The 57,671-nt window shown below is 37.8% G+C and carries 56 protein-coding genes (1 of these 56 running past the window's edge); 38 read left to right on the forward strand and 18 right to left on the reverse strand.

All coding sequences use genetic code 11. The features are described 5' to 3' along the window. Window positions 1-373 (reverse strand): Mur ligase domain-containing protein (locus tag AM305_RS01560; protein WP_005822548.1); only part of this gene is annotated, 373 nt, incomplete at its 3' end. A 93-nt stretch (window positions 374-466) separates the two neighbouring features. Then, window positions 467-1,204, reverse strand: coding sequence for a glutathione peroxidase (locus AM305_RS01565; protein WP_005822550.1), 738 nt, complete (start codon window positions 1,202-1,204; stop codon window positions 467-469). A 111-nt stretch (window positions 1,205-1,315) separates the two neighbouring features. Between AM305_RS01565 and oxyR the strand changes: the two genes are divergently transcribed. Further along, on the forward strand, window positions 1,316-2,212 hold the full coding sequence (gene oxyR, locus AM305_RS01570) for a DNA-binding transcriptional regulator OxyR (RefSeq protein ID WP_005822552.1): 897 nt from the start codon (window positions 1,316-1,318) through the stop codon (window positions 2,210-2,212). Continuing rightward, on the forward strand, window positions 2,205-2,825 hold the full coding sequence (gene fabR, locus AM305_RS01575) for an HTH-type transcriptional repressor FabR (RefSeq protein ID WP_005822554.1): 621 nt from the start codon (window positions 2,205-2,207) through the stop codon (window positions 2,823-2,825). The genes oxyR and fabR overlap by 8 nt, the downstream gene beginning before the upstream one ends. Window positions 2,826-2,882: 57 nt before the next feature. On the opposite strand, the gene rsmC is transcribed toward fabR, so the two are convergent. Continuing rightward, on the reverse strand, window positions 2,883-3,869 hold the full coding sequence (gene rsmC, locus AM305_RS01580; RefSeq protein WP_005822556.1) for a 16S rRNA (guanine(1207)-N(2))-methyltransferase RsmC: 987 nt from the start codon (window positions 3,867-3,869) through the stop codon (window positions 2,883-2,885). Window positions 3,870-3,952: 83 nt separating this feature from the next. On the opposite strand from rsmC, the gene AM305_RS01585 reads away from it, so the two are divergent. Beyond that, window positions 3,953-4,360, forward strand: a complete 408-nt coding sequence (locus AM305_RS01585; protein WP_005822558.1) for a DNA polymerase III subunit psi — start codon at window positions 3,953-3,955, stop codon at window positions 4,358-4,360. Window positions 4,361-4,537: 177 nt separating this feature from the next. Here AM305_RS01585 and znuA read toward each other — a convergent pair whose 3' ends face one another. Then, window positions 4,538-5,458 carry a zinc ABC transporter substrate-binding protein ZnuA gene (gene znuA / locus AM305_RS01590; protein ID WP_005822559.1) on the reverse strand — a complete coding sequence of 307 codons (921 nt, stop codon included), beginning with the start codon at window positions 5,456-5,458 and terminating at the stop codon, window positions 4,538-4,540. 403 nt (window positions 5,459-5,861) lie between these two features. Between znuA and rne the strand changes: the two genes are divergently transcribed. Further along, window positions 5,862-8,783, forward strand: a complete 2,922-nt coding sequence (gene rne / locus AM305_RS01595; RefSeq protein ID WP_005822561.1) for a ribonuclease E — start codon at window positions 5,862-5,864, stop codon at window positions 8,781-8,783. 73 nt (window positions 8,784-8,856) lie between these two features. Here the strand turns inward: rne and radC are convergent, their stop codons facing one another. Continuing rightward, window positions 8,857-9,522 (reverse strand): RadC family protein, encoded by a 666-nt coding sequence (gene radC, locus AM305_RS01600; RefSeq protein WP_005822562.1) that lies wholly within the window; start codon window positions 9,520-9,522, stop codon window positions 8,857-8,859. Window positions 9,523-9,698: 176 nt separating this feature from the next. On the opposite strand from radC, the gene coaBC reads away from it, so the two are divergent. The 16 genes from coaBC (at window position 9,699) to miaA (ending at window position 30,895) form a co-directional block, all read left to right on the forward strand. Beyond that, window positions 9,699-10,913 carry a bifunctional phosphopantothenoylcysteine decarboxylase/phosphopantothenate--cysteine ligase CoaBC gene (gene coaBC, locus AM305_RS01605; protein WP_005822564.1) on the forward strand — a complete coding sequence of 405 codons (1,215 nt, stop codon included), beginning with the start codon at window positions 9,699-9,701 and terminating at the stop codon, window positions 10,911-10,913. Then, on the forward strand, window positions 10,906-11,571 hold the full coding sequence (locus AM305_RS01610) for a glycosyltransferase (RefSeq protein ID WP_005822565.1): 666 nt from the start codon (window positions 10,906-10,908) through the stop codon (window positions 11,569-11,571). Before coaBC ends, AM305_RS01610 begins: the two co-directional genes overlap by 8 nt. A 185-nt stretch (window positions 11,572-11,756) precedes the next feature. Then, window positions 11,757-12,212 carry a dUTP diphosphatase gene (gene dut, locus AM305_RS01615; RefSeq protein ID WP_005822567.1) on the forward strand — a complete coding sequence of 152 codons (456 nt, stop codon included), beginning with the start codon at window positions 11,757-11,759 and terminating at the stop codon, window positions 12,210-12,212. 8 nt (window positions 12,213-12,220) lie between these two features. Beyond that, window positions 12,221-12,829, forward strand: a complete 609-nt coding sequence (gene slmA, locus AM305_RS01620; protein ID WP_005822568.1) for a nucleoid occlusion factor SlmA — start codon at window positions 12,221-12,223, stop codon at window positions 12,827-12,829. A 7-nt stretch (window positions 12,830-12,836) separates the two neighbouring features. After that, on the forward strand, window positions 12,837-13,055 hold the full coding sequence (locus AM305_RS01625; protein ID WP_005817906.1) for a YheU family protein: 219 nt from the start codon (window positions 12,837-12,839) through the stop codon (window positions 13,053-13,055). A gap of 62 nt (window positions 13,056-13,117) precedes the next feature. Beyond that, a complete protein-coding gene (crp, locus tag AM305_RS01630) occupies window positions 13,118-13,804 on the forward strand; it encodes a cAMP-activated global transcriptional regulator CRP (protein ID WP_005822570.1) in 687 nt (228 codons plus the stop codon). Between the two features lie 419 nt (window positions 13,805-14,223). Then, on the forward strand, window positions 14,224-14,820 hold the full coding sequence (locus tag AM305_RS01635) for a hypothetical protein (RefSeq protein WP_005822572.1): 597 nt from the start codon (window positions 14,224-14,226) through the stop codon (window positions 14,818-14,820). A gap of 12 nt (window positions 14,821-14,832) precedes the next feature. Next, window positions 14,833-15,006, forward strand: coding sequence for a hypothetical protein (locus AM305_RS12390; protein WP_005822573.1), 174 nt, complete (start codon window positions 14,833-14,835; stop codon window positions 15,004-15,006). 413 nt (window positions 15,007-15,419) lie between these two features. Next, complete coding sequence (locus tag AM305_RS01640; protein WP_005822574.1) at window positions 15,420-16,004, forward strand: hypothetical protein; 585 nt, start codon at window positions 15,420-15,422, stop codon at window positions 16,002-16,004. 8 nt (window positions 16,005-16,012) lie between these two features. Continuing rightward, on the forward strand, window positions 16,013-22,759 hold the full coding sequence (locus tag AM305_RS01645) for a S8 family serine peptidase (protein WP_081453528.1): 6,747 nt from the start codon (window positions 16,013-16,015) through the stop codon (window positions 22,757-22,759). 78 nt (window positions 22,760-22,837) lie between these two features. Continuing rightward, window positions 22,838-24,958, forward strand: coding sequence for a type I secretion system permease/ATPase (locus AM305_RS01650; RefSeq protein WP_005822577.1), 2,121 nt, complete (start codon window positions 22,838-22,840; stop codon window positions 24,956-24,958). Beyond that, window positions 24,958-26,391: an HlyD family type I secretion periplasmic adaptor subunit gene (locus AM305_RS01655; RefSeq protein ID WP_005822578.1), complete on the forward strand. Its 1,434-nt coding sequence runs from the start codon at window positions 24,958-24,960 to the stop codon at window positions 26,389-26,391. The genes AM305_RS01650 and AM305_RS01655 overlap by 1 nt, the downstream gene beginning before the upstream one ends. Window positions 26,392-26,926: 535 nt before the next feature. Continuing rightward, the gene (locus tag AM305_RS01660; RefSeq protein ID WP_035293710.1) at window positions 26,927-27,808 is read left to right on the forward strand and encodes a transposase; all 882 of its coding nucleotides are present in this window, start codon (window positions 26,927-26,929) and stop codon (window positions 27,806-27,808) included. A 327-nt stretch (window positions 27,809-28,135) separates the two neighbouring features. Next, on the forward strand, window positions 28,136-29,161 hold the full coding sequence (murB, locus tag AM305_RS01665; protein ID WP_005822580.1) for a UDP-N-acetylmuramate dehydrogenase: 1,026 nt from the start codon (window positions 28,136-28,138) through the stop codon (window positions 29,159-29,161). A gap of 8 nt (window positions 29,162-29,169) precedes the next feature. Next, window positions 29,170-29,946: a biotin--[acetyl-CoA-carboxylase] ligase gene (locus AM305_RS01670; protein WP_005822582.1), complete on the forward strand. Its 777-nt coding sequence runs from the start codon at window positions 29,170-29,172 to the stop codon at window positions 29,944-29,946. A gap of 10 nt (window positions 29,947-29,956) precedes the next feature. Further along, window positions 29,957-30,895, forward strand: coding sequence for a tRNA (adenosine(37)-N6)-dimethylallyltransferase MiaA (gene miaA, locus AM305_RS01675; RefSeq protein WP_005822584.1), 939 nt, complete (start codon window positions 29,957-29,959; stop codon window positions 30,893-30,895). A 92-nt stretch (window positions 30,896-30,987) separates the two neighbouring features. Here miaA and mqo read toward each other — a convergent pair whose 3' ends face one another. Next, window positions 30,988-32,457: a malate dehydrogenase (quinone) gene (gene mqo / locus AM305_RS01680; protein WP_005822586.1), complete on the reverse strand. Its 1,470-nt coding sequence runs from the start codon at window positions 32,455-32,457 to the stop codon at window positions 30,988-30,990. A 239-nt stretch (window positions 32,458-32,696) separates the two neighbouring features. On the opposite strand from mqo, the gene AM305_RS01685 reads away from it, so the two are divergent. Both AM305_RS01685 and AM305_RS01690 read left to right on the forward strand, forming a co-directional pair. After that, entirely contained in the window at window positions 32,697-33,014 is a 318-nt protein-coding gene (locus AM305_RS01685) for a DUF2322 family protein (protein ID WP_005822588.1), read from the forward strand. Between the two features lie 99 nt (window positions 33,015-33,113). Next, window positions 33,114-33,617 (forward strand): hypothetical protein, encoded by a 504-nt coding sequence (locus AM305_RS01690; RefSeq protein WP_005822589.1) that lies wholly within the window; start codon window positions 33,114-33,116, stop codon window positions 33,615-33,617. A gap of 111 nt (window positions 33,618-33,728) precedes the next feature. Here the strand turns inward: AM305_RS01690 and hemB are convergent, their stop codons facing one another. From hemB to AM305_RS01705, 3 genes are all read right to left on the reverse strand, one after another. Continuing rightward, the gene (hemB, locus tag AM305_RS01695; RefSeq protein ID WP_005822592.1) at window positions 33,729-34,748 is read right to left on the reverse strand and encodes a porphobilinogen synthase; all 1,020 of its coding nucleotides are present in this window, start codon (window positions 34,746-34,748) and stop codon (window positions 33,729-33,731) included. 156 nt (window positions 34,749-34,904) lie between these two features. Continuing rightward, a complete protein-coding gene (locus AM305_RS01700; RefSeq protein ID WP_005822594.1) occupies window positions 34,905-35,168 on the reverse strand; it encodes a GrxA family glutaredoxin in 264 nt (87 codons plus the stop codon). A 110-nt stretch (window positions 35,169-35,278) separates the two neighbouring features. Continuing rightward, complete coding sequence (locus tag AM305_RS01705) at window positions 35,279-35,506, reverse strand: helix-turn-helix domain-containing protein (protein ID WP_005822595.1); 228 nt, start codon at window positions 35,504-35,506, stop codon at window positions 35,279-35,281. Window positions 35,507-35,623: 117 nt separating this feature from the next. Between AM305_RS01705 and AM305_RS01710 the strand changes: the two genes are divergently transcribed. Together AM305_RS01710 and AM305_RS01715 are read left to right on the forward strand one after the other, a co-directional pair. Beyond that, a complete protein-coding gene (locus AM305_RS01710) occupies window positions 35,624-36,352 on the forward strand; it encodes a hypothetical protein (protein WP_005822596.1) in 729 nt (242 codons plus the stop codon). 51 nt (window positions 36,353-36,403) lie between these two features. After that, window positions 36,404-36,847, forward strand: coding sequence for a hypothetical protein (locus AM305_RS01715; protein ID WP_005822598.1), 444 nt, complete (start codon window positions 36,404-36,406; stop codon window positions 36,845-36,847). Window positions 36,848-36,925: 78 nt separating this feature from the next. Here the strand turns inward: AM305_RS01715 and AM305_RS01720 are convergent, their stop codons facing one another. Then, entirely contained in the window at window positions 36,926-41,407 is a 4,482-nt protein-coding gene (locus tag AM305_RS01720; protein ID WP_005822600.1) for an alanine-zipper protein, read from the reverse strand. A gap of 255 nt (window positions 41,408-41,662) precedes the next feature. Here AM305_RS01720 and AM305_RS01725 point away from each other — a divergent pair, with 255 nt between their 5' ends. Then, complete coding sequence (locus AM305_RS01725; protein WP_005822601.1) at window positions 41,663-42,106, forward strand: hypothetical protein; 444 nt, start codon at window positions 41,663-41,665, stop codon at window positions 42,104-42,106. Between the two features lie 146 nt (window positions 42,107-42,252). On the opposite strand, the gene AM305_RS01730 is transcribed toward AM305_RS01725, so the two are convergent. Both AM305_RS01730 and AM305_RS11780 read right to left on the reverse strand, forming a co-directional pair. Then, on the reverse strand, window positions 42,253-42,666 hold the full coding sequence (locus tag AM305_RS01730) for a DUF805 domain-containing protein (RefSeq protein WP_005822603.1): 414 nt from the start codon (window positions 42,664-42,666) through the stop codon (window positions 42,253-42,255). 3 nt (window positions 42,667-42,669) lie between these two features. Next, a complete protein-coding gene (locus AM305_RS11780) occupies window positions 42,670-43,338 on the reverse strand; it encodes a DUF805 domain-containing protein (RefSeq protein ID WP_005822605.1) in 669 nt (222 codons plus the stop codon). A 214-nt stretch (window positions 43,339-43,552) separates the two neighbouring features. Here AM305_RS11780 and AM305_RS01740 point away from each other — a divergent pair, with 214 nt between their 5' ends. The 5 genes from AM305_RS01740 to yjjG all read left to right on the forward strand — a co-directional run bounded on the left by AM305_RS01740 (window position 43,553) and on the right by yjjG (window position 47,795). After that, window positions 43,553-44,524 (forward strand): aminodeoxychorismate synthase component I, encoded by a 972-nt coding sequence (locus AM305_RS01740; protein ID WP_005822607.1) that lies wholly within the window; start codon window positions 43,553-43,555, stop codon window positions 44,522-44,524. Then, complete coding sequence (locus AM305_RS01745; RefSeq protein ID WP_005822608.1) at window positions 44,502-45,101, forward strand: aminotransferase class IV family protein; 600 nt, start codon at window positions 44,502-44,504, stop codon at window positions 45,099-45,101. Before AM305_RS01740 ends, AM305_RS01745 begins: the two co-directional genes overlap by 23 nt. 60 nt (window positions 45,102-45,161) lie before the next feature. Continuing rightward, window positions 45,162-45,806 carry an adenylate kinase gene (gene adk, locus AM305_RS01750; RefSeq protein ID WP_005819029.1) on the forward strand — a complete coding sequence of 215 codons (645 nt, stop codon included), beginning with the start codon at window positions 45,162-45,164 and terminating at the stop codon, window positions 45,804-45,806. A 409-nt stretch (window positions 45,807-46,215) separates the two neighbouring features. Beyond that, a complete protein-coding gene (locus AM305_RS01755; RefSeq protein ID WP_005822609.1) occupies window positions 46,216-47,106 on the forward strand; it encodes a transcriptional regulator GcvA in 891 nt (296 codons plus the stop codon). 14 nt (window positions 47,107-47,120) lie between these two features. Further along, a complete protein-coding gene (yjjG, locus tag AM305_RS01760; RefSeq protein ID WP_005822611.1) occupies window positions 47,121-47,795 on the forward strand; it encodes a pyrimidine 5'-nucleotidase in 675 nt (224 codons plus the stop codon). 47 nt (window positions 47,796-47,842) lie between these two features. On the opposite strand, the gene rplI is transcribed toward yjjG, so the two are convergent. From rplI to AM305_RS01790, 6 genes are all read right to left on the reverse strand, one after another. After that, a complete protein-coding gene (rplI, locus tag AM305_RS01765; RefSeq protein ID WP_005821184.1) occupies window positions 47,843-48,292 on the reverse strand; it encodes a 50S ribosomal protein L9 in 450 nt (149 codons plus the stop codon). Between the two features lie 18 nt (window positions 48,293-48,310). Continuing rightward, window positions 48,311-48,538: a 30S ribosomal protein S18 gene (gene rpsR, locus AM305_RS01770; protein ID WP_005705387.1), complete on the reverse strand. Its 228-nt coding sequence runs from the start codon at window positions 48,536-48,538 to the stop codon at window positions 48,311-48,313. Further along, on the reverse strand, window positions 48,513-48,860 hold the full coding sequence (gene priB, locus AM305_RS01775) for a primosomal replication protein N (protein ID WP_005821182.1): 348 nt from the start codon (window positions 48,858-48,860) through the stop codon (window positions 48,513-48,515). Before priB ends, rpsR begins: the two co-directional genes overlap by 26 nt. A gap of 2 nt (window positions 48,861-48,862) precedes the next feature. Beyond that, complete coding sequence (gene rpsF, locus AM305_RS01780; protein ID WP_005822613.1) at window positions 48,863-49,231, reverse strand: 30S ribosomal protein S6; 369 nt, start codon at window positions 49,229-49,231, stop codon at window positions 48,863-48,865. A gap of 117 nt (window positions 49,232-49,348) precedes the next feature. Further along, complete coding sequence (locus AM305_RS01785) at window positions 49,349-50,059, reverse strand: tetratricopeptide repeat protein (protein ID WP_005822614.1); 711 nt, start codon at window positions 50,057-50,059, stop codon at window positions 49,349-49,351. A 102-nt stretch (window positions 50,060-50,161) separates the two neighbouring features. Next, the gene (locus AM305_RS01790; protein WP_005822616.1) at window positions 50,162-51,451 is read right to left on the reverse strand and encodes a prolyl oligopeptidase family serine peptidase; all 1,290 of its coding nucleotides are present in this window, start codon (window positions 51,449-51,451) and stop codon (window positions 50,162-50,164) included. Between the two features lie 135 nt (window positions 51,452-51,586). Between AM305_RS01790 and purD the strand changes: the two genes are divergently transcribed. From purD to arcC, 8 genes are all read left to right on the forward strand, one after another. After that, entirely contained in the window at window positions 51,587-52,879 is a 1,293-nt protein-coding gene (gene purD, locus AM305_RS01795) for a phosphoribosylamine--glycine ligase (protein ID WP_005822617.1), read from the forward strand. 103 nt (window positions 52,880-52,982) lie between these two features. Further along, window positions 52,983-53,312 carry a YbaB/EbfC family nucleoid-associated protein gene (locus AM305_RS01800; RefSeq protein ID WP_005821176.1) on the forward strand — a complete coding sequence of 110 codons (330 nt, stop codon included), beginning with the start codon at window positions 52,983-52,985 and terminating at the stop codon, window positions 53,310-53,312. A 51-nt stretch (window positions 53,313-53,363) separates the two neighbouring features. Beyond that, entirely contained in the window at window positions 53,364-53,969 is a 606-nt protein-coding gene (recR, locus tag AM305_RS01805; RefSeq protein ID WP_005821174.1) for a recombination mediator RecR, read from the forward strand. A gap of 77 nt (window positions 53,970-54,046) precedes the next feature. Next, window positions 54,047-54,373 carry a Grx4 family monothiol glutaredoxin gene (gene grxD, locus AM305_RS01810; protein ID WP_005822619.1) on the forward strand — a complete coding sequence of 109 codons (327 nt, stop codon included), beginning with the start codon at window positions 54,047-54,049 and terminating at the stop codon, window positions 54,371-54,373. Window positions 54,374-54,511: 138 nt separating this feature from the next. Continuing rightward, window positions 54,512-55,564: a branched-chain amino acid aminotransferase gene (locus tag AM305_RS01815; RefSeq protein WP_294088528.1), complete on the forward strand. Its 1,053-nt coding sequence runs from the start codon at window positions 54,512-54,514 to the stop codon at window positions 55,562-55,564. 75 nt (window positions 55,565-55,639) lie between these two features. After that, window positions 55,640-55,984, forward strand: coding sequence for a RidA family protein (locus tag AM305_RS01820; RefSeq protein ID WP_005822621.1), 345 nt, complete (start codon window positions 55,640-55,642; stop codon window positions 55,982-55,984). 200 nt (window positions 55,985-56,184) lie between these two features. Next, window positions 56,185-57,189, forward strand: coding sequence for an ornithine carbamoyltransferase (locus AM305_RS01825; protein WP_005822623.1), 1,005 nt, complete (start codon window positions 56,185-56,187; stop codon window positions 57,187-57,189). A gap of 53 nt (window positions 57,190-57,242) precedes the next feature. Next, window positions 57,243-57,671 carry the 5' end (the start) of a carbamate kinase gene (gene arcC / locus AM305_RS01830; RefSeq protein WP_005822624.1) on the forward strand. It continues 516 nt past the right edge of the window, so 429 of the gene's 945 nt are visible here — the first part of the coding sequence; it begins with the start codon at window positions 57,243-57,245; the stop codon falls past the right edge of the window.

The following is a 57,671-nucleotide window of genomic DNA, read 5'->3' on the forward strand; positions in this document are numbered from 1 at the left end:
AAGCCAACATTCCCGTTGTGGTTGTTTTACCGTGCGTGCCTGAAACGCCAAGCACCCAACGATCTTTAAGAAGATGATCATGTAGCCATTGCGGCCCGGAAGTATAATTCAGCTGATTATTAAGAACATATTCGACACAAGGATTACCTCGGCTCATCGCATTGCCAATAACAACTAAATCTGGCGCAGGCTGAAGTTGTTCAACATCATAATTAGGGATAATTTCAATGCCATGGCTTTCTAAAAAGGTACTCATTGGTGGATAAACATTCGTATCTGAGCCGGTTACTTTATAACCTAATTCACGGACAATCATCGCTACACCGCCCATAAAAGTGCCACAAATACCGAGAATATGGATATGTTTTTTCATTGCTTTCCTTTAAATTGAAAAATTTGGCTAAGTATAACAAAAAAGGCTAAGTTCTTATAGAACCTAGCCTTTTTTAGTATTGTTAATGTAACATTATTTTACATCAAAGTATGCTTGTAAATCATCGCTACCACCGATGTGTTTACCGCCAATGAATACTTGTGGCACACTTGTGCGGCCTGTAATTGCACGTACAGAAGTTGTTGAAGCATCGCGACCTAATACGATTTCTTCGTATGGTAAGCCTTTCACTTCTAATAATGCTTTCGCTTTTGCACAGAACGGGCAACCTGGTTTAGTGATGATTGATACTGAAGGTTTTGCTTCCCAAGCTGGGTTTAAGTATTTGATCATAGTATCAGCATCAGATACTTTGAATGGGTCGCCTGGTTCTTGTGGTTCGATAAACATTTTTTCAATAGTGCCGTTGTTTACGAACATAGAATAACGCCAAGAACGATCGCCAAAACCTAAATCGTTTTTGCTCACTAACATACCCATACCACGAGTGAAATCACCGTTACCGTCTGGAATTACGGTTACATTTTCAGACTCTTGATCTGCTTTCCAAGCATTCATAACGAAAGTATCGTTTACAGATACACAAACGATTTCATCTACACCTAACGCATAGAATTCTTTTGCTAATTCGTTATAACGTGGTAAGTGAGTAGATGAACAAGTTGGTGTAAATGCACCCGGTAAAGAGAACACTACAACTTTTTTGTTGTTAAATAATTCATCTGTTGTTACATCAATCCAAGCATCGCCTTGGCGTGTGTGGAAGGTTACGCTAGGAACTTTTTGACCAGTCATATCTTTTAAAGACATTTTTTTTCTCCAATTGGTTATTAAATTTAAATTTTGCACGCATTCTACAAATAAATGTGTAATAATTCATCTTATTTGATTGATAGGTAAGATTTATAAAAAGGAGCTATCGTGAATATTCGTGATCTTGAATATCTCATTGCACTTGCAGAATATAAACATTTCCGCCGTGCAGCGGATGCTTGTAATGTCAGCCAGCCGACATTAAGCGGTCAAATTCGTAAACTGGAAGACGAATTAGGCACAATCTTATTAGAACGAACCAGCCGCAAAGTGTTATTCACTCAATCAGGATTAACGCTGGTAGAGCAAGCCAAAGCCGTTTTACGTGAAGTTAAAATTTTACGAGAAATGGCAAGCAATCAAGGGAAAGAGATGTCTGGGCCACTTCATGTTGGGATTATTCCAACATTAGGTCCTTACCTTTCTCCGATTATTGTGCCAGCGATGAAGTCAGCATTTCCGGAGTTAGAGTTATATCTTTATGAATTACAAACCGCACAGCTTGTCGATCAATTAGCTGCTGGGCAGTTAGACTGTGGGATTTTAGCGTTTGTTAAAGAAAGCGAACCGTTTATTGAAGTGCCACTCTTTAACGAAGAGATGTTACTTGCCGTATCAGATAAACACCCTTGGGCAAGTTTAGGCACCTTAGATATTTCAATGCTAAAAAATGAGGAGCTCCTTTTCCTTGATGATGGACATTGCTTACGTACACAAGCATTAGATTATTGCCTATCTGTTGGTGCGAAAGAAAGCCCGCATTTTAAGGCAACCAATTTAGAGACCTTACGCAATATGGTTTCCGCAAATGTTGGAATTTCATTAATGCCTAAACTTGCGGCACAACCAACAAGCGGTGTGAATTATCTCGAATTTTGCGATCCAAAACCTTATCGCTCAATTGGTTTGATTTACCGCCCTGGTTCCCCATTGCGTATGCGTTATGAACGTTTGGCAAAAGGCATTGATGAACTCATGAATAACAAAGAAGGCTCGGATGAGTAGTCTCGGCGTTCGTGCTCAACAAAAAGAAAGAACACGCCGCGCATTAGTTGATGCGGCGTTTAATCAGCTTAGCGCAGAAAAAAGTTTCAGCAACCTCAGTTTGCGAGAAGTTGCAAGAGAAGCTGGGATTGCACCGACTTCGTTTTATCGCCATTTTAAAGATATGGATGAACTCGGTTTAGCTATGGTAGATGAGTCTGGTTTGGTACTCCGTCAATTGATGCGCCAAGCCCGTAAGCGCATAGAAAAGGGTGGCAGTGTTGTCGTGCTCTCTGTAGAAACATTCTTTGAACTGATTGCAAGTCGCCCCAATGTGTTTAGACTTTTACTTCGAGAAAGTTCAGGGACGTCCCAAGCCTTTCGTACGGCGGCTTCTCGTGAAATCCAGCATTTTGTTGAAGAGCTAACAGATTATATCTTAATGCGAGAGCCAACGATTGGGCGAGATATTGCTTATATTCAATCGGAAGGCTTAGTTACGCTGGTATTTACAGCTGGCTCACATGCTTTAGATATGAATAACCAACAACGAGAAGAATTAAAAAAACGCGTTATGATGCAACTAAGAATGTTAATTCACGGCGCCACAGCTTATGCAAATCGGAAGCTATAATCGTTGTTAATTTCCCTCTTTACAGATGAAATTGAGGGAAATTAACAACAATTCAGATTAAGCCTTAGCGGAATAAACTTTAAATTTAGTAGATTTCGCTAATAGCTGATGAGAGCCAAATGCTTGATCTAATAAATCCGGATAAGGTAAAAAAGCATTTGCTACGATCCGCAATTCTCCTCCTCTCGTTAAGTGATTTTTAGCTTGTAGAATAAGATTTTCTACGGCTCGATAAGCAGTATCGATCCCATCATGGAATGGTGGGTTTGAAATAATTAAATCAAAACGCCCATCAATATGTGAGAACACATCGCTGGCGATGACCTTTCCTTCAAGTTGGTTTTCAGCAAGCGTTCTTTCACTTGAAGCTAATGCCATTGCGTGAATATCACTCATCGTTAATTTAATTTTCGGGAACATTTTTTTCAAACTCGCCCCAATTACCCCTGCGCCACAACCTAAATCTAATACATCACCTTTTAATCCATCAGCTTTATGGAAGGTAGAAAGTAAGAGTTTTGTGCCTCCATCTAGCTCTGATGAGCTAAATACAGCTGGTAAGGCAAAAATATCCAATTCATTTAAGCGGTAAGATTTCCAGAATTTTTTGCAATCGAAGTTTGGAACAGTGTGTAGTTCAAAGTGGTACAAACCACAACGGCGTGCCGAATCAATTTTGGCAATATTACCAAATGGCTCAAGCATTTTTTCAACTGAGCGCACACCGGCACGATTTTCCCCGATAACCAATAATGCTTGCCCTGGTGATGATTGCGATAGCCATTGCAAGAGTTGAAACTGACATTCTTGTTTGTTTTTTGTCCAGTAAAATACGCCTAATTCTGCTTGATTTGGATTTTCTAAGCTAAATTCAACCGCTTGTCGATGATGAGCGTAATCAAAATAGTTCGTTAAAGTATGGACTTTTTTTGCTTTAGTGAGCGATTGAGCAAAATCGTCTCGTACATCGCCAAAAAATAAGATAGATTTGCCTTCAAACACGGGCAAATGACGTGCTAAAACTTCACTTTCAATGGATAACATAATTTCTGTATAAGGTTGAGAAAAGATTTCCCCATTCTACCGACTTTTGCTACTATTCCCTATCAATTTTTATGAGAAAAAAGATGAATAGACGAGATTTATTACTCAGCGAAATGGGTATTACACAATGGCAACTTAAGAAACCGGAAGTCTTAAAAGGCGATGCACAAATTCGCTTGAATTCGGCAATAAAATTGGTGGTAATTTGTAAAGCAGATTATCAAACAACCGGTTTATTCCGAGATGTGTTGCATTCGCTTTCGCTACAAGATGTAGAATACCAATGGTTGGACAACGAGCAATCTCAACGTTTAACGGTTGATCATTCCATTTTACTTTGGCTGATCGAAGAAGAACAAGCGGGTAAAATTGAGCAACATTTTGCAAATCAAACGATTATTCAGACCGCTAGTTGGAACGAATTGGCAAAAGTGGAAGAAAAGCGGAAACTTTGGAAAGCGTTAGAACAGTTTTGTAAAGTTATAGAATAACCGGATTTGTAGGGACACACTGCGTGTGTCCACAAAATTTTATAACAGACGCATTGTGTGCCCGCAAAATTTTACAACGGACACACGCAGTGTGTCCCTACACAATTAATTGAAATTCTTAGCAAATTTTCGGTAATTTACCGTAGAGCTAATTACATTAGCCCCATTTCCCAATCACTATTTTTCTGCCAAACATTGGCTAAATTCATCCGCTAAACTTTGTAAGAATGTCGGATAAGCATTTTTACCCATTTCAATTTTAGCACCAAGTGGATCGAGCTGTCCGACTTTAACTTGCGTACCCTTACTTAAGCTTTCAATGACTCGTGGCGTAAATTGTGGCTCAGCAAATAAACATTTAGCTTGTTTTGAGCTAACGTTTTCTTTAATTTTTGCTAACGTTTTTGCCCCCGGTGCAACGGTAGGGTTGATCGTAAAAGAGCCAAGTGAGTGCAATCCATAAGCCGACTCAAAATAACCATAAGCCTCGTGGAATGTGTAGTAACCTTTTTCTTTAACCGGAGCAAGCTGTTTTTGCAACTCAGCTTTTTTCGCTGTTAATACGGTTTTAAAATGAGCTAAGTTATCCGCAATTTTGGCTTTTTGTGCAGGATATTGTTGTGTCAGACGAGCGGCGATTTGTTCTGCCGCAATATCTGCCGCATCAGAAGAGAGCCAAATGTGCCAGTCTTTACTGTGATCATGCCCATCGTGAGAATGGCTATGTTCATGATGACCATGATCATGTTCGTGTTCATCGTGCTTTTCTGTTTTTGCGACAATTTCTGCAATAGCCGGCACTTCCGATAAGGTTAGTACGCGTTCTTTCGGTAGTTTATCAATACTCTTGTCTAAAAAAGATTCTAAACCATGCCCAACCCATACAACTAATTGCGCAGAATTTAATTGTTCTACATCTGAAGGTTTTAAGCTGTAATCATGTGGTGAAGCGCTTACAGGCAAGAGTACTTTTGTATCTGTTACACCATCAGTAATGGCATTTGCAATAAACCCTAAAGGTTTAATCGTTGTTAATACTTCTGCATGGCTAAACAAACTTAAGGAAAGTAGGCTTAGCGATAGGATTGTTTTTTTCATTTTTGTCTCCTTTCAATGTAAACGCAAAGTATTCTATCAGAACTGATTTAATTTACCATATTTTTTTTATGGCTTTTAAGTCTCGTATAAGTTTCTTTTGATTTACTTCATGAGAATTACCTTGCCTTTTCTTACGGCAAAATGCGATAATACAGCGTTATTTTATGCTTGATTTTTAGCATAAAAAACACTTTAAACAAGCCTGAAAGAGAGGCTAATGATTTGCCTTTGCAGCCATTTTAGACAAACGAAATGGGCGTAAGACAAAGAACTATGGCTAGACGAGAGACAGTCGGGAGATTGACACTATGCACTAAGATTTAATGTGCGCTAATCTCGATGTTTGGGACGCTCCCTAAAAGACACTAGCATGTAACAACAATAATGAAATAAGAGAAACACAATGAAAAGAATGTTAATCAATGCAACTCAAAAAGAAGAGTTGCGCGTTGCCTTAGTGGATGGGCAACGACTGTTCGATTTGGACATTGAAAGTCCAGGGCATGAACAGAAAAAATCCAATATTTATAAAGGGAAAATTACCCGTGTTGAACCAAGCCTTGAGGCGGCATTTGTCGATTACGGTGCCGAGCGTCATGGTTTCCTCCCTTTGAAAGAAATTTCCCGTGAATACTTCCCTTCAGACTATGTTTTTAATGGTCGCCCAAATATCAAAGATATTATCAAAGAAGGTCAGGAAGTTATCGTTCAAGTCAGTAAAGAAGAACGTGGCAACAAAGGCGCAGCTTTAACGACCTTTATTTCTTTGGCGGGAAGCTATCTTGTTTTAATGCCAAATAACCCTCGTGCAGGCGGTATTTCTCGCCGTATTGAGGGCGATGAGCGTTTAGAGTTAAAAGAGGCCTTAGATTGCTTAGATGTGCCTGAGGATGTTGGTCTTATCGTCCGTACTGCCGGTGTGGGCAAATCGCCGGAAGAATTACAGTGGGACTTAAAAGTTTTACTACATCACTGGGAAGCGATTAAAAATGCAGCGCAATCACGTCCTGCCCCGTTCTTAATTCATCAAGAAAGTGATGTGATTGTTCGTGCGATCCGTGATTACCTCCGCCGTGATATTGGCGAAATTTTAATTGATAATAAAAAAATCTTTGAAAAAGCCAAAAATCATATTCGCTTAGTACGTCCTGATTTTATCAACCGCGTTCGCTTATACGAAGGCGAAGTACCGCTATTTAGCCACTATCAAATTGAATCTCAGATTGAGTCTGCGTTCCAACGTGAAGTGCGTTTACCATCAGGTGGCTCAATTGTTATTGATGTTACCGAAGCTTTAACCGCAATTGATATTAACTCTTCTCGCTCAACACGAGGGGGCGATATTGAAGAGACAGCGTTAAACACGAACTTAGAAGCAGCTGATGAGATTGCTCGTCAATTACGTTTACGCGACTTAGGTGGGTTAATTGTTATCGACTTTATTGATATGACACCGGTTCGCCATCAACGCGAAGTGGAAAATCGTATCCGTGAAGCGACACGCCAAGACCGTGCAAGAATTCAATTTAGCCGTATTTCTCGCTTTGGCTTACTTGAAATGAGTCGTCAGCGTTTGAGCCCTTCATTAAGTGAAGCCTCAAGCCATATTTGTCCTCGTTGCCAAGGTACAGGTAAAGTTCGCGATAATGAATCGATCGCACTTTCTATCTTACGTTTAGTTGAAGAAGAAGCAATCAAAGAAAACTCAGCACAAGTTCATGCGATTGTGCCTGTTGAGGTAGCATCTTACTTATTAAATGAAAAACGTAAGGCGATTTCAGGTATTGAAAAACGTCATGATGTTAATGTTGTCGTAGTACCAAGCGAAAGTATGGAAACGCCACATTTCAGCGTATATCGTTTACGTGAAAATGAAATTGTCCCAACGTTAAGTTACGATTTAGCAAAACATTACCATGAAAGAGAGGAAGAAGAACATTCTTTCCACCATCATGTAAATTCTGATGAAGCTTTGGTTAGCCGTAACGAACCGGTTATTACGGTAGAAACGGTATTAAATAGTTCCGAGCTTAATCTTCAACCTGCACCAACGCCAGCAGAGCCTGAGAAACCATCGTTGTTTAGTCGTTTACTGGCGAAGCTAAAAGCATTATTTGCGACTGAAGAAAAAGTTGAAGAAAAAACAAAAGCGAAACCTCGTAATTCTCGTGAGCGCCGCAATAACCGCCAACGCAATAATCGCCAAGAGCGTAAAGCTCAAACACAACAAGATGAGAGTAAAGCTACTAAGGTAGAAAAAGCGGAGAAGGTCAAACAGCCTCGCCGTCAAATTGTTGAAGAGACAGCTGGTGTAACGGAAGAACCAAAATCAACTGTAACAGAGCGCCGCCAACGCCGGGACTTACGTAAAAAAGTTCGTGTGGAAAATACAACAGATATGGCGACTGAAGAACCAATTTTGGTAGAAGAAGCGGTCAAACCGGTTGTAGAACAAAAAGTGCAACAAGCTGATAAAATCCAACCGCTTGTAACACAGGAGAATGTGGTAAGTGAAGATGAAACCAAAACGGAAAGCCGTGAAAATAATCGTCCACGCCGTTTACCTCGTCATCTTCGTGTTGGAAACCAACGTCGTCGTGAAAATCGCCAACGTGTACAAGCAATGCCTTTAGCTGCTGCGGTGGCATCACCGGAAGCGGCAAGCGGTAAAATTTTACTAGCGCCTGTACGTACAGCTAAACCGACACAAGATAAAACAGCATTCTTATCTGTTGATGAAATGTTAGAACAACAATCACCGGAAATGAATGTAAAATCAAATGAGAGCTCTACGGAAGAAAAGGTAGCTAACTCAAGTGTTCCATTTGGTGCTTTTGTTACACAACAAACCCATCGTGATCTTGTGAAAGAAAAACACGAAGAAAAAGTTATCTCTGTTGAGCAAGAAATTAAACCGGAAGTCATTTCGGTTGAAGAGCATATTGCCCCATTTGGTGGCGTGGTTAGCCAACATTCCGATAGAGATTTGGTTAAAGAGAAAAATGAACGTGTACAGAAGTTTAAAGCTCAGGCAACCATTGCGCCTGCTATTGTAGAAGAAACATCTTCAATTATTGAAGCACCTGTTTCAACTTATCAAAGCAGCTATGTGTTTGAAGGGCATTTAGGAACTTTCTCACGTGTTCAACATACTCGAGTTGAAATGACAAGAGCAGAAGCGCCTCAAGAATTACGTTCCGATTATGAAGTTAAGGAATGGCTAAGCTCTAAATACTATTTCTATGGTAAAGGGTTTGGTGGTCATTCAAGTGCGGTAAGTCATGTACATTCCGCGCCTCGTGTAGCTTCAAATGACCTAGTCTAGGCAAAAATCTTAAATCATATTATTTTTCAATTAAATGCTACTTGAAATCAAGTAGCATTTTTTACGAGAAATGTTAAAGCGTTTCAAGCTTTTCTTCTTCAAAGGAAAAATAATCCCCTTTTCCGACAATAATATGATCTACAAAACGAATATCCACTAAACCGCACGCCATTTCGATACGGCGGGTTAAATGGCGATCTGCTTCGCTCGGTGTGCATTCGCCAGAAGGATGGTTGTGCGCAATAATGATAGCCGCTGCATTACATTTTAGTGCGGCTTTTATCACCTCTCTTGGATGAACGCTTGCTTGATTGATAGTACCAAAAAACATTTTTTCAGTCCGAATGAGGCGGTTTTGGTTATCTAAAAAGAGTACCATAAAAACTTCTCTCTCCCAGTGTTCGAGCTCGGATTGAAAATACATGATAGCGACATAAGGATCATTAATGGTTTCATTCGCTTGCATTTGTTGAGAAAGATAGCGTTTGGTCATTTCCTTAGTCGCTTGTAACTGAATATATTGGGTTTGCCCCAACCCTCGCACTTGGCAAAACTCTTCTAAAGGAGCGGTTAAAAGCCCCCGTAGAGAACCAAATTCGGTAAGTACATTCGCAGAAAGCTCCATAACCGGAGTCCCTTTAATTCCTGTACGTAAGAAAATCGCAAGCAGTTCTTGATCATTTAATGACTCAACACCTTGTTGCAATAATTTTTCACGTGGCATCATTGTTTTATGCATATTTAATTATTCCTTTTTTAACCAGCACAAGGGTAAGGAAAAACGGAGAAAGAATCAAAAGCCAAAATCAAAATTTTCGAAGCGTGTCGCAAAACAAATTAAAAAAAGTTTTTGTTGTGAGTGAGTGCCTAGTTGCGTAAAATATTAAGTCACTTATTATGGAATTAGGATAGAAAATGCTAACCAATAAAAAAATCCTGATTGGTATTACAGGCGGCATTGCGGCTTACAAAACCATTGAGCTAATCCGTTTATTAAAAACAGCGGGGGCAGACGTTCGTGTTGCAATAACTCCTGCGGCAGAAGCCTTTGTAACACCGCTGACATTGCAGGCCATTTCAGGTAATGCGGTTTCAACTTCTTTACTTGATCCCCAAGCAGAATTAGCGATGGGGCATATTGAATTGGCGAAATGGGCAGATTTGGTAGTGATTGCCCCTGCAACAGCTGACTTTATTGCACGGTTGCGTATTGGAATGGGCAATGATTTGCTTTCCACCATTTGCCTTGCGACCGCTTCACCGATTTTACTTGCACCGGCAATGAACCAGCAGATGTACAAGCGGTCGATTGTGCAGGAAAATTTGCAAAGTTTAATAGAGCAAGGAATTTCAATCATCGGGCCTAACGCTGGTTTCCAAGCCTGTGGCGATATAGGTAAAGGCAGAATGTCTGAGCCGAGTGAGATTTTCCAAGCGATTGAAGCGTATTTTACGCAATCGCAAGATTTTGCTGATTTGAGTGTCGTGATTACTGCCGGTCCAACGCGTGAAGCAATCGATCCTGTGCGTTATATCAGCAATCACAGTTCAGGCAAAATGGGCTTTGCGATCGCGGAAGCCTTCGCTAAACGTGGAGCAAAAGTTACCTTGATTGCAGGTCCTGTCAATTTAGCTACACCACAAAATGTTAGCCGTATTGATGTGATTTCCGCACAACAAATGGCGGAACAAGCGGTAAGTTTGGCACAAAAAAATGCAATTTTTATCGGCTGTGCGGCGGTAGCTGATTATCGAGTGGATCAGGTTGCAGAGCAGAAAATTAAGAAAACAGGCGATAATGATGAACTAACTTTAAAGCTCGTCAAAAATCCTGATATTATCGCTACCGTAGCTCATCTTACTCAAAATCGCCCTTTTGTCGTGGGCTTTGCTGCTGAAACACAAAATGTAGCAGATTATGCGAAAGATAAGTTACAACGTAAAAATTTAGATCTAATCTGTGCCAATGATGTGTCTGGTGGACAGGTGTTCGGGCAAGATCAAAATTCACTTCATCTCTTTTGGCAAAATGGCGAGAAAATTTTACCGCTTGCAGAGAAAGGGAAATTGGCGGAAGGATTGGTCGAAGAAATTCAGAAACGCTATAAGGAAAAAGGGCTGAATGGATAAAGTTAATGTGTTATTTGCTACAGATAAGAATTATCTTCCTTATTTGGAGTGCTCATTAAAATCATTGTTAGCTCATAATGAAGATTTATCCGTTTTTGTATTAAATACGGGAGATATTCCAAGCGATTGGGCGAAAAATTTACAGCCTTATTTTGCGCAACGCCGCTCAGAATTAACACTTTGCTATTTAAATCAGGCCTCTTTAAATCATTTTGAAGATAGCGGTTATATCAGCAAGGCAACTTATTTAAGATATTATATTGAAGATCTTTTTCAATATGCTTCAACACCTTATTGGATATATTTAGATTGTGATATTGCAATTAACGGTGACATCACATTGCCATTTAAGCAACTTAAAACCTCTAAATATGCGCTGGCAGCGGTGTCTGATCCGTATGTAAACAGCATTGACGATCACCCTTATAAATATCAAGATTATTTTAATGCTGGTATTCTTTATTTCGATGCAAACCGATGTCAGGGAATAAAAAAAGACCTCATTAAATTAACCGAGCAATTAAAAGATAGAATTGTTTTTGGTGATCAAGATATTTTGAATGTGTATTTCCAAGATAATTGGCTAAAGCTAGATAATTTATCGAATTTTCAACTTGATCATATTTTGTATAAAAAATACACAACAGGGGGGGGGTAAAATAGCACCTTATATTTTGCATTTTACCGGTCCAAATAAACCGCTGGGGAATGTTTCATCTGCTGATGAAAATGTAATGGCTGTGATAGCTTTATTTCGAGCTTATCATCAACTATCTTGGGACAATATTGTAAATCTCCCACTTGGAAGTATTAAATTAATGTTTTAGTTTAAAAGGATAAAGAATGAAACAAATTGACTTAAAAATTTTAGATAAACGAATTGGCACAGAATTTCCTTTGCCAACTTATGCAACAACAGGTTCAGCAGGGTTAGATTTACGGGCATTAGTGGAGCAACCTTTAACCGTAGAAGCAGGACAGACAGTGTTAATTCCAACGGGGATTTCGGTTTATATCGCCGATCCAAACTTGGCGGCGGTAATTTTGCCTCGTTCAGGGCTTGGGCATAAAAATGGGGTCGTATTGGGTAACTTGGTTGGCTTAATCGACAGCGATTATCAAGGCCCGTTAATGGTGTCTCTTTGGAACCGTAGCGATAAGCCATTTACGATTGAAGTAGGCGATCGTATTGCCCAGCTCGTTTTTGTTCCTGTGGTGCAGGCACAATTTAATATCGTAGAAGAATTTACTGCAACCGACCGTGGCGAAGGTGGCTTTGGTCATTCAGGTAAACAATAGGGTAGAAAATGACAGAACCTGTAATCAAAATGCCGAAAAAGTCGGTAAAAGAGCGACAGCAGCAAGTGCTTGAAGTCTTAATCAGTTTACTGAATTCGGAAGAAGGTATGCAACGTGTTACCACGGAGCGATTAGCTAAAGCGGTTGGGGTATCAGAAGGGGCGTTATATCGCTATTTCCCGAGCAAAACTAAGATGTTTGAAGCATTGATTGAGCGGATAGAACAAACCTTAACAAGCTATATTGCCGCCAGTAAACGCAAAGAAAATACTACTGCTTTAGCAATAAAAGCTATTCTTTACACTGTTATTGAATTTGCTCGTAAAAATCCGGGAGTTACCCGTATTTTAACCGGGCACGCACTTATGTTTGAAGATGACACGCTAAAAGCCCGTGTATCAAAATTCTTTGATGGCTTAGAATTTCAATTTGCCAATATTTTGCAAATGAGCAAATTAAAAGATGGTAAATCTTTTGAAGATGAGCGTGCATTAGCAGGCTATTTAGTAAACTTCTGTGAAGGACAATTTTTACGCTTAGTTCGCTCAAACTTTAGTTATAATCAGCACCAACATTTTGATAAACAGTGGGCAATGATTAAACCTTTATTTGATTAGAGGCGATATGATTATTCCTTGGCAAGAATTGGAAGAAAGCACGCTTTATAATGTGCTGGATTCCTTTATTTTAAGAGAAGGCACAGATTATGGAACAAGAGAGCTTTCTCTGGAAGAAAAACGAGAGCGTTTATTAGCACAACTCAAGGCAGATAAGGTAGTCATTGTGTGGTCAGAACTACACGAAAGCCTTGATATAAAAGACAAAAACTCGTTTTTAGGTTAGTTTGAATGTATATGTTACAATCAGACTATAACAATTAGATAATTTTGATAGAAAGGATTTTTATGCAAGATATGACGCTTAGCACTCCGCCTCTTGGGGATTTAACACCTTCTCCTTCCATTCACGACCCTGTGGTTGAGTGGTTTTTAACGCAATGCCATGTGCATCGTTATCCGGCAAAGTATACTTTAATTCACGCCGGCGAAAATGCGGAATCATTGTATTACATTGTAAGCGGTTCGGTTTCTGTTTTTGTGAAAGATGATGAGCATAAAGAGATGCTTTTAACCCATCTAGGACAAGGTGAATTTTTAGGCGAGATTAGCTTGTTTGAAGAAAAAGTTCAGCCGAGAACAGCGTGGGTAAAAACCAAAGAGACCTGTGAAATTGCCGAGATTTCTTACAAAAAATTTAAGCAAATCGTGCATTTAAATCCGGATATTTTAATGTACCTTGCGGCTCAAATGGCACGCCGTTTACGCCAAACATCAAGCCAAGTGAGCAATTTAGCCTTTTTAGATGTGGCAGGGCGAATTGCGCAAACATTGATGAATTTAGCCAAACAGCCTGATGCGATGACGCACCCTGATGGTATGCAAATTAAAATTACCCGTCAGGAAATCGGGCAAATGGTGGGCTGTTCTCGAGAGACCGTAGGGCGCATTTTAAAAATGTTAGAAGATGATGGCTTGATTTCAGCTCACGGTAAAACCATTGTGATTTATCGCAATAAACTTCTGAAAGCATAAGCCTTTTCTATTTTAACAAGCGGTCGGTTTTGTAAAACAGTTCGGTATTATGTAGCAGTTGCACAAAGATTGGCATAGTAGACAAATTTGTTGCTGTTTTGCCAAAAACTATGCCAAGTGGACAAAATTGTTGCTAATGTTTATTTTCATTAAATGTTAGCAACTCTTTTTATTTAAAAAATCCTTTATAAACATAATCTTATATCTTTTCGTTAACCCGTTATGAATAGATAACTTCTGCTTCAGTTCTTTAAACATTCCCCTCTCTGAAATTTCTATTCATAAAAAATATGAAGTAGATCACAAATTTAATGATTGGCTATTTATTAAGCGCATTTCGTGTGTTATAAATACAATAATGACACTTTTTATTACCCTATATTTAGGGTTTAGAATAAAAATGATGGTGAGATTTTGCGATGAGTCATAGCATTTGTAATAAGTTAAAACAGCATTTTAGCAAGCATCCTTGTTGTTGCATTGCTCTACTTATCCCTTTTATACCCTATATTTTATGGGTATCTTTTTTCTATGACATGATTTTAGCAGAAATCATTACTCCTTACCGTTGTGATATGTGGAAAGGCAAAGAAGTAGAAGTTTTTTTAACACCTGAAGAATGGAGAAAGTTATCAGGCGTTAATGAGTCACTCAAAGGTACTGAATGGGTATATTATCCTACGATTGAAGGTAAGCCAGAAACAGATCCTTTTTTTATAAAAAATCAAGGGCTATATCAACAAGTAATGTATTTTGATGAACATAGACATTATTTATCTTCCATTAACAATAAGTATCCTAATTTGAATATATATGTATACATATATCCAAAAACAATCTTCGGACATGATACATTTGTATTATACGATAGCAAATTAGAACAAAAAATAATTCAGTATAATATAATTAAAGGATACTTTCGGAATCCTCTTTCAGGGCTTCCTGAAAGCTTTGATTGTAATAAAAATGAAATGTCCAACGCTTCAAAATTGATCGAAAATTATTTAAATAATTAATGAGGTGCGATTATGTCTAATGACAACCTAGCATTGTTAGCAGCTTCAGCATATGGAGAATTTCCTGAAATAAATAACCGTAATAAAATTAATGAGAGTTTAAGAGCAAAATCTGAACTTTCTGATGAACAAGCTAGAAATTTTATAGACAATTATGACATTCTAGCTCATCAGCCAAATTGCTAGTGGCTACTCAGGAACTCTCGTTATTTCAATAGTAAGCGTTGAAGTGTGATTATTATGGTTTGATTAAAATGTGAACTTGATCACAAACCTAACATTTTGTTATTTATTGTTCGGAAATTTTTGCTAGCTTAGAAAAATAGCCTTTCCTGTACTGCAGATGTACTAAGCGTTCTAGTTTTATAATTCATATGGTATGAATACGTAAAATGAGCCAAATTAAACTTGGCTTTAGATAAGGGTGTAAAAAAGAACTATATTTTTAAAGAATAGATTATAGTTTTTTATTTTATAAAAACTATATATTATAAGTCCCAAATTCTTTGGGGAAGTGGTAGGCTATAATTCCAGTGTGTTTATAGATTAGGTTTAAAAGATAGTATATTTCAATGAACTTGTTAAGTTAGTGGTATTTTATGAGTAAGAAAGTTATTAAGAAATATTGTTTTTTTATTTTGTTTTTCTTATCTGGGGTTTATGTGGTTTGGGTAGGCTTTTCTTCTGATTTTTGTCTTAGTGGTAATAAATTTTCTACGAGTGAAATATATAATAAAGCAAAGTATATATATATATTAAAAGAGATAGAAAAATCAAATCACATGATAAATAAATTTACTAGATGTAAAGATTATAAGTGTGGAGTGTTTTATTTAAAAGGAAATGATTTATTGTCTCATGTGGATAGTTTTGATGATATGTATTATGTTTTCTTAAAGTTAAACGATATGAAGCTGAGCAAAGACTATATCAGTAAGGAAAACGTAAGTGAGATTTACGTGAGAGATTATAATGGAATGGGTGTTATTTATATTTTTAATGGGATTTTTCCATGGAATGATTCTTATTTGTTAGACAAGGTAATTGACCTTGAAGAAGAAGGATATTATATGAATATAATAATGAAGCATATAGATAGTAAAGGATATGTTTATAATGAGACTCCATTAAATAGTTTTTATCAGAAAATAGATAGTTGTGGTAATCCATCTTACTTTTTTTAGGAGTTAATATGAAAGTTAGTTTTAAAGATGAAAATATATCAATAAAAGTATCTCATTTGTATACTTATGGAACAGATAATCCTTCTAGCTCAAGACATAGAGAGGGAAAAGAGCAGGTTTCTATTGATGTTGATATTAATGAGATTGAATCTATAGTTGGTGATATAGTAGATCCAGTTAAGTTTAACATGTTTAAATATGCTGCGTTGGGGATAAAAAGAAATGGAAAAGTAATCTCTATAGATACTTTAAAAGCTTTTTCATCTATTAATAATGCAGGGACAGGATACCTAACGCAACGGCAAATGGAGGTGGTTATATATAATAGAGAGCTAACTGATCACGAAAGAAGGCTAGGGGACAACTTGTATTTTCAAGATGGTTCTAGAAAATATAATGCTGATATAGCTTATATATTGGGATCATACACAGCTAGTTTATCCGATAATAATAAATTTTACTTCAAAGATGGAAAACTGTCTCACATAGAATACGAAACCAAAGTTGACTTTAATAATTTTGATGGTAATTCAGATTCATTTATAGCTAATATGGTCAACCCTCTAATATTCAACAGAGTGGATCCACTGAAGATTGGTAGAGCCGTAAAAATTAATACCATTGGAAGCGTTGCTTTAAAACGAATAAGCTCTACAAATATAAGGGAAGCCTTAGAATCTTCATTTATAGACCAGTTATCTAGTGCTTCTGAAGGATCTTATCCTATACCTAATACTCCTATAGATAACTATAGCTATAAAGGAAAAGCAAATTTAAAAATAGATTTTTCTGCATGGTACCAGAGATGGGAACACATAAGTAAAAATATTAAAACACCATTTGTTACAGATAAATTTTTGCCAGCCCCATTTAGACCAGGTATATCACAAGATCAGGCTAAGTTTGTATTTAGAAATTTAGAAGAGTTCTATACTAAAAAAATTAGTGAGCCAATTATATCTAAAAATAAAATTGATATACTCACAACTAAAAACACTAAAGATATTAATGATCCTGATTATTTTAATACAACAATGAATAAGTTTGTTGCTGTGAATAAGGATACTTTAAATTCTAATACTAGCGCATTTGCTGTATCTCTTGCAAACATTGCCACAGACAATTTCAGAGTTGCCAATAACAACCTTTCTAAAAATCCTTTAAATACATCTGGTTACAAATCAAAAATTGGAGTGGAGAATGCATTAAATGGGCCATTTGTTAAACCAATAACTATTAATTGGTTATCTGGTATTGGTCGTTCACAGTTACCTGTAGATCCCTTAATTCTTGATCTAAATGGTGATGGCGCCAAAGCTGTAAGTTATAATGATAAGCCTGTATTATTTGATATTGATAATGATGGTGGTTCTTTAGAAGAAACAGGTTGGCTAAACAATCAAGATGGATTATTAGTTCGAGATTTAAATAATAATGGCAAAATTGATAATATGTCAGAAGTGTTCTCTGAATATTATGCAGGAAAGGCGGGCCGTAACGGTGAAAGTGGTGAAAAACGGTTTAAGAATGGATTTGAAGCATTAAGAACATTAGACTCGAATAAAGATAATATTTTTGATAGCAAAGATACTGACTTTAATAAAGTTAGAATTTGGCAAGATAAAAATCATAATGGTCTTACCGATTCGGGCGAGTTACAAACGCTTTCTAGTCTTGGAATTACTGCAATTGATTTGACATATCAAGAAATGGGTGGGCAACTCTTTAGCGGCAATGAGCTGTTAGCGAAGGGAAACTTTACTCACAATGGTAAGAAACAAGAGGCAGTTGCTGTAAATTTTCTTGCGAATCCGCGTGGCCATACAATTACTAATATTGCTGGAGGAAAGAAAACGGTTACAGAAGGTTCTGGACTAATTGATGGAACAAGTAGTTTTACTGCAACGGATAATCAAAATCGAGATTTAAATGCACGGCAGCTTGGCGTCATAAATATCCAAGCAGGCAACGGTAATGATATTTTACGTGGTGATGCTCAAAATAACTGGCTAGCTGGGGGAGGTGGTGCAGATACTTTCTATGGTGGAGATGGCGATGACGTATTGCTGATTGACGGTGATGATTTACCTGAGAATATTCATGGAGGTAATGGGGATGATATTGTTCAGGTTATTGGTGATAAATCCGTCTCACTTGATTTAGGTAGAGCTGAAATTGAAATCGCTCATGGTGGGCGTGGAGATGATGTCTTTATTTCTTCTGGCAATAGCTCGATTTTTGTTAGGGGAGGGGATGGCAATGACACTATTGTAGGAAGCATTGCCAATGATGCTTTATCTGGTGAAAATGGTGATGATTTTATTTCAGGTAATGCTGGAAAAGATTTAATCCGAGGACACCGTGGTAATGACCGCTTATTTGGTGATGATGGTAATGATGTCATTTTTGGTGGTTCTGACGATGATATGCTATACGGTGGCGAAGGGGATGATACCTTAGTTGGTGAAGGTGGCGATGATTATCTTGATGGCGGAGAGGGTAAAGACACCGCTGAGTTTTCAGGTGATTTTGCTGACTATAAAATTACCAAAATGGGAGATGGTTTATTAATTAGTGATACCAGACAAGGGCGGGATGGTACGGATTTCTTACGTAATATTGAAATGCTGAATTTTAAAGATATTACAAATTATCAAGCACCGGCAACAAATAATGAATGGGAAAACCCTAGTCCAGTAGAGGATATTTTATATCAAGATAGCAAAGGACAGCGTTTTGATGGTTCACGTCCATATATCATTAAACAATCTCAATTGATTAAAAATGATATCGATCTTCAGGGTGATAAAATCATCATTTATCAAGCTTCAAATATTCGAGGTGGCTCTCTTAAAGTGCTGTCTAATGGAGATATAGAGTTTACACCGGCTAAAGGATTTAAAGGCATTGCGAGTTTTGAATATGCTATTGAGGATTCAAAAGGTGTTAAAGCAATCCAAACTGCCGGTAGCGGTGAGTTAAAAGGTAAAGTTTATCTTGTGCCACCTTCTTTGCCTTCTGATCCTGATGTCATTCGTCAATATTATTTGGATGCGGATAATATTTCACCCGTATGGAATCATTATACGGGTAAAAAAATTCGTATAGGGCAGTTTGAGCCAAGTGGTCCATTCTCTGTTGCAGAAGAAGTTGCAGACTACCGCCACCCTGAATTACGTAATAAGATCGATAAAAAATGGTTGCACGACTACGAATATAAACGCCAAGAAGAAGATAAGGTCTTCAGTAAGCATGCTACAGAAGTTGCGGGTATTATGGTTGCCGAACGTAATGGGGAAGGTGGCGTTGGTGTTGCTTATGATGCCACGGTAGCAAGCTATTGGGTTGGAGCAAATGTTTCTAGTTTGGATCAGATGAAAAACTATGATATTGCGAACCATAGTTGGGGTCATACTCAAAACTTTAAACAACAAATTAATTTTTCCGATAAAAGCAAAACAATTTTTGATATTTATAAACCGGCTTTGATAGAGGGGCGTAATGGTTTAGGGACTGTCATAGTCAATTCTGCAGGTAACGATAGACAAAAAGGCGGAAATACTAATTATTCTGAATTGACTAATGTCAGATATGGAATTGCTGTGGCTTCTGCTGAGCAGGATAGACAATTTGAGACTAAAATTGCCTCTTATTCAAATCAAGGTGCAAGTGTTTTAGTTACAGCCCATGGTTCTGAGGCGTATTCAAGTTCTCGTGAGATTGTGAACGAAAATGGTTCAACATTGGGACATGAATATGCTCGTAACAATGGAACAAGTTTCTCTGCACCTATTGTTTCAGGTGTAATTGCACTAATGCTTGAGGCAAATCCTTACCTTGGATATCGTGATATTCAGGAAATTCTTGCCCTTACGGCAACAACAAAAGGAATAACTGATAGTCAGTGGCAGCGTAATGGTGCAAAGAATTGGAACGGCACAGGTATGCATGTTAGTCACGATTATGGTTATGGTGTAATAGATGCTCAGGCTGCAGTAAGATTAGCTCAAGATTGGAATACTCAACATACTTATGAAAATGAAGTTAAGCTAGAGGATATCTATAAATCAGGAAAAGTTAATCAGGCTATAACAGATAATAATGGTAGACAATTTGCAGTAAGCGTTTCAAATGTTTCTATGTTGCTTGAAAATGTAGCTATTAAAGTTAATCTGACACATGCAAGAGCTAGTGACTTAATTATTAAATTAATTTCTCCGTTAGGTACAGAATCTATTTTAATGAATAGACCAGGGAAAGCTCCTGATGATGACAATGCGATAGGCGATGTAAAATTTGGGGAATCATCCACATTAAATTACACGTTCAATACCACTTTGTTAAAAGGAGAGAATCCTAATGGTCAATGGAAATTACAATTTTTTGATGTGGCAACAGGAAGTACAGGGACGCTACATGATTGGTCATTAAGTTTCTATGGACGGGCTTACGGGGCTGATGATACTTATGTATATACTGATGAGTTCCATAATAATCAAGCCATCAATACCTTAAATGATACAAATGGCGGTATAGATACCATTAATGCCGCTGCTATGGATGGTGTTATTGAAGTAAATCTCTCAACAGGCAAAGCTAATTTAGCAGGAAAAGTCTTAACCATTACAAATTCTCAGCAGATAGAAAATGTAACGGGAGGGGATTACAACGATAAACTTACAGGGAATAAAGCTGCTAATGTATTGATTGGTGGACGAGGTAATGATGTCTTAGTTGGTTTAGAGGGTAATGATGTTCTAGTAGGTGGTTTAGGTAATAATACTTTGACTGGTAGTCAGGGAAATGACACTTTCATTATTGAGAAGAAATTAAATAGCCAAGATGTCATTACTGATTTTAGTGTGGGTGCCGATCGTTTAGTCTTTACTGGATTTGAATCCTTTAATTTATCTAAACAGCAACAGGGGAATGATACTCTTATTTCTTTAGGAAATGGTCAAACAGTTCGACTTAATAATGTTCAAGCAAATAAATTAACCAATAACAACATTGTGGTAACTACGGAGGTATTTAAACCTTATTGGCTAAATCAAACAGGAGGATATGGGTTCTCGAATAATAATGCTGAGGTTGCTCTACCGGATTTTGGTGTGGCTTTCTGGGGAACAGAAGGTGAAGATCGCCTGTTCGGGGGTAATGGTGATGATATCCTTCGAGGGGGAAGAGGTAATGATGTCATCGTCGGTGAGCATTCTGCGGATTCTGCCACAGGTGGCAATGATACACTATACGGTAATGATGGTGATGATCGTATTTTAGGAGGAGGAGGTAATGATACACTCCTAGGAGGGGCTGGCTCTGATTATCTTGGTGGCGGTGTAGGTAATGATGTTCTTTACTTAGAAGGTGATGATACTGCACTGTTACCAACTTATCGCAACCAACAATATACGACATTAAGTCAATATAATAATGTGGAGTTTAGTTGGGCAAGAGCAGAAGGTGGTAAGGGAAGTGATAGATTTGTTGTAGTTAAAGACACGTCTCCAAACGCATCTAAAGGGCTGTTGAAGAATCTCATTTGGGATTTTGATATCAATGACAAAAATGAGAAAATTGATATTTCTCAGTTTAAAGGTGTGACTACTATCAACTTTTATGGATTTAGCGTTAATAATGAACAATATACAAGAATCTGGCTAGGTGAGCCTAAAGCAGGTACACAATATGTGACAGTAAAAGGCATTAGACCTGATCAGTTGAAAGCTGAGATGTTTATCTTTTCCAAAGAACAAGCAGAATTACCTCAATTAGTTCATACCATTGTTGGAACTAATGGTAACGATACTCTAAAAGGAAATGCGATAGGTAATCTGATAGATGGACGATCAGGTGCTGATAGTATGTCTGGTGAGTTTGGCGATGATACCTATATTGTTGATAATGTGGGTGATAAAGTGTTAGAAATTAAAGATGGAGGATACGATCTAGTCAAATCTTCTGTAAGTTATACATTATCCAATTATGTTGAAGAGATTCAATTAATGGGTAACGTTGCAATTAATGCTATTGGAAATAGCGAAAATAATCGCCTGGTAGGTAATTCAGGTAATAATAGACTAGATGGCAAGGCTGGGTTTGATACAATGATTGGAGGCTTGGGTAATGATACCTATATCGTTGACTCTCACCTTGATAAAGTGATTGAGAAGGTTAATCAGGGAACTGATACTGTTATTTCATCGGTTTCTTATACCTTGCCAGAAAATGTAGAGCATGTAGAGTTAATTGGTAATGCACATGTTTCTGCAACAGGAAATGATGTCAATAATTCTCTTACAGGCAATTCGGGAAATAACCGATTGATTGGCTATGGAGGTAATGATTCCCTAAATGGTATGGGCGGAAATGACTTCTTAATGGGAGGAGCAGGAAATGACACTTATCATTTTAAGAGAGGGGATGGTATTGATACCATCTACGATGAACAAGGCAATGACACGTTACGTTTTACTAATATAAATCATAATCAACTTTGGTTCCGTAAATTAAACGTGGATTTAGAAGTCAGTGTTATTGGTACTCAGGATAAAGTAGTCATTTCTGATTGGTATGGTAAGAATTATAAAGTAGAAAATTTTGCAGCTGCAAATAATAAGTCTTTAAACCATGCTAGTGTAGATAAACTGGTCAGTGCAATGGCAGCTTTTTCCCCACCATCAGCCGGACAGATTTCATTACCACAGGCAGTCAATACAAAATTAGAGCCAATTCTAGCTGCTAATTGGACATAATTTTTATTAATTATTTAAAGCCTCACTGTGTTCTCGAAAAATATTGTGAGGCTTTTTGTTTGAATAGTAGGATATAGTATGGATACACAGGACTTAGCACTTTCAAGTTTAGCAATATTTTCTCAGCTACATAGTGTTCCTTTTAATATTGAACAAATAAAACATAAATTTGCTATACAGCAAGTAATGACCAAAACACAATTGTTATTAGCTGCAAAAGATATAGGGTTTAAAGTTAAAGCCAGTAAGAAAGAAAAATCTCGTTTAGCTTTATTGCATTTGCCGATCTTAGTCTGGTGTGATGATGGTAAACATTTCATCCTAGCTAAAGTGGACACTGAAAATCAACGTTACTTGATCCATGATTTGGAAACAAATCAGCCCATCGTTTTGTCGGATAACGAATTTACCAAGCGTTACTCTGGGGAGATTATCCAATTTACCTCTCGAGCAAGTATTGCTGGGCAACTTGCTAAATTTGATTTCACTTGGTTTATACCTGCGATTGTTAAGTATCGCAGAATTTTCTTAGAAGTGCTCTTTGTATCAATTGTCTTGCAAGTCTTTGCATTGATAACACCACTATTTTTCCAAGTTGTGATGGATAAAGTTTTAGTTCATCAAGGGTTTAGCACGTTAAATGTTGTTGCAGTAGCTTTATGTGTTGTAATTTTTTTTGAAGTTTTACTTTCAGCTATTCGTACCTATGTATTTTCTCATACTACCAGCCGAATAGATGTTGAGCTCGGTGCAAGATTATTCCGACATTTACTTGCTCTCCCAATTGCCTATTTTGAAGCTCGACGCGTTGGGGATACTGTCGCAAGAGTAAGAGAACTAGAGCAAATACGTACTTTTTTAACAGGGCAAGCTTTAACTTCAGTGTTGGATTTGCTTTTTTCTTTCATTTTCCTTGCAGTAATGTGGTATTACAGTGTTTGGTTAACATTAGTTGTGCTTATTTCGCTTCCTTGCTATGCGATCTGGTCTGCATTTATTAGCCCAATACTACGTAGACGTCTGAATGAAAAATTCGCTCGTAACGCAGATAATCAAGCCTTTTTAGTGGAGTCAGTAGCTGCTATGGGAACCATTAAATCTATGGCGGTTGTTCCACAAATGACAGAGCACTGGGATAAACAATTATCTGGTTATGTACAATCGAGTTTTAAAGTTACAAAAATTGCAACGATTGGTCAACATGGTATACAACTCATCCAAAAATTGGTAATGGTCATTAATTTATGGTTGGGAGCACATCTAGTAATTGCCGGAGAACTTACTGTTGGGCAGCTTATTGCTTTTAATATGTTAGCAAGCCAAGTTGCCTCTCCCGTGATTAGGCTAGCTCAGTTTTGGCAAGACTTTCAACAGGTTGGTATTTCAGTAAGTCGTTTAGGTGATATATTGAATACACCGACAGAAAGTCCCCAAAATAAATTGGTTCCACCTGAAATTAAAGGCGATATTACATTTAAAGACGTTACTTTTCGTTATCGTCCAGAAGGAAAAAATGTCATAAATAATGTTTCTTTATCCATTTGTGCAGGAGAGATCATTGGGATTGTTGGTCGTTCAGGATCTGGTAAAAGTACCTTGACTAAATTGATTCAGCGTATGTATACCCCTTCTCAAGGAAATATTTTTATTGATGGTAACGATATCGCATTAGTAGAGCCATCTTGGCTACGTCGTCAAATTGGTGTTGTTTTGCAAGATAATATTCTACTGAATCGATCCATTCGAGATAATATTGCATTAAGTTCTCCCTCAATATCAATAGAACATGTTATGCATGTTGCAAAGCTGGCTGGTGCCCATGAATTTATATCTCAGTTACCTGAGGGCTATGATACGTTAGTTGGTGAGCATGGTGCTAATTTATCGGGGGGGCAGAAGCAGCGCATTGCTATTGCTCGTGCGTTAGTTAATAACCCTAGAATCTTGATTTTTGATGAGGCGACCAGTGCACTTGATTATGAGTCAGAGCACATTATTATGAAGAATATGCAATATATTTGTCGCAATAGGACGGTAATTATCATTGCACATCGCCTCTCTACGGTTAATCAAGCCAATCGAATTATTGTAATGGATAAAGGCGCAATTATTGAGCAAGGTAATCATCAATCGCTACTTGCAGCAAAAGGGCTTTACCACTACTTATATCAACTTCAATCAACACCAGGGAGCGCATAATGCATTATATAAGTGGATTGTGTAGCTTAATTAAGCGCTATATTCAGGTTTTTAGAGAAACATGGAAAGTTAGAAAATCGTTAGACTCCCCTTATCGACAAGAAGATGAAAGTGCTTTTTTACCTGCGCATTTAGAATTGATTGAAACACCCGTATCGTCTTTGCCAAGATGGATTGGAAGGTTCATTATCTTACTTTTATTGATCGCCCTTGTCTGGTCTTATTTAGGTAAAATAGAAATTGTTGCTGTCGCAACAGGGAAAATTTTACCAAGCGGTCGAAGTAAAATTATCCAACCGATAGAGACTGCTACAGTGAAGCAATCTTATGTAAGAAATGGGCAAAGAGTAAAGAAAGGTGATTTGCTTCTTGAGTTAACAATATTAGGCGTTGAATCTGAGTTATTTAAGGCTAAGTCAGCTCTTAAATTAGCTAGTTTAAATCAATTACGGCAAGAAGCTATGCTTTTGGCAATTCAAGAAAACACTGTTCCACAGCTAAAAAATAGCAATGCACAAGTTATTTTTGGTATTGAAGATGGTCTATTTAAACGTGAACAGCAGTTAGCATTAAGCCAATATCAGGCGTGGATTGCAGAAAAGCAAAAATTAGAAGCAACAATTCGTCAGAAGGAAACTGAGAAAAAGACAATTCATATTCAAATTCAAAAAATTGTGGGAATGCTAAAATATGAGAAAGAGCGACGCAGTGATATATATGGTTTATACAAAAAAGGGCATGCTTCGAAACATGAATATTTTTCTCAAGAAAATCGGGTAATTGAATTAGAAAATGAAAGGAATATTCAGCAAAGCAAAATTTATGAATTAGAATCACAGCTAGAGCAAGTACGTAAAGAATATCAAGTATTTGAGCAATCTTTTCACCGTAATGTGTTAGATGAATTGCGTAAAGCCAATGAGCAAGTTGAGCAACTTACATTAGAGGTTGAGAAAAATCAACAGCGACAAGAATACAGTGAAATTTATGCACCCGTTGATGGTACTGTACAACAATTACAGACCTATACGATAGGAGGTGTTGTAACAACAGCTCAGCCACTGATGACAATTGTTCCACAAGATGAACAGTTTGAAATAGAAGCTATGCTATCAAATAAAGACATCGGCTTTGTGAATGAAGGGCAAGATGTCACTATTAAGATAGAGGCTTTTCCATATACTCGTTATGGATACATAAAAGGTAAAGTTAAATATTTTAGTTTCGAGGCTATACAGGATGAGAAATTAGGGCTAGTATTTCCAGTAACTATTGTGATGGATAAAAGCCATTTAAGTATTGAGGGAAGAAATGTAGAGCTTATTGCTGGGATGGCTGTATCCGCAGAAATTAAGACTGGGGAAAGGCGGGTAATTGACTACTTATTAAGTCCACTAAGAAAAGTGATTGATGATAGCTTTAAAGAACGGTAGTTACAAAAGGTTCTTTATGATTAAAGTCATTAAATTCTTACTAAATTTAGTGATCACCCAATCACAATGTTACATTACGTGGAATATTCCCCAAAATGTATTGACTAACGAATAAACTATGTTAGGCCGTTACTATTATTGATTTAATAATTCTGTTACGAATACTTGTAATAGTTCTGAAATTTGATCTAAATATCTCCAAATTTAAGGTAAGTATTCTCAGTTTGCTTTTTATCGTAGATCGTAAATGGCGTGTTTTATCATTTGACAGAAAAACAACGTGTTCATCATTGATGAACAATAACAATTTGCCAATGAACCATTTATTTATCTTTAGCCTAGTTTCTTTCAAAGAAACACAGCGAACCATATAGGCGTAGAAACCTTTTATTCAAGTTCTATTTTGGGTTTGCGACTCGTTTATTAAAATCCACGTATTTCTTGTGGCAGTATGGTATTCAAGGCAAAACGCTTTGAGCCAACCTGAAAATTCAGGTGGGCAATTTTTTGTGTCTAGCGTTTAGCTTTGAGTACCTTGGCTCATTACTTACTTTCAAGCAAATCTAAAACATTATCCCTTAAACATCTCTTCTGTCTAAGTGAAGAAACAATGAGCCGTCATCTTAATATCAGTTATAAAACGGCATTCGTCCTTTGCCATAAATTGCGTGAAGCCCTATTCAAAACTCGTGATTTAACGCCCTTACAAGGTGAAATTCACGAAGATGGGGCGTGGATTAATTTCAAATTACGTCCAACTAACTTCGCTAAAAACGCCCATAAACAGAAACAAAAAGCCAATAAAAAAGGACAGAGATTTCCAAAATTTAGACCGACTAAACGTTGTATCATCAGTTTAAATCAACGTGCTTCTGATGATGAAACATTGTGGGGTTCAAATCGCACCATCGTTGCAATGGACTATACTGAAAATGCCAAAACCGTTTTGGCATTAAATCATCAATTCGTGAAACAAGGTAGTGATATTATGTGTGATGAAAATCCAGCTTATAAAGGTTTAGATTTTCATTACACTCGTTGGAGTGTTAATCACGATTTATGTTACAGTGCAAAAGGCATCAACAACAATTTAGCAGAGTCCTTTAACGCTCGTTTCCGTGATTTACATCGTGGTGTACATCACAAATGCGATAACAAATACGCCCTACATTATGCCAACCAAGCGGCGTTTATGTCAGATAATCGTCAAAAGTCTAATGGCGACCTATTTAGTGATATTCTACAACGTTGTTTATGGGTATTACCATTAAGGGAATGGGTGGGTTACTGGCAAGGAAATCATCGCACGCAAGAGCTTATCGGTATGACCGCATTTAGCCCTGAAGAAATTTCCCAGTCCTACTTCAAAAATCTCAATGAAAGAATGAAGTACGAACAAGAGTTACTGGCAGCCTAATTTGTTTAACTAAAAAACGAATTGAAATGTAAGTACAGAGAAATCAGCTTACCTTTGGCAAGGTTGAGCGGATTGGCTACGCCCATTGATGGGAAAATTCACATCGCAAGCCACTAATATTGGCAAACAAGTGGGGAAATCAGCTAAAATTTACCAAAAGAAATGCCCTTAACCCTGTTTTGAAGTTAAGAGCATCGAAAATTTTACTGCGGTTACGATTGCATTTTAGGTTTTGTGCAACTGCTACATAATACCGAAATAGTTTGCAAATTCGATCGCTTATTTATGCTAAGATAATAGCCGTTTTTAACAAACCAATTAATTATTATGCAAAGTTTAACCCCTTTTCACACATTTCATTTGCCGGTCAATGCAAACAGTATTATTGAATATCAGAATGTTGAGCAATTATTAACGGCTTGGCAAAACGCAACGCAAGCCAAGCAACCGATTTTGCTTCTAGGACAAGGCTCTAATGTATTGTTTACGGAAGATTTTGCCGGTGTGGTATTGATCAACAAAATGGATGGTTTTGTTCATCATCAAGATCAAGATTTCCATTACTTACACGTTCAAGGCGGTCAAAATTGGCACGCATTAGTGCAATCAGCGCTTAAACAGGGCATTTATGGGCTAGAAAATCTGGCGTTAATTCCCGGAGTAGCCGGTTCTGCACCAATCCAAAATATCGGGGCTTATGGTGTAGAATTTGCTCAAGTGTGTGATTTTGTCGAAGTGGTAAATTTGCAAACAGGCGAAGTGTCTCGATTAACAAAAGATGAGTGTCAATTTGGTTATCGTGAAAGTATTTTTAAGCACGAGTATAAAGAAGGTTTTGCGATTATTTCTGTAGGATTAAAATTACCTAAAGTCTGGAAACCTGTGCTGACTTACGGTTCTTTGACCCAATTTGATCCTCAAAGCGTAACGGCGCAACAAGTTTTCGATGAAGTTTGTGCGGTACGTTCAAGCAAATTACCAAACCCCGATGAATTTGGCAACGCTGGGAGCTTTTTCAAAAATCCGGTAATTAGTGTGGAAGATTTTGCGCAATTACAGGCTAATTTCCCTCATATCCCTCATTATCCACAAGCCGATGGAAGCGTAAAATTAGCTGCAGGTTGGTTGATTGATCAATGTGATCTGAAAGGCTTTCAGGTGGGAGGTGCTGCAGTGCATACCCAACAAGCGTTGGTTTTAATCAACAAAGAAAATGCAACAGGAATGGATATTGTACATTTAGCAAAAGCGGTTCGCCAACGTGTGCGTGAGAAATTTGGTGTGGAATTACACCCAGAAGTTCGCTTTATGGGGAGAGATGGTGAAATTGATAGCGAAGCGATAACACGCTAAGGTGGCAAATGAAACTCAACCAATCCCAAATTCAAGAGGCATTATTATGTGGTCAAGCCCTCGTTTTTGAGGAAATTGACTCCACGAACACTTTTCTGCTCAATCATTATCAAGAATTAGAGCAAGGTTCGATATGTTTAGCTGAAAAGCAAACCGCAGCAAGAGGACGGCGAGGTAAAACTTGGTACTCGCCACAAAGTGAAAATGTCTATTTTTCGATTTTGTGGCACTACCCAAAAGAAGAAGTGGAACAGGTGTCTTCTTTAAGCCTTGTGGTCGCATTGATTATTGCTGAAAGCCTACAAGCACAAGGCGTGCAGGATATTCAAATCAAATGGCCAAATGATGTGTATTACCAAGGCAAAAAAATGGGCGGTATTTTAATTGAAACGAAAGTAGATAAAAATGGCGTGCATTTGGTTATTGGGATTGGTTTGAACTTAGGAATGACAAAAGTTGATGAGAAGATTGTCAATCAAGCGTGGGCAGATCTTTCCGCTTACCATTTTGACCGCAATACTTTGGTATGCCGTCTTGCGTATGAATTACAAAAAAATCTTAAAATTTACCCGCTTGTAGGCTTTGCTCATTACGTTGAACGTTGGCAATCCTTTGATATTTTTCATGGTCAAGCGGTTAAATTAGTAACAGAAGGGCAAGAAATTCACGGTATCTCTCAAGGGATTAACGAACAGGGAGAGCTACTTCTGAAACAGGGCAATGAAATAAATGCTTTTGGGATTGGCGAAATGTCGCTAAGACCTAATACTCAAACAGAAAATTGAACAATAAAATATGCATAAAAAACCTCAAGCTATTTTTTTAATGGGGCCAACTGCCTCAGGGAAAACCGATTTGGCGATTGCTTTGTGCCAAACCCTGCCGGTAGAAGTCATCAGTGTTGATTCTGCATTAATTTATAAAGGAATGGATATTGGTACAGCCAAACCGAGCCAAGCTGAGTTAGCGCTTGCGCCACATCGCTTGATTGATATTTTAGATCCGGCTGAAAGTTATTCGGCAATGAATTTCCGAGCCGATGCACTAAAAGAAATGGCGGATATTACAGCAAGCGGTCGAATTCCATTATTAGTTGGTGGCACAATGCTATATTACAAAGCCCTTATTGAAGGGCTTTCGCCATTGCCTTCAGCCGATCCAAGCATTCGAGCGGAAATAGAGCAACGTGCAGAACAACAAGGTTGGGCTACACTTCATCAGGAATTGTTAAAAATTGATCCCGTGGCAGGAACACGGATCAACCCAAATGACAGCCAGCGGATCAATCGGGCGCTTGAAGTGTTTTACATTACCGGTAAAACAATGACGGAGCTGACCGCAGAACAAGGGGAAAGCTTGCCTTATGATGTTCTACAATTTGCCATAGCGCCGCAAGAACGAGCTGTTTTACACGAACGTATTGAACAACGTTTTCATAAAATGATAGCGCTTGGCTTTGAAGAAGAAGTGAAAAAGTTATATGCACGATCGGATCTGCATATTGATCTGCCTTCTATCCGTTGTGTCGGTTACCGCCAAATGTGGGAATATTTGCAAGGCGAGATTTCATTAGATGAGGCGATTTTCAAAGGCATCTGTGCTACCCGTCAATTAGCCAAACGCCAGATTACATGGTTACGAAGCTGGCAGAGTGAATTAACGTGGTTAGACAGTTTGGCACCGGAACAAGCAAAAACAATCGTTCTAGATAAATGGGAACAGTTTGCTAAGTAGAAGTAAACCCGACAGAAATGTCGGGTTTTTCTTTAAAAAATATTTGAATGTAGCAAGAATTTCGAACTATAAGGACTTAACGTTTCTTATTTTCATAAACCTAAAAAACGTATCGTTTTTGCTCGGCTTATCTGGGCAAGTTTCGGAGTATCCCTTAAGGATTTTCCATAAGAAGGCATCATTTCTGATAGTTTCTCTTTCCATTCAGGTAATTTATCAGCGAAGCATTTTTCTAATACACTAAGCATTGCATCAACAGAGGTTGAAGCTCCAGGGGAAGCCCCAAGTAAAGCAGCGACTGTATTATCTTCGCTCGCAATCACTTCCGTTCCAAAACATAAAGAACCTTTTGCATTCGGCAAATCTTTAATAATTTGAACACGTTGTCCGGCAATGATCACTTCCCAATCTTCACTTTTGGCATCGGGTACAAATTCACGTAAATCAGCCATACGCTGCTCTTTAGTCAAAAGGGCTTGTTTAATTAAATAGTGTGTGAGCGGAATATTTTTTAATCCAGCAATATGCATTGTTAGCAAGTTCCCCGGTTTGAAAGATGCTGGAAAATCGCAAATTGAACCTGTTTTTAAGAATTTAAAAGTAAACCCAGCAAAAGGTCCGAAAAGTAACGTTTTTTCACCATCAATAAAACGAGTATCTAAATGTGGAACCGACATCGGTGGCGCACCAATTTTGGCTTTTCCATAAACTTTAGCATGATGTTTCACAATAACTTCTGGATTACGACACACCATAAAAATGCCACTGACCGGGAAACCACCAACGTGTTTCCCCTCTTTAATCCCCGTTTTTTGTAAAAGAGGTAACGTACCGCCCCCACCACCAATAAAAAGGAATTTGCAAAGATGTTTTAAGATTTGACCGCTTGCATTTTGAATAGTCAGCAACCAACCATCATTTGATTTCTGAATATCTGTTACTTTATGATTTAAATGAAGTTGACAACCTTGAGCCGTCAGGTGTTGAAATAATTTACGTGTTAATTCGCCAAAATTTACATCTGTTCCGTTTTCAATGTAGGTTGCTGCAACGGCCTCTTGGGCATTACGATTCTCCATCATTAATGGCATCCAATGTTTTAAAGTTTCAGGATTTTCAGAAAATTGCATATTTTCAAAGAGAGGGTTTTGAGAAAGGAGCTCAAAGCGTTTTTTAAGAAAAGCAATATTATTTTTGCCTTGTACAAAACTCATGTGCGGAATTTTACGGATAAATTGTTGTGGATTTTGTAGATAACCTTTTTCAACCAAATAAGACCACATTTCTAGAGAAAGCTGATATTTTTCGTTAATACTGAGGGCTTTACTAATATCCACTGAGCCATCTGCTTTTTCAGCCGTATAGTTGAGTTCGCATAATGCTGCATGCCCTGTGCCAGCATTATTCCATTCATTAGAGCTTTCAAGGGCAACTTGTGGTAGCCCCTCGAAAATCGTAATACTTTGGTTTGGTGCTAATTCTTTTAAGAACGTACCTAATGTTCCGCTCATCACACCGGCACCAATTAGCACAACATCAGATTGAGTGATTGAGGTTTCCATAATTTCCTTCTTTCGTTTTTAATAAATTGTTATTGTTTGGTTAAATCATAATACTGAATTGTTCAGTTTGCAAACGTTTAGAAGAGGCTTTTTTACTAAAACGTTTTAGTTGAATTCTATTTTGCTAAAAATAAAACATTTAGAATTCTTGATGATTTTTCTATAGAATCTCCTTTATAATTTCTCGATTAGGCTGATATAATGACTCTTCATAACCTATTTGAAGGATATTATTTATCATGCAATTTAAAGATTATTTAGCAACATTCCCGGCTATTGATCATATTTCAGGCTTGAATGTCAAAAATTTGACTGGAGAGATTATTCATCATATTCCTGCAATAGAAGGGAAATTGGGCTCACTTAAACTCTATTATGCCCTTTTTGCAAAATTCAGCGGTAAATTAACCGCTTCTTCGGCTCAACAAGGATTAACATGGTTTGCGGAACATGTGGAAGATGCATTACAACATTCAGGTAAGCATCCTAATATAGAGCTATTACTGGAAGTAAAAGAAAAGAACCTTGAGTTAGATTTAGAGCCTATTGAAAAATAGTAATTTAAAAATTTTTAAATTACATAACTTTGCAAAAGTTTTCATTTTACATGGTATGCTTAGTAAGTATTTCTAAGCATTATTTGAAGGAGAAAATATATGAAATTAATTAAATCATTAACGATTGTTGGTCTTTCTTCTCTACTTGCTGTTAGCACAGTTCAAGCAGTAGAAAAAACAGCAGCAAAACAAACTACAGCAAAACAAACTACAGCAAAACAAGATTACGCTTTAACGCAATTTAATAAGAATGTTGGTCTGCAGCTTGTTAAACGGGGAATTCAAATAGGAGAGAATAATCAATCTGTGGCAACGTTAACCTATTTGGTTCAAAATAAAGGAAAAAATAAAATTAAATCTATTAATTGGATATCAGGATACACTATAGATAATAAAGTTTTCTATGCGCAGGAGATTCCGATTAATTTCCAACCTGCATTGCCTGCACAACGCCAAATGGAAGTGACAATCAATCTTCCTCTTAATACACTGCCTGAAGCTGCACAAAAAATATTTTTAGACAAATCAGCAAGTGTTGGTGCTATTAATGGTGCAAAAAATGTTGTCTTTTCGAATGGAAAAAGGATTACTGTGAGTAAATAATCGTTGCTAAAGTTTTGTTAGCGAGATATTCATTACAAGGATAAAAGTTGGTAAGAGGCTGCAAAATATGCATTACCAACTTTTACTTTTTACATGATATATCTTAGCCGGTTAGCGATGTTTATCTTGATATAACCACTCTGCGACTTGTTTAGCGAAGTAGGTTAAAATGCCGTCTGCGCCTGCACGTTTAAAGCAGAGTAAACCTTCCATAATACATTCGCGCTCTTTTAGCCAGCCGTTTTGAATGGCTGCCATATGCATTGCATATTCGCCGGATACTTGATAGGCAAAAGTTGGCACACCAAAGGCCTCTTTTACACGCCAAACCATATCTAAATAAGGCATTCCAGGTTTAACCATAACCATATCAGCGCCTTCTTGGATATCCATTGCTACTTCGTGTAAACCTTCATTACCATTTGCCGGATCAACTTGATAGGTATATTTATTTCCGCCTTTTAAATTACCGGTAGAGCCAATGGCATCACGGAAAGGACCATAATAATTTGAGGCATATTTGGCAGAGTAAGCCATAATTTGAGTATTGATGAAGCCTTTTTCCTCAAGTGCTTTACGGATTTCACCAATACGCCCATCCATCATATCGCTTGGTGCAACAACATCGGCACCCGCTTCAGCGTGAGAGAGGGCTTGCTTAACCAGAACTTCAGTCGTAACATCATTAAGAACATAGCCTTCTTCATCAATAATCCCATCTTGCCCGTGAGTTGTGAAAGGATCGAGCGCCACATCTGTCATTACCCCCAATTCAGGATAAGCCGCTTTTAATGCTTTTACAGCACGTTGAGCAAGCCCGTTGGGGTTATAAGCTTCTTCAGCCATCAATGATTTTTTTGCCTCACCAACAACGGGGAAAATAGCAATCATTGGTACGCCATACTTCACTAATAAGCCAGCTTCAACTAGTAACTGATCAATCGTCAAACGCTCAACACCGGGCATGGAAGGCACTTTTACTCGTTCATTTTCGCCTTCAATAACAAAAACAGGATAAATTAAATCATTTGCCGTTAATTGATTTTCTGCGACTAAACGGCGGCTAAAATCATGTTTACGTAAACGGCGCATACGGCGTTGTGGAAATTGGGTATTTTGAAATTGGATCATCGTCATTCCTTGTTATAAATTAAAATGTGGGAATTATTATAAGGTAAATAGCTTATCAGAAAATAGCGCTAAATGAATACCCAAAGAAAATGAAAAGGACTAAGTCTGTGAATGACTAGACTTAGTCCTTCAATGAACATAATCGAGAGTATGCTATTATATTTCGATGCCAAATTTTTCTTTCACAAATGGCGCAAAATCAGAAAAGCCCCCGATATGTTTATTATCGAAGAAAACCTGAGGAACAGTTGCAACCGGTTTTCCTACTCGAGGTTCTAGGTCTGCTTTATCGAGACCTTCAGCAATCATATCAACGAATTTGAAATCAAAATCAGGTAATTCTACTTTCATTTTTTCCGCTAATTGTTTAGCTTTAATACAATACGGGCAAGTCATTCTACCGTAAATTTCTACAAACATGATTTTCTCCTAAAGCCGAGTGTCGTTAATTTTATTATAACATGCGATAAAATTGTTCTATATAGCTTTATCCATAAATAAGGAAGAATAATAAATATACTTTATGATGTTTAGTCCTCACCGAGCAGGCTTCCAATAGAGACCCCTAACGCTTTAGCAATCAAAGCTAAATTCACGACAGTAATATTCCGCTCAGCCCTTTCCACCATACCGATATAGGTACGGTGAAGACCTGCGCGTTCTGCTAATTCTTCTTGAGACAATCCTCTTCTTACACGCTCAAGTTTAATGGATAAACCTAAGTTTTTAAGAAACAATTCACGTTCTGCTTTATTCATATTGCGAACTTTATAAAAGTTACACAATACAAACTACAGACTAATCATAGCATTTTAATACAAATTGTGATAGATTATTTATCAATCAAATTTCTTATTCATAAATAGGTATTTAATATGAAAAAATTAATTGCTATTGCCACTCTACCATTATTGCTAAGTGCCTGTTCTCAATTACAAGGTGTATCTAATTCACTAAAAGCCGGCTTTGCAGATGATAGCAATACAAAAGTATCTTATTTATATCCTAGCTCAACGCAAGATTGCCGAATTATTCTCCAAAATAAGAAACAAAAATATTGTTTATCAAATAGTATCACTAAAGAGTTTACTGATAATAATGAACAATTCAAAGCCGTACTTGCAACGGGTAGCTCCAATGAAATTTGTGAAGCATGTAAAAACAATATTGTAGATATTCACCTATTTAAGTTTGTAAATAACACATGGCAACTTGTCAACAAGCAACATTTTCTTACTTGGGAGGAAAATGAGAATTGGAATAGTGGCATAGTAGATGAAAAATTTATCATTTCAAGAGAGTTTGCTCATACCGGGTATAATGTTGAAATGAAAACAATCGAAATGATTTATTTTGTAGAGAATAAAATCAAAAGAACCGAATTCGTTTCTGAATATAAATCTTATAGCAACATGGGAGATGAAGACGGTTGGACTGTAAATATTAAAGTAGATAAAAAATCACCTAAAACATTAGGATTTTCTCCGATAGTTCTAGTTCAAGAATATATCAATAGCAAGAAAAAAACAAAAACACATACCATGAAATTTAGTGGAACTAAAAAACAATATGTTATCCCACATAAAGATTTTGTTTTTGAGTAAAATTATTTATTTTAAATAAAAAACAGTAATTATTATACGTGAGGGACTAAAATGAAAAAAACACTTATGAAATACGTAAGTTTGGCACTGGCTAGTACATTATTAACATCCTGCGTTAGCTTTCTTGATATAAACCAAAACTTAAATCATCAAATTCCTAAAGGATTTACAGGGGTCTGGATTGAAAAAAAACCTACCCAGCAGAATTGTTACCCGGCTACTGATTATATAGAATATACAATGTGGAAAATTAATCCGAAGAAGAAAGAGCTTTCGCTAGGTGCATCATTTGATGCCAACATTTATCATTTTACGGGCTTATCAAATACAGCTTTTTCCTCAAAAGCTCGTTTTGTTGAAGTGATTATGGGGGAATTAGATGAGGGGGAAACACCTCAAATAATTTATGAAAATATAGAGGGTAAAATTATTAATAAAAACCAGATCCTGATAAATGGTAAAAAACTTTATCGTTGCCCGAAACCTAAATTTTAACGTAAAAAACACCGTTATCCATTTCTAGATAACGGTGTTTTTATGTCTACTTAAAATAAGTCTATACTAAGTTGATATTTAATCGAACCCAACACTCACACCTGCACCCGCACCAAAACCGCCACGAGTATCTGCAGAGCCTGTTAAACTTAACACCACATTTTTTGTTGGAGCGTATTTAACACCGACTGCTACGGCACTTTCACCACGATACGTACCTGCACCCGCACCAATGGTTAAGCGTTTACCTTGAACTGGTGTGATTTGGGTCATGGCAATGGTTGCTGCTGCCCCTGCACGAGCTTCACGACGAGCTTTTTTCGATTGTTTTTCTAAGTTGTCGATACGACGACTATTATTTTCAATCGCTTTACGGTTACGCTCAATGCTTTGTGCGTTACGAACGATATAAGTATTTTGTACGTTATTCACTTCGTTGATTTCACGAATTTGATTTTGCTGTGCAACAATCACTTGTTCATGCGTATCAAGACGTTGTGAGTTTTTCGTTGCTTTTGCTTTTACAGTTGCTACTTCTGTTTTCACTGTGGCAACATCAGCTTGTACAGGGATTAATTGTTCTTCAACAATTTTTTCCACTTTTTGCTCTGTTGCGTGAAGTTGCGCACCATTTACAGCTTGCGTAGAAGTTGCAGAGACTTCCCCCGATGCAACATTTTCAATCACTGTACCTTTATTACCATTCGATTGAAGTGTCACTGCTTTTTTATCAGCATTGTATTTTACCGCTTGGTTATCTAATACATTTACCGTAAATTCAATGTCATGAATAGACTTCGTATTAGACTCCACCACCGCATCTGTACTTGCTAAGCGAGTTTTAGTCGCTTCAATTTCAGCCGTGTTCAAGTTTACTTGGTTTGACATCGCTTCCGCTTTATCAAAGGCAACTGTGGCTTGTGTCATCGCACTTTTCGCAGTTTCATTTGCTTTACTTGATGTATCTACGGCACTATTCGCTAACACTTTCGCTTCACTTGATGTCGCTAATGCGGTATCAGCTTTGCTGTTTGCGGTCGTCGCAAGATTAGTGGCTTGCTCTGCACTTGCTGTTGCAAGGTTAGCTTGCTCGGTCGCTGTTAAGGCATCTTGTGATGCTGTTGTGGCTAACGCTTTTGCTTCATTTGCATCGGTTGATGCTTTAGTAGCGATTGTTGTTGCGTTCATTGCAACATTTTGTGCTTCTTTAGCATTATCGTTAGCATTGCTTGCTAATGTTAAAGCTTGGCTTGAATTGGTTTGTGCTAACGCAGAAGCGGTTAAAGCTTTATTTGCTGTTGTATCTGCTTGTGTCGCTAACGCTTTCACTTTACCTACTTCTTCAGTCACACTTAATGCCACTTTTTCAGCGTTCGTTGCACGATCAGATGCTTCTTGTGCAATCACTTTTGTTTCATCAGCTTTCACATTCGCAACGTTAGCGATTGAAATCGCATTATCAGCTTTAACACTTGCTGAATTCGCTGTTGATGATGCTTTTTGTGCTGTTGTTAAAGCAGTGTCCGCTTTTGCACTTGCTTCATCTGCTTTCACAATCGCTGTGCTAGATTGTGTATAAGCATCAGTCGCTAATTTATTTGCATTATCGGCAACAGTTGCAGATTGTTGAGCTAAAGTGACCGCTTGTGTTGCTTTTTCATCTGCTTTATTGGCAACATCACTGATAGCACCGATTTGGCTTTCAGTACGCTCCGCAATGATTTTTGCGGTCTCTGCTGTCGTTTGCACATCAGATACACGAGTTAATGCTTCTTGTGCAGTTTGTTGAGCAGATTGTGCTTGTGTTTGTGCGTTTGTTGCAAGCGATACTGCATTATCAGCTTTAGTATTTACTGCGTTCGCTGTCGTTAAAGCTTGTTCCGCTTTTGTTGTTGCGGTATCTGCTTTTGTGCTTGCTTCATTTGCTTTTGTACTTGCTTGATTTGCAATGGTACTTGCTGACTCGGCTTTTGCTGTCGCAGTATTTACTTTGCCTTCTAATCCACCTACCGTTGTAGATAAATCAGATACACTTTGCGTTAAAGCATCTGCTTTACCATAAGCTTGTTCTGCTTTTAAACTTGCTGTGTTAGCTGTATCTATTGCTTTGGTTGCATTAACGTCTGCTGATGTCGCAAGGTCTTTCGCTTCTTGTGCAACTTTTTCAGCATTTGATGCTCGTGTCACAAAGGTTGTAGTTTGAGCCATTGCTGTTACAGAGTTCGCATATGCTTTATCGGCTGAATCAATAGCTGACTCACTATTTCTCACTGCTTTAGCAACATCAGTAATCATTGTTGTTGCTAATGCATTTGCATTATTCGCCACTTCTTTTGCTAAATTTGCAGTATCAACTGCATTTTCTGCTAACACTTTATTTGCACCCACTACTTGCGAGATTGCACTAATTTCATCAAGCATATTCGCATTTTGTGTTTCTAATTCCGTTGCTTTTGCCATCACTAAATCAGATTTTGCTAACGCTTGTTCTGCGGTGGCTTTTGCTGATGCTGATGCACTAATTGCTTCGGCTGAAATGGTATCAAGCTTACCTGAAACAACGGTCTCAACTTGAGTTAAGGCTTGATTTGCAATTCGAGTAGCTTCGGTTACTTCGCTTTGTACATCTGTTAAATCGCCTTTAATACCCAAAACAATTTCAGCGATTTTTTGTTGGGTTGTTGAACTTGCATCTTGAACAACTTTGGTTAAGTCAGCAACGGTTGTGCTTAATTTCTTCTCAACCTCGCCAACACGACCTATTGCAATATTTGCATTTGTTAAAGCGTTATCTGCATCTGTTGAAGCTTTCGTAGTAACTTCTTCAGCCGTTTGCAACCTTTCTTCAATAATGAACAATTGACGACCATTAATAGCATCTGTACTATCAGAAGCCACTCGACCATTATACACATTCGTCAAAACGGCTTGATACACTTCCCCATTCTGTGCAAGACTATAAACAGGAGATTTTCTTGCTGTAAGTCCACTACCTGTAACCCTAACAGTTCCCGTATCTAGCAATAACCCTTGAGAATTAGCATAACCTTCAAGCGTTTTGTTAATAGCATTAATGTCTGTTTGTACTTTTGTATTCACTGTATCTTGTGCTTCTTTTGCACCAACCAATTCTTGAACAACACCTGATAAACCTTGAACTTTTTCAAGACCTGTTCGAACCGTTTGCATATCTTGAGTTAAAGCTGGTAAATCTTTAATCGCATCTTCTACAGTTGTAACACGATTAGAAACAGCACCTACCACATTATGTTCAATGCGATAAAGCTCGCTATTTACCGTATTTAATGATGATTCAACTGTTTCTGCTTTGTCATAAGCATCATTAGCACGTGCTAATGCATCTTGAGCCCCCAATGTTGCTTTGTCAATTTTTGTTTGATAACCTGCTACTGTTTTATCTAAATCACTTAAATCACCTTTTAATGTGTTAACTTGACCTGAAGCCGCTGTTGCTAAATTCAATGCTTTAGTTGCATTATTATCCGCACTGGTTGCAATCGCAATCGCTTGAGCATTATCACCTGAATTTGCGACAGTCAGTTTTAAATCACCAACAACCTTTGTTAATTCACCTAAACCTGTTTGAACGGTATTTGCTGTCTTTTGAGCAGTTTCCACACCACCAATCAAGCTTGCAATACTAGCACGGTTCGCTTTTGAAATATCTAATGCTTCAGTGGCATTAGTATTGGCTAAAATAGCATTAGCATTAGCAGTATTTGCCGTCGTTAAAGCACGAGTAGCATTAGCGTTAGCATTGTTGGCTAACGTTTTTGCTTCAGTAGCATTTGCTAAAGCTTTTGTTGCGTTTTCATTTGCTTTCGTTGCGTTAGTGTTCGCATTTGTTGCTGTGGTATTAGCCGTTGTCGCTAACGTTGAAGCAGATTTTGCAGTAGCATTTGCGTTATTTGCTGTTGTCACTGCTAACGTTGCACTTGTATTTGCCTGACTTGCTGTTGTATTTGCTGTTGTTGCAAGTTTTGTGGCATTTTGTGCTTCCAATACCGCTTTTTGTGCATTAGTGTTTGCTGTTGTTGCTGTGGCATTTGCACCATTGGCAATCGTAATGGCATTAGTTGCATTAGATAACGCTTGATTTGCTGTCGTGCTTGCTGTTGCTGCTGTAGCGTTAGCTTTAACTGCTAAGGCTGATGCATTATTCGCTGTTGTTACCGCATTTGATGCTGATGATGTTGCTTTAGTCGCATTAGCTTGAGCTGAAGCCACTTGAGCCTCAAACGCACTCACTTTCGTTGATAAATCCGCAACTGTACCCTCACTACGTTTCGCTACACCTACCGCCGTAACAATTAACTCTAACGTATCACTTAACTGACCGCCATTCACTGCTTGTTTTGAACCCGCAGCAATCAAACCATCTTCCACTAAAGTTGGGGCTGAAAAAGCAGGTGTTGCCAATGCTAACGCTAAGGTTGCCATTAATGCTGACACAACGCCTTTACGTTTGCCTTTAGCTAACTCAGAAGCAACAATAGACTTACCCTGTGCATTTTTAACCACTTTAAATGATTTATTCATACAAAATCCTTATAAATTAACATCAAATCGAACAATAAAACTACTATATTATATATTATGTATTTAAATGATACTAATAGTATTCTTTTTTGAAAAAATTTTTTTCTTTCGTCAATATCTTGACATTTAAATTTAAAAAATGTACATTAAATAAACAGAAAAAATCCTCTTCTAGCGTTTTAATCTATTTTGATTATTCGCCAGAAGAGGATTTTTATTTTCTTCTCGTTTTAAAACACGAAAAAGGAAACTGTTATGAGTGTATCATGGTTAGAAACGGTACCTGTTTATTCTAGTTCCTCTCTTTTTTCTTATAAAAAAGAAGAAATAAGGGAACTATTAACCCAAAAGAGGAAAATTCTGAATGTTTCGGAGTTTAATGCCTTTATGCAAGGCGATTACTTTTATCTTGTAGAAAGAGAGGGAAGAAGAAGAGATAATGAAAATTACCTATGTGTTCGATTGAATTTTTCTAACCGCTCTACTTTTTATGAAGATAGTCATGACTTTTTAAATGCACTTGCTCAAATTTGTGACGAGTTTGAAAAGATCGAATATGACTGGAAACGATACTTTTCAACAACGGTTTATAAGAAAAACTGTTTGTTTGAAATTCATTGTGCTTCTTATCTCGTTATGAATGTACTTATATTTTTACACAAGACATGGCAGGTTTGGAGAGATTTAAGAAAAGAATAGCTATATTGTGTAACGGTTGCACAAAAATCAATTTTGTAGAAGAGCATCCTTGCCCATCCATTCGAATATCAAGGTTTACGGGTGGGGATAGCCCCACCTCTACGAAGAAATTAAATGTTTGAGCAATACTATAAAAATTTCTTTTCTTATGCCAAAGCTTTGGGATCTTTACCGTATTCGTTATCTCTACGTTCACCATCTTTTAATGCTAAATAACACAGAATAGCGAAAACAATAACTGTCATTATCATAAGTCCATTCATACTATTTACAGAAGTTGGCGTAACAAACAAATATAGCTCTAATAAATTTAACGGAATTTGTAACCATCCGGAGAATCCTAAATCATGTAAGCGCCGTGTTGTGACAGAAATACTAGGAAATATGTACACAAGGATAAATAGATAATATAAAAAAGGACTATCTGCAGAAAGCAAAGTAATAGGTATTGCAATAATATTAAAAATTAACATAAACCAACCGAACTCTGCTCTTCTTGCTCTTCCTTTATAAGTAAAAGGGCGACTTAAAGCGGATAAAAACCAATGAAATCCTTGCATAAATTACTCCTTATTCTTAAATTTCTGTGTAAACTTAGCTAACAGAGGCTCTAGAACCACTTTTGCTTTTGCAACCAAATGATTGACTTTTTCCTCAAAATTTTTGAGATTTTGATTTTCCTTTGGCATTTCTAATGGAAGTGGTGCATTAGGGTTCTTAGGATCTGCCCCATATTTATTATGATGTCTTTGCCCATCTTTAAAAACAAGAAATAACATTGGAGCAATAACAATCCAAAGATCAAAAAACAACCATAACGGTACGCCAACAATCAACAACCACCAACCAAATGTTCCAATATCATGTAAACGGCGAACTGCTGTAGAAATGAGAACGACTAAAAATGGTAGAAAAGGAATGTATGTTAATAATGATATGAATACGCTACTCCATATCATATCGTTATATGATTGCTGAATCGCCATTCCCGTTTGATGAGCGGAGCCTGTTACAATTAACTCAGCAAGAAGAGAGGAACCCATATTCGATAAATTCTGGGTTGAATAAAATTCCTTTGATTGATTCTCAAATAATACCGAGTAGATATATATCGCCAAAGCACTTAATGCGATAAAAACGATAATACTCACTGCAAACACAATTCCAAACTCTAAACGTCTAGCTCTGCCTGAAATATTTTTCCAATTTATAAATGGATCAATAAGTAACATAATTAACACCATCAAGAATACAAAAAACATCAAAAAGAAACTAATAGTGTTCATTTTGTTAAAAAAAAGCTAGAATGTCAAGAATAAGATCAAGAAATATACTATGTAGGCGAGAGGGTAACATTGGTACGATTACAAAATTTTTAGGTTATAATATGTTTTATCTCATTGAATAACGCTCTTACTTCTATTTTCTAACTTCCTGATTTAACAAATGCGATCATTTATCCATAAAGCCAATGAATTTGGTAAACAGCGCAAGCCCTTTTTTTTCTTAATTGATTTTGAGCAACAGAAGCCGCTAATTTTTGCCTTAGAAGATAGTTCTCCAAGCCCTCTCTTTTTTGAGTTTGGGCATATCAAAAATCATCATTTTGAATCGGAAAATCAGACATTTCAGTTAAAGGCTTTTCCGATGGAATTAAAAGATTACCAGAAGTCGTTTGAATTGGTAAAAAATGAAATTCAAAAAGGGAATAGCTATTTATTAAACCTGACTTTTCCGACAAAGATTGAAACAAATTATTCTTTAAAATCGATTTTTGTCCAAAGTAAGGCGAAATATAAGCTCTTTTTGCCGGATCAATTCGTCTGTTTTTCGCCTGAAACCTTTATTCGAATTAAAGAAAATAAGATTTTCTCTTATCCAATGAAAGGGACAATCAATGCGGAGGATGAAAACGCTAAAGAGCGATTATTAAATTCTCAAAAAGAATTTCAAGAGCATAATACGATTGTAGATTTAATTCGGAATGATTTGGCTATCGTTGCTCAAAATATTCAAGTGACTAAATATCGCTACGTTGAGAAAATAAATACGCATAAAGGCGCGATTTTTCAGACCAGTTCTGAAATTTGTGGCGATCTGCCTGAAAAATGGCAAGAGAATATCGGTACAATTTTAGCAAAACTCTTACCCGCCGGCTCGATTAGTGGTGCACCTAAAGAAAAAACAGTCCAAATTATTCAGCAAACAGAATCAACGCCTCGAGGCTATTACACGGGTGTTTTTGGTTATTTTGATGGTAACTCGCTAGAAAGTGCTGTCGCTATTCGCTATATTGAGCAAACTCAATTTGGTAAACTGTACTTTCGTAGCGGTGGCGGCATTACATCACAAAGCCTTCTTGAAGAAGAATACAACGAGATTTTAGAGAAAGTTTATGTCCCTTTATCCAATCTTTGAAACCCTCTCTATTATTGATGGTGCCGTACAAAATATTGAATATCATCAAGCTCGTTTTGAAAACACGATGCGTACTTTTTTCAACAAAACGCCTGATATTCAATTATCTGGTTTGATTAATCCCCCTAAAGAATATTGCTCTGGGAAAATTAGATGTCGAATTGATTATAATCATGAGGCATTTGAGGTGAAGTATTTTCCTTATGTACCAAAGGTAATTCGTACCTTTCAATGTGTGTATGTAGAGGGCTTAGATTACCGATTTAAGTATAGTGATCGTCAATGCTTAGAAAAATTAAAAACAGAAAGTGCAGATGAAGTGATCATTATCAATAACGGTTTTGTAAGCGATTGCACAATTGGCAATCTGTTGTTTCTTAAACAAAATCAATGGTATAGTTCAACACATTTTTTATTAAAAGGTACACAATTAAGCTATTTATTAGCCCAAAATCAAGTTTGTTTAACTGAAATCAGTGTCGCTGATTTATCTTCTTTTGAGAAAGTCATGATGATCAATGCGTTAAATCCTTTCGATGAAAAACGGGCGATTTCAGTAAAACATATTCGTTTATAGACTAAATAAACTTTAACATATAGAATAAGTCTATTATTACTCCAAACTAAAGAGGTTTTCATGAAAGTTATTCTTTTAGGTGCACCAGGTGCTGGTAAAGGTACTCAAGCACAATTCATTATGAACAAATTTGGTATCCCACAAATTTCAACGGGTGATATGTTCCGCGCAGCGATTAAAGAAGGTACTGAATTAGGTAAACAAGCCAAAGCATTGATGGATGAAGGGAAATTAGTCCCGGATGAATTAACCGTTGCTCTCGTGAAAGATCGTATTGCGCAACCAGATTGTGCTAATGGCTTCTTATTAGACGGCTTCCCACGTACTATCCCACAAGCGGATGCATTAAAAGATTCAGGTGTAAAAATTGATCTTGTTTTAGAATTCGATGTGGCTGATGAAGTGATCGTTGAGCGCATGAGCGGTCGCCGTGTTCACCAACCTTCAGGTCGTACTTATCACGTAGTTTACAATCCACCAAAAGTAGAAGGTAAAGATGACGTTACAGGCGAAGATTTAATTATCCGTCAAGATGATAAGCCTGAAACGGTATTAGAGCGTTTAGCGATTTATCATAAACAAACTAAGCCATTAATCGCTTACTATACTGCTGAAGCCGAAGCGGGTAATACTCGTTATGAACGTTTAGACGGTACGAAACCGGTAGAAGAAGTAAGTGCGGAATTAGCGAAAATTTTGGCGTAATTCTACGTAAAAATAAACAAGCGGTAAGATTTTTTAAGAATCTTGCCGTTTTTTATTGAATCAAACCTGAAGAAAGCGGTACAATAGATTAGTTTTTTTAAGGATAAAAAAAGCCCCTCAAAAGGAGGGGCATAAAACCAAAAGGGTTTAAAATATACAGGAAGTGAAATGAGTAATAAATGAATTATTACTCCTGTCTAGTTTCCTAGACCAATATGCAAACACAACATCATACTTAAAATTAAGAAATAGCTACCGGTTAGAACCAATGCACTATCACTATCCATCCTAAGTACGGTGCGAATTATAGGGATCTAACACAAAAATGCAAACGAGAAATTTTAATTCAGATTATCAAAAAAAATAATGTTATAAATCTTCATCTTTACTGAACCTAAGAAATAATGCTATGAATAAAAAACTACCTCCACTAAATGCACTCAAAGCGTTTGAATCCGCCGCTCGCCACTTAAATTTTACGAAAGCTGCAGATGATTTATTTGTAACCCAAGCTGCCGTAAGTCATCAAATTAAATTACTCGAAGACTTTTTAGGCATTAAATTATTTCATCGTAAAAATCGCTTACTTGAGCTTACTGAAACCGGTTTGCAATATTTTGAAGAAATTAAACCGCTTTTAGACAAAATTGCTTCAGCAACTGAAAAAGTGAAATTAAAAGCAAGTCGTCAAATTCTTTCAATCAGTACAACGCCTTCATTTGGTATGCATTGGCTTGTGCCTCGTTTAAACGATTTCCATCAACGTTTTCCTGATATTGAAGTGCGTTTAACGACTATGCCACAAGATGAAGGACTTTTTGGAAAAGACACAGACGTAGCGATCTATTATGGCAACGGCAATTGGAACAACCTAGAAGCTATTGAGCTGGTGAAAGCGCGTATTATGTTGTTAGCTTCACCTGATTATTTAAAAGAAAATCCAATCACGGAACCTAAAGATTTAGCCGGTAAAAACCTAATCCATGTTTGTTCTTATACGAAATGGAACCAAATGGTTGATCACTTAAATTTAGGGAATGTGAATACTGAAATTGGCCCGATGTTTAGTACAACCTCAATGGGGATCCAAGCTGCAAAACATGGGCAAGGAGTTGTGGTTGCTAACCGAATGTTAGCCCAAGACGAAATTGAAGCTGGTACGGTTATAGAGCCATTCTCAACAGATGTTTATGACGAAAAAGCCTTCTATGTCGTTTATCCACCGCAAATGGCTCAAAGCGAAAAAGTAAAACATTTTGTAAACTGGATTACCGAAGAAATTAAAAACAGCTATAAATAATAAGGATTACGAGCATGCGCTATAACTGGGTTTTATTTGATGCCGATGAAACACTTTTTTCATTCAATTCTTACCTTGGTTTAACCTCTATGCTAAAACGCTATGGCATAGACTTTACACCAGAGGATTATGAAGCATTTCAAGCGGTCAATAAATTACTTTGGGTTGCTTATCAGAATAATGAAATTACCGCCAACGATATTCAAATGCGCCGCTTTGCAAAACTATCGGCTCAAATTGGAGTAAATCAGTTACAACTTAATCAAGAATTAATGGCAGAAATGGCAAAAGTGAGCCTGCCTCTAGATGGCGTGATGGAAATGTTAGATGCCTTGTATGGCAAAGTAAAAATGGGCATTATCACAAATGGTTTTACCGAGCTTCAAGAAAGTCGTTTGAACAATACGCAAACTAAAAAATTCTTCGAAATGGTCGTGGTTTCAGAACAAATCGGCGTTGCTAAACCGGATCGCAAAGTCTTTGATTATGCCTTCTCATTGATGGACAATTTAGATAAAACCAAAATTTTAATGGTTGGAGACACTTTGGCTTCAGATATTCTTGGTGGATATAATGCCGGTATCGATACCTGTTGGTTTAATCATACCAAACAAACGAACGAGACGGAAATTCACCCTACCTATGAGATTACCCATATCCGAGAATTAATTGATATTGTGAGTGGTTAAAAACAAAAAACCCAGCAAAAGCTGGGTTTTTTAGAATAAAATCTATATTATTCAGTAACAACGTTTACAGTAATTACTGCATTCACTTCTGGGTGTAAGTGAACTTTAACAGCGTGTTCGCCAGTTGTACGAAGTGGACCTTCACCTAAACGAACTTCTGATTTCGCTAATTCAACGCCTGCTGCAGTTACTGCATCAGCGATGTCTTTCGCACTGATAGAACCGAATAAACGACCATCATCACCTGCTGTTGCAGTTACTGATACCGCTGCAATTTCAGCAATTTTCGCTGCACGAGCTTGTGCTGCTGATAATGCTGCTGCTGCTTTCGCTTCTAATTCTGCACGACGAGCTTCGAAGTGAGCGATGTTTGCTGCTGTTGCCATAACTGCTTTACCTTGTGGGATTAAGAAGTTACGTGCAAAACCTGATTTAACTGTTACTTGGTCGCCCACAGAACCTAAGTGAGCAACTTTATCTAATAAAATAACTTGCATTGTACTCGACCTCTCTAATTACTGATGGTTGTCAGTGTATGGAAGTAACGCAAGGTAGCGAGCGCGTTTGATCGCACGAGCTAATTGACGTTGATACTTCGCACGAGTACCAGTGATACGGCTAGGAACAATCTTGCCGTTTTCAGAAATGTAGTTCTTTAATGTAGCGATATCTTTGTAATCGATTTCAACAACATTTTCCGCTGTGAAACGGCAGAACTTACGACGACGGAAATAACGTGCCATTTGGCTTCTCCTGATCTATAAATTCAATTCGTTCGGCATGTAAGACTAATTGGTTTAAACCATTATAATCTTTGTGTGAATGTAGAAAACCTTCTACACTAACTTGTTTGCCGAGATTTATTTGTTGGGTTATTAAACTAAATTGATTACCGTTTAAGACAACTTGAATCTTGCACCATACTCGGCGTTCTAAACCTGCTTCGATTTGTTTAGATTGATGCTCTAACCAAAACGAGCTATTTAAAATACCCAAAGGGCTTCGATTTTGTTTTAAGGCACTAACAATTTGCCCTGTTAATTTTAAACGATTTTCAATCGGCAAAATTATTCGCCTGCTTCTTCCACTTCAACTACGATGTCTGAAGCTTTGCTTTCTTTTGCTTTCACCATTGGTGATGCTTCAGTAACTGCAGCTTTAGTGTGAACGATTAAGTTACGAAGAACTGCATCGTTATAACGGAAGTTAGTTTCTAACTCATCGATTACACTTTGAGGTGCTTCTACATTCATTAACACATAGTGTGCTTTGTGAAGTTTGTTGATTGGGTATGCTAATTGACGGCGACCCCAATCTTCTAAGCGATGAATTTGACCGCCAGCATCTTTAATTGATGCAGTATAACGTTCAATCATTGCTGGTACTTGTTCGCTTTGGTCTGGATGAACCATAAAAACGATTTCGTAGTGACGCATTGTTGATCCTTACGGGTTTAACAGCCTCCAACTTTAGCCAGTCACCAACTTGTGGAAGCAAGGATTAAAAAACAGATGTGACTGAACGAGCGAATTATACAGAGTTATAAAATTTAATCAATATGATTTTGTGGTTAAATCTGCTAATTTTTCTTTCGCTTCTTGACTACCGGCTTTTATCGCAAGCGTATACCATTTTTGCGCTTCCGATAGATTTTTTTCTACCGATAAACCTAACGCATAAATATCGCCTAATGCTAAAAAGCTCGGCGCGGTAATATGATCAACCCTTTTCTCATGTTTTAAATAAAGAGAAATGGCTTTTTGGTAATCACGCGTAACACCTAATCCTTGTTCATATAATTTAGCTAAGTGATATTGTGCTGTCGTATCATTATTATCATCGCCTTTTTGGAAAAAGGTGGCTGCTTTTGCATAATCTTGTGCTACGCCAAGCCCTCGCTCATAAATGATGCCTAAATAGCGTGCGGCTTTCATTTCACCAGCAGCATCTGCGTCTTGAAAAAGTTTAAATGCTTTTTTGTAATCATAAGCAACGGCATAGCCATTAAGATATAGGATAGCTAAGTTCATTTTTGCTCTTGAATTCCCTTGTTCAGCGGCTTTGTTTGTCCATTCAAAGGCTTTTTGGTAATCCACTTTTTGTTCGTAGTTCCCGTTTAGGTAGGCTTCACCTAGTCTGGCTTGGGCTTCAATATTCCCTTGTGCAGATAACTGCTGTATTTCCTCAAATGTCATTTTTTGCGGCGGTGAAGCAAGGGTAAATGTCGAGAATACAAGCGGTAGAATAAGACTAAATTTTTTCATATTTTTTTGATAAATATAGCAAATGTATATACCTTAAATTTTATAAAAAATGTGGAGGCTCGCTACGAGCCCCAAACGTTCTACAAAGGTATGATTATGTAATTATTTATGTTGAGCAAATAACCATTCTCGGATTGGCTCAATGCTATAAGCAATGCGCCATGTGTTACGATGTCCGCTTGCACCTGCACGAGAATCCGTTTCACGGAATACGCTGTCTTTTACAAATACGGTGTAGTTGATTTGACTTTTCTCCGCCATAATATCATCATAAGCAAAGCGGTATTGATCCGCATTCCATGTCCCATTCCAAACCGCACGGCTCACTTTTGTACCCAATTTTTCTAAGGTTTCTGTAATACCATTAAAACTTGGGAAGGCACCGATATCATCTTCTGAAGCCATAAACCAAATTTTATTTTTTGCCATTGGTGCGACTAAATCTGCGCCCCATTTTCCTGCAACAAGGTAGCTTGCCGCAAAGAAATCAGGGTATTTAATATTCATTGCCGTTGCGGTCATACAGCCGCCGGATTGCCCTGTTACATATAAGCGATTTGGATCGATTTTATGTTCTTTTAACAGCTGTTGAATTAAATGAATGGTCGTCTCTAAGTATTTCGATGTACGCCAATCATCATCAGCTATAATTTCATCATATTGAGGTGCTAATACGTAGCACGGGCGTTTAGCTTGTTCTTGCGGATCAGCCCAAATCACAGCGCCTAATCCTTGGAATAAAGTCGCACGATCTTGTTCACTGGTTACACCTGCATCGTGCATAAACAAGACTAACGGTAATGGCTCATTTTTATTTTGGGGTTCAAAGAAATTGTATTTTAACGTTTTACCGGTTTCGCTATCTTGGAACGTAGCTTGTTTAAACTCATCAACAATCAAATTGTTTATCGCTGTTGTTTCTAACGATTTTCCATCTACGCTAATAGAAGCCGTTGCCTCTTTAAAGCGGATGGTTTTACTCATTTTTTGACCTGCCACCCAATTTGGCTTGCCGTTTTTGATTTTGTTTTCTTGTTTTGGAGTGTCAGGCGCAATCACATCTTCTTGTAAAGATGTATTACTGTCTGCTGGCGATAGTGCCACAATCAAAAATTTCCCATTCTCTGCTTCAACCAAATCTGCAGCTTGACTTACAAATACACGTTCAACTGTTCGCCCTTTGACCGTAAAATCTTTTGCAGAAAAATGATCTTTTTCAACCGCTTGTTCAAATTCAAGCCCAATAGCGACAAGCTGAACGCCATCGCCAAATACCTGAGTAATTGCAGTCGCTTTGATTGGATAATTTGCTGCGCCCGCCATCACAAAGCGTGGCAAGCCTGCTGCTAAAGTTAATGTTGTTCCCATAACTAAAAATTCTCTACGTTTCATTCATCACCTACTTTTTATATAAAAATCTATACAATGGATTATAAATGACTTTATTTTTGAATAATAGTTCAGAAATTTTTAATCTTCGGGTAGAATAGCGCAATCGTTTGCTTTTTAAATTTATAGGAAATGTTAATGAATATTTTAATTATTGGTAACGGTGGTCGTGAACATGCTCTTGCGTGGAAAGTGCGCCAATCTCTATTAGCTAGCAAAGTTTTTGTTGCGCCGGGTAATGCAGGAACTGCGCTTGAAGAAGGGATTGAAAATGTGGCTATTTCGGCAACAGACGTACCGGCGTTAGTCAAATTTGCCCAGCAAAATGCGATTGAGCTGACTATTGTCGGGCCTGAAGCCCCGTTAGTTGTTGGAGTTGTCGATGCTTTCCGCGCAGCTGGTTTAAAAATTTTTGGTCCAACACAAGCAGCAGCGCAATTAGAAGGTTCAAAAGCCTTTACTAAAGATTTCTTGGCTCGTCACAACATTCCTACCGCTGAATATCAGAACTTTACAGAGGTTGAGCCAGCACTTGCCTATTTACGCCAAAAAGGTGCACCTATTGTAATTAAAGCTGATGGCTTAGCCGCAGGAAAAGGGGTAATTGTGGCAATGACCTTGCAAGAAGCGGAAGATGCAGTCAAAGATATGCTCTCCGGTAATGCCTTTGGCGAAGCGGGAAGCCGTGTGGTCATTGAAGAGTTTTTAGATGGCGAAGAAGCCAGCTTTATTGTGATGGTTGATGGTAAGAATGTCGAACCAATGGCAACCAGTCAAGACCATAAACGTGTTGGAGAAGGCGATAAAGGCTTAAATACCGGTGGTATGGGCGCTTACTCGCCTGCACCAGTGGTCACTGCAGATATTCATCAACGTGTGATGGAAGAAATTATTTACCCAACCGTACGAGGTATGGCGAGCGAAAATAATGAATATACGGGTTTCCTTTATGCAGGTTTAATGATTATGCCGAATGGACAACCGAAAGTGATTGAATTTAACTGTCGTTTTGGCGATCCTGAAACTCAGCCGATTATGTTGCGTTTAGAGTCAGATTTAGTAGAACTTTGCCTCAAAGCCTGCGAGGGCAAGTTGGATGAAATCCAGTCAAAATGGTGTGAGCAAGCCGCTTTAGGCATCGTGTTAGCTGCTGAGGGCTATCCTGCTGATTATCGTAAAGGCGATGAAATTACAGGGCTTCCAACAGAAAATCGTGCTGATGAAAAAGTCTTCCTTGCTGGCGTAGAGCAAAAAGAAGGTAAATTGGTAACGAATGGTGGACGAGTACTCTGTGCTACTGCATTAGGCGCAACAGTTTTTGAGGCGCAGCAAAAAGCATTAAAATTGGCAGAGCAAATTCAATGGCAAGGACGTTTTTATCGCCGAGACATTGGCTACCGCGCTGTGGCGCGTGAGCAAAGTGGGCGTTAATTAAATTGCAAAAAATTGGGCAAATTTAACCGCTTGCCTAAAGTTAGACGGTTCAGTAAAATGAGCCGTTTATTTTTTATCGCTAATTCAATGAGGATACATTATGTTTGGAAAAGGTGGCTTAGGCGGCTTAATGAAGCAAGCTCAACAAATGCAAGAAAAAATGCAAAAAATGCAAGAAGAGATTGCTCAATTAGAAGTAACAGGCGAATCAGGCGCAGGTTTAGTGAAAGTAACTATCAATGGGGCGCACAACTGTCGCCGCATCGAAATCGATCCCTCTTTAATGGAAGATGATAAAGAGATGGTAGAAGATTTAGTAGCAGCGGCATTTAATGATGCAGTTCGCCGTGCAGAAGAGTTGCAAAAAGAAAAAATGGCAAGTGTAACGGCAGGTTTAAATCTTCCTGCTGGTATGAAATTCCCTTTCTAATTTAGATAACGGACGCCAAAAGCGTCCTTATTTTCTTTTATCTTTGAATATATGCAAAGTAGTCCTTTACTCGAAAACTTAATGGAAGCCTTACGAGCATTACCGGGCGTTGGTCCGAAATCAGCACAACGTATGGCATACCATCTTTTACAGCGTAATCGTTCAGGTGGCGTTAATTTATCAAAGGCATTAAATGAGGCAATGACACATATCGGACATTGTCAATCTTGTCGCACATTCACAGAAGAGGAGGAATGCAATATTTGTCGCAATCCTCGCCGTCAAATGAGTGGGCAACTTTGTGTGGTTGAAATGCCTGAAGATATTCAGGCGATTGAGCAAACAGGGCAATTTTCAGGGCGCTATTTTGTGTTAATGGGGCATTTATCACCGATTGATGGTGTTGGTCCACGTGAAATCGGCTTGGATTTACTCCAGCAACGTTTAGAAAATGAGTCTTTTCATGAAGTCATTTTAGCGACTAACCCGACTATTGAAGGCGATGCTACCGCAAACTATATTGCTGAAATTTGTCGTATCTATAATGTAAAAGCAACCCGTATTGCGCACGGAGTACCCGTTGGGGGTTCTTTAGAAACCGTGGACGGCACAACCCTTTCTCACTCCTTTGCCGGACGGCGAGATATTGATCTGTAACATTATTTTTTAATCATTGGATAAATCTGATATAATTACTCAACTATTTATTAATCCTTTACTCTCTAGAGGTCATTATGGAAACTATTGATAAAATCAAAAAACAAATTAGCGAAAACCCAATTCTTCTTTATATGAAAGGTTCGCCAAAATTCCCTTCTTGCGGTTTCTCTGCTCGTGCAGTAGAAGCGGTAATTAACTGCCAAGTGCCGTTTGGTTATGTTGATATTTTAGCAAATCCGGATATTCGTGCTGAATTGCCAAAATTTGCTAACTGGCCAACTTTCCCACAATTATGGGTAGAAGGCGAGTTAATCGGTGGCTGTGATATCATGTTAGAAATGGCGCAAAAAGGCGAATTACAAGCACTTTTAAAAGAAGTTGCTGCTCGTCATCCGGCTTAAATCAAATCTAACCCCAAGTAATACTTGGGGTTTTCTGCTTAATAAGCGGTCATATTTAGAAAATTTTTTACAAATTTCCATTTCTCCCCTACATTCCGCCGCTTTTTTGGCTTAAAATGCCAAAATTCATTGACAACAATAAAGGACACAACAATGGCTTTAAAAGATTTAGATTGGGCAAATTTAGGCTTCTCATATATTAAAACAGATTATCGTTTCATTGCACGTTGGAAAGACGGCAAATGGGACGAAGGCGAATTAACCACTGACAATACGCTACACATTCACGAAGGTTCAACAGCATTACATTATGGTCAGCAGTGCTTCGAAGGTTTAAAAGCATACCGTTGTAAAGATGGTTCGATTAATTTATTCCGTCCTTATGAGAATGCAAAACGTATGGCTCGTACTGCTGAACGTTTATTAATGGCAAAAGTGCCTGAAGAATTATTCGTTCGAGCTTGTAAAGAAGTGGTAAAAGCAAACCAAGATTGGCTTGGTCCTTACGGTTCAGGTGCGACCCTTTACTTACGTCCGTTTTTAATTGGTGTTGGCGAAAATATCGGCGTAAAACCTGCGCCAGAGTATATTTTCTCAGTCTTCTGTTGCCCAGTAGGAGCTTATTTTAAAGGCGGTTTAGCGCCGTCAAACTTCATTACCACACAATATGACCGCGCTGCGCCAATGGGAACGGGTGGTGTAAAAGTAGGTGGTAACTATGCCGCAAGTTTATTACCTCACGAATTAGCGGCAGAAGAGGGTACGGCTACCCGTAAATTTGCTGATGCAATTTATTTAGATCCAAAAACACACACAAAAATTGAAGAAGTGGGTGCAGCAAACTTCTTTGGGATCACTAAAGATAATAAATTTATCACACCGGCATCAGAGTCTATTTTACCAAGTATCACGAAATACTCTTTATTACATATCGCCAAAGAACGCTTAGGTATGGAAACGATCGAAGGCGATGTTTATATCGATCAACTTGATCAATTTGCTGAAGCTGGTGCTTGTGGTACCGCAGCAGTGATTACGCCGGTTGGCGGTATTCAACATAACGGCAACTTCCACGTTTTCTATTCTGAAACAGAAGTAGGACCGGTAACTAAACGCTTATATGCGGAATTAACCGGTATTCAGTTTGGTGATGTTGAAGCACCTGAAGGCTGGATTGTGAAAGTCGAGTAATCTTATTTTAGGTACACAAGCGGTAATTTTTGCCAAAAAAATTACCGCTTTTTGTTATAGAAAAGGAAAAAACTAATGATTCAACGTATTGATGTGAGTAAACGTTTTTCGGAAGTGGCGGTACATAACGGTGTTGCTTATTTAGCTGGGCAAGTGCCAACTGATGCGAGCCAAGGCGCTTACCACCAAACTCAGCAAGTTTTAAGTGAAATCGATAAATTTTTAGCGAAAGCCGGCACAGATAAAAGCAAAATTCTGATGGCAACCGTTTATCTTGCCAATATGGGCGATTATGCGGAAATGAACCGAGCTTGGGATGAGTGGGTAGCAGAAAATAATGCACCGCCAAGAGCTGCTGTCGAGGCTCGTTTAGCGGATGTAAATTGGAAAGTTGAAATTGTTGTAACAGCAGCAGTTTAATCAATTACTGATTTTGGTAGTAGAGAGTTCCTACTCTTAAATAAATTTTCTCTTACTTATTGCTTTAAATAAATAATTATGCAATTATAATGCATAATTATTTAAATCAAATTTAATCTGGCGATTTTTAAATTGAGTGCAAACGTTTGCTTTGCTAAAATAGCCCGATTTTTTCACACACATCAAATAGGAGCAATATCATGGCGTTTAATCTAAAAAATAGACATTTACTCAGTTTAGTAAACCATACCGAACGTGAAATCCGATTTTTATTAGATCTTGCGGCAGATCTGAAAAAAGCAAAATATGCCGGCACAGAACAGCAACGCTTAAAAGGGAAAAATATTGCTCTGATTTTTGAAAAAACTTCAACACGTACTCGCTGTGCATTTGAAGTTGCGGCTTACGATCAAGGTGCACACGTGACTTATATTGACCCAACCTCTTCACAAATTGGACATAAAGAGTCAATGAAAGATACCGCTCGTGTGTTAGGTCGTATGTATGATGCCATTGAGTATCGTGGCTTTAAACAATCAGTCGTAAACGAATTAGCACAATATGCCGGTGTACCGGTATTCAACGGCTTAACCGATGAATTCCACCCAACGCAAATGTTGGCTGATGTTTTAACGATGATTGAAAATTGCGAAAAGCCGTTAAGTCAAATTAGCTATGTTTACATTGGCGATGCTCGCAATAATATGGGGAATTCTTTATTACTTATCGGTGCAAAATTAGGTATGGATGTTCGTATCTGCGCACCAAAAGCTCTTTTACCTGAAGATTCACTTGTGGAAATGTGTCAAAAATTTGCACAAGAATCCGGTGCAAGAATTACTGTAACAGAAGATATTGATACCGCCGTAAAAGACGTGGACTTTGTACACACCGATGTTTGGGTATCAATGGGCGAACCATTAGAGACATGGGGCGAGCGTATTGAGATGTTAATGCCTTACCAAGTTACACCTGAATTAATGAAGCGCACTGGTAATCCGAAAGTGAAATTTATGCACTGTTTACCGGCATTCCACAATAGTGAAACTAAAGTTGGTAAAGAAATTGCCGCAAAATATCCGGCGTTAGCAAATGGTATTGAGGTTACCGAAGATGTGTTTGAATCGCCGGCAAATGTGGCATTTGAACAAGCAGAAAACCGTATGCACACAATTAAAGCGGTTATGGTAGCAAGTTTAGCGTAATTGCGCTTCACTCCCTCTTCATAGAGGGAGTGAAAAAGAAAAAGGATAACATCATGAGAATTGTCGTAGCACTTGGCGGCAACGCCTTATTAAAACGTGGCGAACCAATGACCGCCCAAAATCAATCGGCTAATATCCGTTTAGCCGCAGAACAACTTGCAAAAATTAAACCCAATAATGAATTAGTAATCTCTCACGGTAATGGTCCTCAAGTTGGTTTATTAGCACTACAACACGCAGCTTATCACGCTGTGGATAATAAAATTGAGCCTTATCCCCTTGATGTGCTGGTTTCTCAAACGGTAGGTATGATCGGCTATATGTTACAACAGGAACTTACTAATCTTGTCCCTCAAACACCAACGATTACGGTGTTAAATCAAGTGCTTGTTGATCCGAACGATCCTGCTTTCCAAAAGCCAAGTAAGCCGATTGGTCAAGTTTACAGCAAAGAAGAAGCCGAAAAACTTGCAGCAGAAAAA

Origin of the sequence: Actinobacillus minor NM305, assembly GCF_000175195.1 — a bacterium.
Classification (GTDB): domain Bacteria; phylum Pseudomonadota; class Gammaproteobacteria; order Enterobacterales; family Pasteurellaceae; genus Haemophilus_A; species Haemophilus_A minor.

Coding starts and splice junctions, on each gene's coding strand:
- AM305_RS01585 (WP_005822558.1), top strand. CDS start 3,953: ATGAATAGACGAGATTTATTACTCAGCGAAATGGGTATTACACAATGG.
- AM305_RS01670 (WP_005822582.1), top strand. CDS start 29,170: ATGAAACTCAACCAATCCCAAATTCAAGAGGCATTATTATGTGGTCAA.
- AM305_RS01800 (WP_005821176.1), top strand. CDS start 52,983: ATGTTTGGAAAAGGTGGCTTAGGCGGCTTAATGAAGCAAGCTCAACAA.
- AM305_RS01720 (WP_005822600.1), bottom strand. CDS start 41,407: ATGAATAAATCATTTAAAGTGGTTAAAAATGCACAGGGTAAGTCTATT.
- purD (WP_005822617.1), top strand. CDS start 51,587: ATGAATATTTTAATTATTGGTAACGGTGGTCGTGAACATGCTCTTGCG.
- yjjG (WP_005822611.1), top strand. CDS start 47,121: ATGCGCTATAACTGGGTTTTATTTGATGCCGATGAAACACTTTTTTCA.
- AM305_RS01715 (WP_005822598.1), top strand. CDS start 36,404: ATGAAAAAAACACTTATGAAATACGTAAGTTTGGCACTGGCTAGTACA.
- AM305_RS01755 (WP_005822609.1), top strand. CDS start 46,216: ATGAATAAAAAACTACCTCCACTAAATGCACTCAAAGCGTTTGAATCC.
- AM305_RS01820 (WP_005822621.1), top strand. CDS start 55,640: ATGATTCAACGTATTGATGTGAGTAAACGTTTTTCGGAAGTGGCGGTA.
- AM305_RS01565 (WP_005822550.1), bottom strand. CDS start 1,204: ATGTCTTTAAAAGATATGACTGGTCAAAAAGTTCCTAGCGTAACCTTC.
- AM305_RS01700 (WP_005822594.1), bottom strand. CDS start 35,168: ATGTTTGTAGAAATTTACGGTAGAATGACTTGCCCGTATTGTATTAAA.
- AM305_RS01785 (WP_005822614.1), bottom strand. CDS start 50,059: ATGAAAAAATTTAGTCTTATTCTACCGCTTGTATTCTCGACATTTACC.
- AM305_RS01740 (WP_005822607.1), top strand. CDS start 43,553: ATGCGATCATTTATCCATAAAGCCAATGAATTTGGTAAACAGCGCAAG.
- AM305_RS01730 (WP_005822603.1), bottom strand. CDS start 42,666: ATGCAAGGATTTCATTGGTTTTTATCCGCTTTAAGTCGCCCTTTTACT.
- radC (WP_005822562.1), bottom strand. CDS start 9,522: ATGCATAAAACAATGATGCCACGTGAAAAATTATTGCAACAAGGTGTT.
- rne (WP_005822561.1), top strand. CDS start 5,862: ATGAAAAGAATGTTAATCAATGCAACTCAAAAAGAAGAGTTGCGCGTT.
- slmA (WP_005822568.1), top strand. CDS start 12,221: ATGACAGAACCTGTAATCAAAATGCCGAAAAAGTCGGTAAAAGAGCGA.
- rpsR (WP_005705387.1), bottom strand. CDS start 48,538: ATGGCACGTTATTTCCGTCGTCGTAAGTTCTGCCGTTTCACAGCGGAA.
- AM305_RS01690 (WP_005822589.1), top strand. CDS start 33,114: ATGAAATTAATTAAATCATTAACGATTGTTGGTCTTTCTTCTCTACTT.
- AM305_RS01685 (WP_005822588.1), top strand. CDS start 32,697: ATGCAATTTAAAGATTATTTAGCAACATTCCCGGCTATTGATCATATT.
- AM305_RS01705 (WP_005822595.1), bottom strand. CDS start 35,506: ATGAATAAAGCAGAACGTGAATTGTTTCTTAAAAACTTAGGTTTATCC.
- AM305_RS01825 (WP_005822623.1), top strand. CDS start 56,185: ATGGCGTTTAATCTAAAAAATAGACATTTACTCAGTTTAGTAAACCAT.
- znuA (WP_005822559.1), bottom strand. CDS start 5,458: ATGAAAAAAACAATCCTATCGCTAAGCCTACTTTCCTTAAGTTTGTTT.
- AM305_RS01725 (WP_005822601.1), top strand. CDS start 41,663: ATGAGTGTATCATGGTTAGAAACGGTACCTGTTTATTCTAGTTCCTCT.
- AM305_RS01640 (WP_005822574.1), top strand. CDS start 15,420: ATGAGTAAGAAAGTTATTAAGAAATATTGTTTTTTTATTTTGTTTTTC.
- murB (WP_005822580.1), top strand. CDS start 28,136: ATGCAAAGTTTAACCCCTTTTCACACATTTCATTTGCCGGTCAATGCA.
- AM305_RS01635 (WP_005822572.1), top strand. CDS start 14,224: ATGAGTCATAGCATTTGTAATAAGTTAAAACAGCATTTTAGCAAGCAT.
- mqo (WP_005822586.1), bottom strand. CDS start 32,457: ATGGAAACCTCAATCACTCAATCTGATGTTGTGCTAATTGGTGCCGGT.
- adk (WP_005819029.1), top strand. CDS start 45,162: ATGAAAGTTATTCTTTTAGGTGCACCAGGTGCTGGTAAAGGTACTCAA.
- AM305_RS01790 (WP_005822616.1), bottom strand. CDS start 51,451: ATGAAACGTAGAGAATTTTTAGTTATGGGAACAACATTAACTTTAGCA.
- AM305_RS01625 (WP_005817906.1), top strand. CDS start 12,837: ATGATTATTCCTTGGCAAGAATTGGAAGAAAGCACGCTTTATAATGTG.
- AM305_RS12390 (WP_005822573.1), top strand. CDS start 14,833: ATGTCTAATGACAACCTAGCATTGTTAGCAGCTTCAGCATATGGAGAA.
- rsmC (WP_005822556.1), bottom strand. CDS start 3,869: ATGTTATCCATTGAAAGTGAAGTTTTAGCACGTCATTTGCCCGTGTTT.
- crp (WP_005822570.1), top strand. CDS start 13,118: ATGCAAGATATGACGCTTAGCACTCCGCCTCTTGGGGATTTAACACCT.
- AM305_RS01650 (WP_005822577.1), top strand. CDS start 22,838: ATGGATACACAGGACTTAGCACTTTCAAGTTTAGCAATATTTTCTCAG.
- rplI (WP_005821184.1), bottom strand. CDS start 48,292: ATGCAAGTTATTTTATTAGATAAAGTTGCTCACTTAGGTTCTGTGGGC.
- fabR (WP_005822554.1), top strand. CDS start 2,205: ATGAGTAGTCTCGGCGTTCGTGCTCAACAAAAAGAAAGAACACGCCGC.
- AM305_RS01655 (WP_005822578.1), top strand. CDS start 24,958: ATGCATTATATAAGTGGATTGTGTAGCTTAATTAAGCGCTATATTCAG.
- AM305_RS01645 (WP_081453528.1), top strand. CDS start 16,013: ATGAAAGTTAGTTTTAAAGATGAAAATATATCAATAAAAGTATCTCAT.
- AM305_RS01610 (WP_005822565.1), top strand. CDS start 10,906: ATGGATAAAGTTAATGTGTTATTTGCTACAGATAAGAATTATCTTCCT.
- hemB (WP_005822592.1), bottom strand. CDS start 34,748: ATGATCCAATTTCAAAATACCCAATTTCCACAACGCCGTATGCGCCGT.
- AM305_RS01745 (WP_005822608.1), top strand. CDS start 44,502: ATGTCCCTTTATCCAATCTTTGAAACCCTCTCTATTATTGATGGTGCC.
- recR (WP_005821174.1), top strand. CDS start 53,364: ATGCAAAGTAGTCCTTTACTCGAAAACTTAATGGAAGCCTTACGAGCA.
- AM305_RS01710 (WP_005822596.1), top strand. CDS start 35,624: ATGAAAAAATTAATTGCTATTGCCACTCTACCATTATTGCTAAGTGCC.
- miaA (WP_005822584.1), top strand. CDS start 29,957: ATGCATAAAAAACCTCAAGCTATTTTTTTAATGGGGCCAACTGCCTCA.
- grxD (WP_005822619.1), top strand. CDS start 54,047: ATGGAAACTATTGATAAAATCAAAAAACAAATTAGCGAAAACCCAATT.
- rpsF (WP_005822613.1), bottom strand. CDS start 49,231: ATGCGTCACTACGAAATCGTTTTTATGGTTCATCCAGACCAAAGCGAA.
- dut (WP_005822567.1), top strand. CDS start 11,757: ATGAAACAAATTGACTTAAAAATTTTAGATAAACGAATTGGCACAGAA.
- coaBC (WP_005822564.1), top strand. CDS start 9,699: ATGCTAACCAATAAAAAAATCCTGATTGGTATTACAGGCGGCATTGCG.
- AM305_RS11780 (WP_005822605.1), bottom strand. CDS start 43,338: ATGTTACTTATTGATCCATTTATAAATTGGAAAAATATTTCAGGCAGA.